The 57,671-nt window shown below is 52.5% G+C and carries 45 protein-coding genes (1 of these 45 cut by a window edge); 18 read left to right on the forward strand and 27 right to left on the reverse strand.

From position 1 onward, the window contains the following. Window positions 1–8: 8 nt before the first annotated feature. From cbdX to puuD, 13 genes are all read right to left on the reverse strand, one after another. Window positions 9–98: a cytochrome bd-II oxidase subunit CbdX gene (gene cbdX / locus JSN25_RS10115; RefSeq protein ID WP_069323885.1), complete on the reverse strand. Its 90-nt coding sequence runs from the start codon at window positions 96–98 to the stop codon at window positions 9–11. A 13-nt stretch (window positions 99–111) separates the two neighbouring features. After that, window positions 112–1,248, reverse strand: a complete 1,137-nt coding sequence (gene appB, locus JSN25_RS10120; RefSeq protein WP_204525687.1) for a cytochrome d ubiquinol oxidase subunit II — start codon at window positions 1,246–1,248, stop codon at window positions 112–114. Between the two features lie 11 nt (window positions 1,249–1,259). Then, window positions 1,260–2,804: a cytochrome bd-II oxidase subunit 1 gene (gene appC, locus JSN25_RS10125; RefSeq protein WP_137351118.1), complete on the reverse strand. Its 1,545-nt coding sequence runs from the start codon at window positions 2,802–2,804 to the stop codon at window positions 1,260–1,262. Window positions 2,805–2,894: 90 nt separating this feature from the next. Beyond that, complete coding sequence (locus JSN25_RS10130; protein WP_204525720.1) at window positions 2,895–3,752, reverse strand: hydrogenase expression/formation protein; 858 nt, start codon at window positions 3,750–3,752, stop codon at window positions 2,895–2,897. Continuing rightward, window positions 3,752–4,153 carry a hydrogenase-1 operon protein HyaE gene (gene hyaE / locus JSN25_RS10135; RefSeq protein WP_085047690.1) on the reverse strand — a complete coding sequence of 134 codons (402 nt, stop codon included), beginning with the start codon at window positions 4,151–4,153 and terminating at the stop codon, window positions 3,752–3,754. Before hyaE ends, JSN25_RS10130 begins: the two co-directional genes overlap by 1 nt. A 5-nt stretch (window positions 4,154–4,158) precedes the next feature. Next, window positions 4,159–4,740: a hydrogenase 1 maturation protease gene (gene hyaD, locus JSN25_RS10140; protein WP_085047689.1), complete on the reverse strand. Its 582-nt coding sequence runs from the start codon at window positions 4,738–4,740 to the stop codon at window positions 4,159–4,161. Further along, window positions 4,737–5,471 carry a Ni/Fe-hydrogenase b-type cytochrome subunit gene (gene hyaC / locus JSN25_RS10145; protein WP_069323888.1) on the reverse strand — a complete coding sequence of 245 codons (735 nt, stop codon included), beginning with the start codon at window positions 5,469–5,471 and terminating at the stop codon, window positions 4,737–4,739. Before hyaC ends, hyaD begins: the two co-directional genes overlap by 4 nt. Before the next feature lie 19 nt (window positions 5,472–5,490). Next, on the reverse strand, window positions 5,491–7,284 hold the full coding sequence (gene hyaB / locus JSN25_RS10150; protein WP_085047688.1) for a Ni/Fe-hydrogenase large subunit: 1,794 nt from the start codon (window positions 7,282–7,284) through the stop codon (window positions 5,491–5,493). Beyond that, window positions 7,281–8,408, reverse strand: coding sequence for a hydrogenase 1 small subunit (gene hyaA, locus JSN25_RS10155; protein WP_079225335.1), 1,128 nt, complete (start codon window positions 8,406–8,408; stop codon window positions 7,281–7,283). Before hyaA ends, hyaB begins: the two co-directional genes overlap by 4 nt. Before the next feature lie 208 nt (window positions 8,409–8,616). After that, window positions 8,617–9,897, reverse strand: coding sequence for an NAD(P)/FAD-dependent oxidoreductase (locus JSN25_RS10160; RefSeq protein WP_038637921.1), 1,281 nt, complete (start codon window positions 9,895–9,897; stop codon window positions 8,617–8,619). A gap of 2 nt (window positions 9,898–9,899) precedes the next feature. After that, the gene (gene puuC, locus JSN25_RS10165; protein WP_204525688.1) at window positions 9,900–11,387 is read right to left on the reverse strand and encodes an aldehyde dehydrogenase PuuC; all 1,488 of its coding nucleotides are present in this window, start codon (window positions 11,385–11,387) and stop codon (window positions 9,900–9,902) included. Window positions 11,388–11,525: 138 nt separating this feature from the next. Further along, on the reverse strand, window positions 11,526–12,083 hold the full coding sequence (gene puuR, locus JSN25_RS10170; protein ID WP_038637926.1) for an HTH-type transcriptional regulator PuuR: 558 nt from the start codon (window positions 12,081–12,083) through the stop codon (window positions 11,526–11,528). A 25-nt stretch (window positions 12,084–12,108) separates the two neighbouring features. Continuing rightward, on the reverse strand, window positions 12,109–12,873 hold the full coding sequence (puuD, locus tag JSN25_RS10175; RefSeq protein WP_003838709.1) for a gamma-glutamyl-gamma-aminobutyrate hydrolase: 765 nt from the start codon (window positions 12,871–12,873) through the stop codon (window positions 12,109–12,111). Window positions 12,874–13,084: 211 nt separating this feature from the next. Here puuD and JSN25_RS10180 point away from each other — a divergent pair, with 211 nt between their 5' ends. Both JSN25_RS10180 and JSN25_RS10185 read left to right on the forward strand, forming a co-directional pair. Further along, window positions 13,085–14,503 carry a glutamine synthetase family protein gene (locus tag JSN25_RS10180; protein ID WP_204525689.1) on the forward strand — a complete coding sequence of 473 codons (1,419 nt, stop codon included), beginning with the start codon at window positions 13,085–13,087 and terminating at the stop codon, window positions 14,501–14,503. A 343-nt stretch (window positions 14,504–14,846) separates the two neighbouring features. Then, window positions 14,847–16,235, forward strand: a complete 1,389-nt coding sequence (locus JSN25_RS10185) for an APC family permease (RefSeq protein ID WP_038637934.1) — start codon at window positions 14,847–14,849, stop codon at window positions 16,233–16,235. Window positions 16,236–16,421: 186 nt separating this feature from the next. Here the strand turns inward: JSN25_RS10185 and JSN25_RS10190 are convergent, their stop codons facing one another. Beyond that, window positions 16,422–18,644: an EAL domain-containing protein gene (locus JSN25_RS10190; RefSeq protein WP_159121062.1), complete on the reverse strand. Its 2,223-nt coding sequence runs from the start codon at window positions 18,642–18,644 to the stop codon at window positions 16,422–16,424. A gap of 953 nt (window positions 18,645–19,597) precedes the next feature. Between JSN25_RS10190 and JSN25_RS10195 the strand changes: the two genes are divergently transcribed. Continuing rightward, window positions 19,598–20,173 (forward strand): DJ-1/PfpI family protein, encoded by a 576-nt coding sequence (locus JSN25_RS10195; protein ID WP_087857002.1) that lies wholly within the window; start codon window positions 19,598–19,600, stop codon window positions 20,171–20,173. 43 nt (window positions 20,174–20,216) lie between these two features. On the opposite strand, the gene JSN25_RS10200 is transcribed toward JSN25_RS10195, so the two are convergent. Both JSN25_RS10200 and JSN25_RS10205 read right to left on the reverse strand, forming a co-directional pair. After that, entirely contained in the window at window positions 20,217–20,963 is a 747-nt protein-coding gene (locus tag JSN25_RS10200) for an SAM-dependent methyltransferase (RefSeq protein WP_069323894.1), read from the reverse strand. A gap of 10 nt (window positions 20,964–20,973) precedes the next feature. Then, a complete protein-coding gene (locus tag JSN25_RS10205; protein ID WP_042310296.1) occupies window positions 20,974–21,231 on the reverse strand; it encodes a YjhX family toxin in 258 nt (85 codons plus the stop codon). A gap of 1,399 nt (window positions 21,232–22,630) precedes the next feature. Between JSN25_RS10205 and pepT the strand changes: the two genes are divergently transcribed. The 7 genes from pepT to foxA all read left to right on the forward strand — a co-directional run bounded on the left by pepT (window position 22,631) and on the right by foxA (window position 31,726). After that, window positions 22,631–23,887 (forward strand): peptidase T, encoded by a 1,257-nt coding sequence (gene pepT, locus JSN25_RS10210; RefSeq protein ID WP_199966002.1) that lies wholly within the window; start codon window positions 22,631–22,633, stop codon window positions 23,885–23,887. After that, window positions 23,884–25,245: a C4-dicarboxylate transporter DcuC gene (dcuC, locus tag JSN25_RS10215; RefSeq protein WP_038637951.1), complete on the forward strand. Its 1,362-nt coding sequence runs from the start codon at window positions 23,884–23,886 to the stop codon at window positions 25,243–25,245. The genes pepT and dcuC overlap by 4 nt, the downstream gene beginning before the upstream one ends. Window positions 25,246–25,545: 300 nt before the next feature. Next, window positions 25,546–26,175 (forward strand): DUF2913 family protein, encoded by a 630-nt coding sequence (locus tag JSN25_RS10220; protein WP_069323895.1) that lies wholly within the window; start codon window positions 25,546–25,548, stop codon window positions 26,173–26,175. Between the two features lie 15 nt (window positions 26,176–26,190). Continuing rightward, complete coding sequence (locus JSN25_RS10225) at window positions 26,191–26,439, forward strand: hypothetical protein (protein WP_038637956.1); 249 nt, start codon at window positions 26,191–26,193, stop codon at window positions 26,437–26,439. 315 nt (window positions 26,440–26,754) lie between these two features. Next, window positions 26,755–28,338 carry a methyl-accepting chemotaxis protein gene (locus JSN25_RS10230; RefSeq protein ID WP_137346895.1) on the forward strand — a complete coding sequence of 528 codons (1,584 nt, stop codon included), beginning with the start codon at window positions 26,755–26,757 and terminating at the stop codon, window positions 28,336–28,338. A 174-nt stretch (window positions 28,339–28,512) separates the two neighbouring features. After that, a complete protein-coding gene (locus JSN25_RS10235) occupies window positions 28,513–29,496 on the forward strand; it encodes a helix-turn-helix transcriptional regulator (protein ID WP_038637962.1) in 984 nt (327 codons plus the stop codon). A 121-nt stretch (window positions 29,497–29,617) separates the two neighbouring features. Then, window positions 29,618–31,726, forward strand: coding sequence for a ferrioxamine B receptor FoxA (gene foxA / locus JSN25_RS10240; RefSeq protein ID WP_110498666.1), 2,109 nt, complete (start codon window positions 29,618–29,620; stop codon window positions 31,724–31,726). Window positions 31,727–31,826: 100 nt separating this feature from the next. Here foxA and JSN25_RS10245 read toward each other — a convergent pair whose 3' ends face one another. The 4 genes from JSN25_RS10245 to JSN25_RS10260 all read right to left on the reverse strand — a co-directional run bounded on the left by JSN25_RS10245 (window position 31,827) and on the right by JSN25_RS10260 (window position 35,923). After that, window positions 31,827–32,336, reverse strand: coding sequence for a hypothetical protein (locus JSN25_RS10245; RefSeq protein WP_038637968.1), 510 nt, complete (start codon window positions 32,334–32,336; stop codon window positions 31,827–31,829). A gap of 171 nt (window positions 32,337–32,507) precedes the next feature. Next, window positions 32,508–33,602 carry a 4Fe-4S binding protein gene (locus tag JSN25_RS10250; protein ID WP_137346897.1) on the reverse strand — a complete coding sequence of 365 codons (1,095 nt, stop codon included), beginning with the start codon at window positions 33,600–33,602 and terminating at the stop codon, window positions 32,508–32,510. A 220-nt stretch (window positions 33,603–33,822) separates the two neighbouring features. Then, a complete protein-coding gene (locus JSN25_RS10255) occupies window positions 33,823–35,211 on the reverse strand; it encodes a diguanylate cyclase (protein WP_137346898.1) in 1,389 nt (462 codons plus the stop codon). Between the two features lie 79 nt (window positions 35,212–35,290). Then, entirely contained in the window at window positions 35,291–35,923 is a 633-nt protein-coding gene (locus JSN25_RS10260) for a LysE family transporter (RefSeq protein ID WP_038637976.1), read from the reverse strand. Between the two features lie 339 nt (window positions 35,924–36,262). Between JSN25_RS10260 and yahO the strand changes: the two genes are divergently transcribed. Next, window positions 36,263–36,538, forward strand: coding sequence for a DUF1471 family periplasmic protein YahO (yahO, locus tag JSN25_RS10265; protein ID WP_006685820.1), 276 nt, complete (start codon window positions 36,263–36,265; stop codon window positions 36,536–36,538). Window positions 36,539–36,570: 32 nt separating this feature from the next. Here the strand turns inward: yahO and prpR are convergent, their stop codons facing one another. Beyond that, window positions 36,571–38,181 (reverse strand): propionate catabolism operon regulatory protein PrpR, encoded by a 1,611-nt coding sequence (gene prpR, locus JSN25_RS10270; protein WP_087857010.1) that lies wholly within the window; start codon window positions 38,179–38,181, stop codon window positions 36,571–36,573. Between the two features lie 251 nt (window positions 38,182–38,432). Between prpR and prpB the strand changes: the two genes are divergently transcribed. The 4 genes from prpB to prpE all read left to right on the forward strand — a co-directional run bounded on the left by prpB (window position 38,433) and on the right by prpE (window position 43,980). Next, on the forward strand, window positions 38,433–39,314 hold the full coding sequence (gene prpB / locus JSN25_RS10275) for a methylisocitrate lyase (RefSeq protein ID WP_038637980.1): 882 nt from the start codon (window positions 38,433–38,435) through the stop codon (window positions 39,312–39,314). 80 nt (window positions 39,315–39,394) lie between these two features. Then, on the forward strand, window positions 39,395–40,564 hold the full coding sequence (gene prpC, locus JSN25_RS10280) for a bifunctional 2-methylcitrate synthase/citrate synthase (protein WP_038637983.1): 1,170 nt from the start codon (window positions 39,395–39,397) through the stop codon (window positions 40,562–40,564). Between the two features lie 37 nt (window positions 40,565–40,601). Continuing rightward, entirely contained in the window at window positions 40,602–42,053 is a 1,452-nt protein-coding gene (locus JSN25_RS10285; RefSeq protein WP_121528651.1) for a bifunctional 2-methylcitrate dehydratase/aconitate hydratase, read from the forward strand. A 40-nt stretch (window positions 42,054–42,093) separates the two neighbouring features. Next, entirely contained in the window at window positions 42,094–43,980 is a 1,887-nt protein-coding gene (gene prpE / locus JSN25_RS10290; protein WP_204525690.1) for a propionate--CoA ligase, read from the forward strand. Window positions 43,981–44,026: 46 nt separating this feature from the next. On the opposite strand, the gene JSN25_RS10295 is transcribed toward prpE, so the two are convergent. The 4 genes from JSN25_RS10295 to JSN25_RS10310 form a co-directional block, all read right to left on the reverse strand. Then, window positions 44,027–44,299, reverse strand: coding sequence for a YceK/YidQ family lipoprotein (locus JSN25_RS10295; protein ID WP_038637992.1), 273 nt, complete (start codon window positions 44,297–44,299; stop codon window positions 44,027–44,029). 155 nt (window positions 44,300–44,454) lie between these two features. After that, a complete protein-coding gene (locus JSN25_RS10300; protein WP_069323906.1) occupies window positions 44,455–45,708 on the reverse strand; it encodes an MFS transporter in 1,254 nt (417 codons plus the stop codon). A gap of 57 nt (window positions 45,709–45,765) precedes the next feature. Next, entirely contained in the window at window positions 45,766–48,843 is a 3,078-nt protein-coding gene (locus JSN25_RS10305; protein WP_204525691.1) for a beta-galactosidase, read from the reverse strand. Between the two features lie 121 nt (window positions 48,844–48,964). Next, window positions 48,965–50,056, reverse strand: coding sequence for a LacI family DNA-binding transcriptional regulator (locus JSN25_RS10310; protein ID WP_141700239.1), 1,092 nt, complete (start codon window positions 50,054–50,056; stop codon window positions 48,965–48,967). Window positions 50,057–50,211: 155 nt separating this feature from the next. Here JSN25_RS10310 and JSN25_RS10315 point away from each other — a divergent pair, with 155 nt between their 5' ends. Beyond that, the gene (locus JSN25_RS10315; protein WP_204525692.1) at window positions 50,212–50,817 is read left to right on the forward strand and encodes a class I SAM-dependent DNA methyltransferase; all 606 of its coding nucleotides are present in this window, start codon (window positions 50,212–50,214) and stop codon (window positions 50,815–50,817) included. Here the strand turns inward: JSN25_RS10315 and JSN25_RS10320 are convergent. Together JSN25_RS10320 and JSN25_RS10325 are read right to left on the reverse strand one after the other, a co-directional pair. Further along, window positions 50,814–51,764, reverse strand: coding sequence for a GlxA family transcriptional regulator (locus JSN25_RS10320; protein ID WP_121528655.1), 951 nt, complete (start codon window positions 51,762–51,764; stop codon window positions 50,814–50,816). The two genes, JSN25_RS10315 and JSN25_RS10320, sit on opposite strands and share 4 nt — an antisense overlap. Window positions 51,765–51,782: 18 nt before the next feature. Next, a complete protein-coding gene (locus tag JSN25_RS10325; RefSeq protein ID WP_204525693.1) occupies window positions 51,783–52,559 on the reverse strand; it encodes an MBL fold metallo-hydrolase in 777 nt (258 codons plus the stop codon). A 307-nt stretch (window positions 52,560–52,866) separates the two neighbouring features. Between JSN25_RS10325 and JSN25_RS10330 the strand changes: the two genes are divergently transcribed. Continuing rightward, window positions 52,867–54,504: a ShlB/FhaC/HecB family hemolysin secretion/activation protein gene (locus JSN25_RS10330; protein ID WP_233638441.1), complete on the forward strand. Its 1,638-nt coding sequence runs from the start codon at window positions 52,867–52,869 to the stop codon at window positions 54,502–54,504. 12 nt (window positions 54,505–54,516) lie between these two features. After that, window positions 54,517–57,671, forward strand: partial view of a two-partner secretion domain-containing protein gene (locus JSN25_RS22070; RefSeq protein ID WP_422678873.1) — the 5' portion only. Its footprint extends 2,563 nt past the window's final position; only the first 3,155 of its 5,718 coding nucleotides appear in the window; it begins with the start codon at window positions 54,517–54,519; the stop codon falls past the right edge of the window.

A 57,671-nucleotide genomic window follows, 5' to 3' on the forward strand; every position in this document is an offset into this window, starting at 1 on the left:
TCGCAAAACTACTTCTGCCGCGACTCAAGCCAGACCAGCGCCAGCGTGGAGAACGCGCACATCAGCAGAATGCCGACCAGCCAAAACAGATACCACATTGTGCATTCCTCCCTAGTAAAGTTCGTGGTTGTGGCGGCGGATCGTTTCTACCTTGATTCGCCCCAGCATCTTGTAATAACTCCAGGCGGTATAAAGCAGCACTATCGGTAGAAAAATCAGCACAATAACCAACATGATACTGAGCGTCATCTGGCTGGAGGTACTGTCCCACACCGTCAGGCTGGACAGGGGTTGCACGCTTGAAGGCATCACAAACGGAAACAGGGTGATTCCGGCGGTGAAGATCACGCAGGCCTGGGTCAGGGAAGCGCACAAAAATCCCCACACGGCCCGACGTTGCCCGCAGGCATAGATCGTGAGCATTGGGAAAATCATGCCAGCTAGCGGAATAATCAACAGCAGTGGTGACTGATAAAAGTGCGCCATCCACGTGCCCGGCGAGGTTGTTACCGCTTTTAATAGCGGGTTGGAAGGACCATTAGGATCTTGGCTAAGCAGCACAAAACCATCAATTCCTGTCCACAGCCAGTAACCGGCTAACAGAAAGCAGAGTACCACCAGCATTGCGCTGCGGCGGGTGGCGGACAGCGCGCGCTGGCGAACGATGCCATCGGTTTTTAACTGGAGCCACACGCCCCCTTGCAGAATAACCAGCATCAAGCTTAACGCGCCGCACAACAGGGCAAAGGGAGAGAGTAACTGCCAGAAGGTGCCCAGGTATTGCACATGCAGTTGCGGCGTAAGGATAAAAGGCACGCCCAAAAACAGGTTGCCGAACGCAATGCCGAAAATAACAGGCGGAACCAGACTGCCGATAACCAACCCGGTGTCCCATATTCTGCGCCAGCGCGCGTTGGCTATTTTACCGCGATAGTCAAAAGCCAACGGGCGAAAGAAAAGGGCGCATAGCACCAGAATCATCGCCACATAAAATCCCGAAAAAGCGGCGGCATAGACGCGTGGCCAGGCGGCGAATAATGCGCCGCCCGCCAGAATGAGCCACACCTGATTACCTTCCCAGTGCGCCCCGACGCTATTGATTAATACCCGGCGTTCGTCATCGTTACGCGCGATCAGCGGCAACAGGCAGCCGACCCCCATATCAAATCCGTCAGTGGCCATAAAGGCCACCAGAATGATGCCAATTAGCAGCCACCAAATGAGCCGCAGCGTTGCATAATCCAACATGATTATCTCCTTTATCCCTGTTGTTGCGCCGGTTGTTGGTCCCGCATCGTATCTGGACCCAGACGCGCGTATTTTTGCATCAGGTAGACCTCTGCAATTAAAAACAGGGTGTAAAGCGTAAGGATAAGCCCCATGGAGAAGGCCAACTGGCTCGCGCTCAGCGCGGAGTGGGCGTACCAGGTGGGTAAAATATCCTGAATCGCCCACGGCTGACGGCCAAACTCCGTCATAAACCAGCCTGCTTCAATGGCAATCCACGGTAGCGGCAGACTCCACAGCGTCATGCGCAGTACCCAGCGATGCTGGTCGATACGCCAGCGTAAGGTTTGTATCAGCGCAATCGCCATCACCAGCAGCAGCAGAGAACCGCATCCAATCATGATGCGAAAGCTCCAGAACACGGGGGCCACCTGCGGGATGGCGCCGCGTTGCGCGGCTTGATATTGCGCGGGCGTAACGTGGTTCATATCAGGCGCGTAGTTCGCCAACAGGATGCCGTAACCCAGATCATTTTCTACGGCGTGGAAAGCCTTCAGCACCTGAGGCGTGCGGTTACCGTTGGCGATTTCCTGCAACAATAACCACGCTTCCCGGCCCCGCTGCAGGCGGGGGAGCGCGTCCGCCATCAGATTTTTGAGTCCCGGAACCGGGGTATCTAACGAGTGGGTCGCCAGGATACCCAGCAGGGCCGGTATCTTCACGGAAAAGGCGTTACGCTCTTGTTCCTGCTGCGGCCAGGCGATGACATGAAAAGGAGCGGGGGCGGGCTCGGTGTGCCATTCTCCTTCCATTGCCGCCAGTTTTACCGGCTGGAGCCGGGCGACCTCATAGGCTGAACTGTCACCCAGTTGCAGGGTGCCGAGGATAGCCAGCGTGCCAAAAACGGAACCCACCGCGAAGGAGCGCAGGGCAAACTCGCGATTGCGACCACGCAGCAGATACCAGGCGCTGATGGACATCACAAACACGGCACCCGTGACATAACCGGACATCACGGTATGGACAAATTTCACCTGGCTGACAGGGTTAAAGACCAGTTCGCTAAAACTGCTCATCTCCATGCGCAGGGTATCGATATTAAAGTGAGCACCGGTCGGATATTGCATCCAGCCGTTAGCGTTGAGGATCCACAGCGCCGAGATATTGGATCCAAACGCGACCAGCCAGGTCACCAGTAAGTGCTGGTACTTGTTTAAACGCTGCCAGCCGAAGAAGAACAGCCCGACGAAGGTGGATTCAAGAAAGAAAGCCATCAGGGCTTCCATCGCCAACGGGGCGCCGAAAATATCGCCCACATAGTTGGAATAGAGCGACCAGTTAGTGCCGAACTGAAACTCCATGGTCAGGCCGGTAGCCACGCCGAGCGCAAAGTTAATACCGAATAATTTTCCCCAGAAACGGGTCATGTCGCGGTAGATGGTTTTGCCGGTCACCACGAACAGGGTTTCCATGATGGCCAGCAAAAATATCAGCCCCAGCGTCAGGGGAACAAACAGAAAATGGTATAGCGCGGTCAGCGCAAACTGCCAGCGCGATAAGTCAATGACGTCCCACATGTGAACTCCATCAGGCATTAGAGAGTGAATAGATAAAGAAGAAAACGTCAGACCCGCAGCAGAAAAGTACGCGGGTCTTATAGAGGGGAGTCAGGCAGGCGGGCCGGATGCAAGCCAGGCGCAGACTTCATCCAGGCGCTCGAGCGAGTCGAGCAGATCTTCCGGCGCAGCCAGTACCAGTTCCGGTAATGGACAGATCTCATAACTCTCGAGCAAAAGCCCTTTCAGGGTATCCAGACAGCGCACATGCCAGACATGGCGCAGCGCCGTGGCGTCGATTTGGCTCTCGCCGTAGCCGATGGTGCGGATCTGAATGTGCCCTTCGCCGCACAGATTGGCGAGGAATCGGCGATCCGCGTCGCTAACAGGCAGTTGGGTGAGGTTAATGCTATGAGGACGCGTGGCCGGATCGCGCAGGTGCGCCAGCAGTTCCTGGGCCAGCGTCAGGCCATTCATCAATCCGTCGATGGGCGGAGGCAGCAGGCTATCGTCCGGCAGCGTATTGAGTGTTGCCGCCTGCCATAGCGCCTGCGGCGCGCTACCGGCTTCCAGATATTCTTCCCATTGGCCCTTGTCATTCTGACAACGCACTCGCCAGATGCCGCAGAAAATCGACTCCTGAATTTCACTTTCCCGGCCGTCAGCATGCTGGATGCGTGCTGAAACTTCGCCTTCACCGAGCAGCGTATTCAAAAACGTGAGATCGTCGGCGTTGAGCGTGGATAGATCCCATCTCAACACCTCCTGCCTGACGGGAATTCTCCGGGCGAGCTGGTGGCGTACATCGGCTAACAATGCCATCACCGCCGGGCTGTGCGGGCAGTTTTCCAGCATCGCCATGCTGGGGTCGCAGTTGACCTGGCAGGTGAGGGGCAAGGGATTCATGCTGAAGCTATCATCGCCCGGCTGCGTACCCGGACCCAGCAGATGAAAAAAGGAATCGCTCATCATGCAGACTCCGGCGGTATCTGTTCTTCAACTAAGGGCCGCATCAGGTTAAGCAGGTCAGCCCAGGGGTGGATGCCGCTGAGAATGCCGCGCAGCTCGCCGTGGATAAACACCAGTGTGGCCGGGAAGCGGAACACGCTAAAACGATCGCCGATCGCCTCGCTGTGTTCAAGGTCGGCCATGGCTATTTGCCAGGCAAACTGGGGAAACTCCCGCAGTAACTCGGCAATCATGACCGGGTTGTCGCTGACTTCCGGCGTGCGGCGGGGATCGCTGCTGAGCAGGACCACGCCATTGCCCACGCGGGTTACCCAGCCATCCAGTTCAGACGCGCTCAGCGGTTGCCAGCCACGCGCCAGCATACGTTGCCATAACGCAGAAAATGGGGTGTCATTTAACATATTGTTTATTCCTCCAGCGTCACGCGATACTGGCGAATACGCACGCCTTCATAGTTTTCCATCGACAGGCATTCATAGTTCAGGCAACGCGTTTCCTCGTTTCTCTGTGGCGCGATACCCCACGCGGCCAGCTGCGTAAGCGCGGCTTGTTCCGCCGCCGGGAGCTGAGCGCGTGCGATGTCGGTCAGGCTGCCGCCATAGTCGTCCAGTTGTACCGGCTGCAGTCCCACGAGAGCGATGTGCGCGGGGAGATGGCCGCGAATATCTGCCAGCGCCAGCACCTCGGAGAAGCTGTTCTGGTGCAGACTCATTTTTTTGGCGCTGAGGTAACTGGGGACTTTGTCACCGGCGTAGGTTTGCAGAGTGCCCGGCGCGAGTCCGTAGTCGATGGCGTCCAGCAGCAGCAAATGGCTGGCCTGTTCAACATAGCCCAGCAGATTCAGCCCCTGGGTGCCGCCATCGACAATCTCTACCCATTCTGGCCAGTGATAGTGGGCGTACAGGCGCTCCGCGAGGCGAATGCCAAACCCTTCGTCTGCCCACAGCAGGTTGCCCAGGCCCATCACGATGACGTTCGGTTCGCTCATGACGCCTCCTTGTCGCGCTGACGTTTGGCAAATTTGTGGCTACGATAGCCGTTGACCATGGTCGAGATGACGGTATCGTCGGACATGATGTCCTCGCGGATAGCCATGTATACATGACCTATGATGAAGGCGGCGATGAACCACATTCCTAGCCGGTGCCAGCTGTGAATATCGAGAGAGTTGCCGCCGGTCCAGTAGAAAAACTCCGTCACATAGCGGAAGGGAGTGAAAATGGCGTACTGGCTATGCTCGCTGTATAAGGCAAAACCGGTCAGGATCATAAAAACGGAGAGCAGGAAATAGCCAAACATCGCTGCCTGCGCAACGGGGTTATGTCCGATATCCTCCCCTGGTTTCTTTTCCAGAAACAGATACCAGCGCACTACCGAAAACGCCCCCTGCCACCAACTGCGACGCCAGACCGGCACGATAAACAACTCGCGTGAATAACGGTTACCGACAAAGGCCCAGTAAACGCGCATCAGCAGTATCACTGTGAACACCATGGCGGCGGCGAAATGCGCCAGCCGGATGTCGCCCATATAGAACAGATAGGTGGCCTCGCCGCTGACCGATGGCAGCGGTCGGCCAATAAAGTATCCGGTCACCATCAAAACCAACATGCAGCCTACCGTCAGCCAGTGCCACAAGCGAACAGGCGCTTCAAACACATAGTGGCTGACGGCGGTATCACGCGCCTCCCCGACGCGTGGGGATATCTTTCCAGTCATCGTTCCTTTTCCTCAACGCTTAGCGAACCTGGACTGCGATCAGTTCGCTGCCGTCGTCGCCAAGCACGTGGGTTGAACATGCCAGGCAGGGGTCGAAGCTGTGCAAGGTGCGCAAGATCTCCAGTGGTTGATCCGGTATCGCCATTTGGGTACCCATCAGCGCCGCCTCGTAAGCGCCAATTTGCCCCTTTGGATCGCGCGGGCTGGCATTCCAGGTGGTTGGCACCACGCACTGATACAGATCGATTTTCTGGTCGCGAATCGATGCCCAGTGGCCTAATGCCCCGCGCGGCGCCTCGGTAAAACCGATCCCGCGGCAGTGCTGCGGCCAGCTTTCTGGCTCCCATTTTTCGGTATTCGCCGTCGCCAGGTTGCCGTTTTTCAGGTTGGTCATCAGCTTGTCGAAGAAATATTGCAACTTGCTCACGGCCCACTGCGCTTCGTGCGCCCGGCACAGAATTCGGCCCAGCGTTGACTGCATGCCCGACAGCGGCAGTTTGAGGGCGGACATCATGCGATCTACGGATTCAATCGTCGCGGCATCCCCTTTGTGATAGGCAATCAGCGTGCGCGCCAACGGTCCAACCTCCATGGCGTGTCCCCGCCAGCGCGGGGCTTTAATCCACGAGTAACGTTCCTGCTCGTTAAGTTGCTGGATATTAATATCGCTGCCTTTCACATCGCCGGGGTTATACCAGGGTTCGGTAATGCCTTCGAAGGGGTGGCGGCCCAACTGATCGTCCGGGTAACGGTACCAGGCGTGATCGACAAACTCCTGAATTTGCTGCTGATCGGCGAGGTCCACAGGCAATACGTTGTTAAAATCACCGTTAATCACCGCGCCGCCAGGCATCAACAGGCTTTTGTCGCTGAAGTCGTTGGCGATATCCGGGAACGCGCCGTAGCTCAAAACGCATTTATCAGAAAGCCCGGTGCCAATCTGGCTCCAGGATTTATTGAACTGACCGATAGCCAGCGCGTCAGGCACCATCACGTTGTTGATAAAGTCAGCGGTGCGGGTGATGATCGACTGCACCAGGTTCAGGCGTTCCATATCGACCGCGCCTACTGCGCCACTCTGATCGATATTGATAGCGCACGGCATACCCCCGACAATCCAGTTAGGATGGGGGTTTTTACCGCCAAACACCGTATGGATTTTGATAATCTCGCGCTGAAAATCGAGCGCTTCCAGATAGTGGGCAAAGCCCATCAAGTTAGCCTCTGGCGATAGCTTGTACTGCGGATGGCCCCAATAACCGTTGCGGAAAATCCCCAACTGACCGCCTTCGACAAATTTCTTCAGCCGATTTTGGACGTCAAAGAAGTAGCCCGGTGAGGACATCGGCCAGGCAGAAAGACTCTGCGCCAGTTGCGATGTGGCGCGAGGATCTGCTTTCAGAGCATTCAGCACGTCAATCCAGTCCATTCCGGCTAACTGGTAAAAGTGCACCAGATGGTCGTGGCACCACAGCGTGGCCAGCATAATATTGCGAATGATGTTGGCATTGTCGGGCACCTTAATGCCAATGGCATCTTCAATGGCGTAGACAGAGGCAAGGGCATGTACACCGGTGCACACCCCGCAAATTCGTTCGACAAATGCCCATGCGTCGCGCGGGTCGCGACCCTGAAGAATGATCTCCAGTCCGCGGAACATGGTGCCGCAAGAAACCGCGTTGGTGATGATGTTCTGCTCATCAATGTTCACTTCACAACGCATATGACCTTCAATGCGCGTAATGGGATCCACAACCAGACGGCGACCGGCATTGTTTAAGGTATATCCCTGGGTTTGATATGAATGGCTCATGCCTGTTTATCCTCATTATCTGACGACTGCTGTCTGGCGTCGGCTAATTGCTGTTTGTGGCGGTTGTGTTGGTTGACGGCGCTGGCGACGGCGTGGACGCCGACGCCGGCAGCCACGACGCCAAGCGCGGTGAGGCCCACGGTATCGGCGGTGGAATGCGTTCCCATCTGTGGAATATCAACCACGCGGCTGTAGAACGAGCCGCGATCCCAGAAGCCGTTCTCTGAACATCCCAGACAACCGTGACCGGACTGGATGGGGAAGGAAACGCCGCCATTCCAGCGAGTGGTGGAGCAGGCGTTATAGGTGGTTGGCCCTTTACAGCCCATTTTGTACAGGCAATAGCCTTTGCGGGCGGCATCATCGTCCCAGCTTTCGACGAACTCCCCGGCGTCAAAGTGGGCGCGGCGGTAACATTTGTCATGAATACGCTGGCCGTAGAACATCAGCGGACGCCCCAGACGGTCGAGTTCAGGCAGTCTGTCAAACGTCACCATGTAGGTGATGATGGCGCTCATGACGTCCGGAATCGGCGGGCAGCCGGGCACTTTCACGATCGGCTTATCGGTGATCACTTTATCGATCGGGGTTGCCTGGGTGGGGTTAGGCCGGGCAGCCTGCACGCAGCCCCAGGAGGCACAGGTGCCCCAGGCTATGATCGCGCTGGCTCCGGCGGCGGCGCGTTTGAGTTTTTCCACAAAGGGTCTTCCGCCGCTAATGCAGAACATCCCTTGTTCACCCAGCGGAGGATTACCTTCGACGGCCAGAATGTAGCGGCCGTGGTACTGGCGCAGAATGTCTTCAAATACCTCTTCGGCCTGCGTTCCGGCGGCGGCCATCAGCGTGTCGTCGTAATCGAGGGAAATCAGAGAGAGGATGACGTCTTTGGCGAGTGGGTGCGAGGAGCGAATAAACGATTCGGTACAGCAGGTACATTCCAGCCCGTGGATCCAGACGACCGGGATCCGGGGTTTGTTCTCCAACGCCCAGGCTATTCGGGGCGTCATTCCAGCCCCTAATCCCAGCGATGTTGCGGCGAGGCTACAATATTTAAGAAAACTGCGTCGGCTCACTCCCTTCCGGCGCATCGCCTGATAAAAGGTCTCCTCATTATTCGTATTCATAACACGCGTTTCTTCCCCCGTTGAGTTCTGGCGCACGCCGCCAGCGATATCTAAAAAAGCGTATCCGATTAGAGGAGAGAAACAATGCGAAGAGTGTGGTTATGTCCTATAGCGATATATTCGTGACTGTTATCTGTTTTTCACCGACCGGGAATAAAAAAACGCACAGGGGAGACCGCCCTGTGCGTCGGGTTTATCGCGGAAGAACTTAAACCCCAAGGCGATCGCGTAAGCTGTAATAGGCCGCCCCCATGGCGGTAAAGGGAATGCGCAGGCTGCGGCCTCCCGGGAACGGGTAGTGTGGCAGGTTGGCGAATGCGTCAAAGCGCTCGGCATCCCCGCGCAGCAGTTCGGAAATCAGGCGTCCAGCCAGATGGGTACAGGTCACGCCGTGACCGCTGTAACCCTGCATATAGTAAATATTGGTATCGAGGCGGCCGAACTGCGGCATACGTGATAACGTCAACAGGAAATTACCGGTCCAGCGGTAATCAATTTTTACCCCCCGCAATTGCGGGAAGGTCTTCAGCAGATTCGGCATCACCAGGCGTTCAATATCGTTCGGATCGCGTGCGCCGTAGACCACGCCGCCGCCGTACAGCAGGCGGTTATCGCCGGTCAGACGGTAGTAATCCAGCAGGTAGTTGCAATCTTCCACACAGTAGTTTTTTGGGATCAGCGAACGTGCCATTTCGGCGGACAGCGGTTCGGTGGTTAACACCTGGGTGCCGCACGGCATGCTGCTTTTGGCCAGCGCAGGTTCCAGTTTGTCGCCGAGGTAGGCGTTGCCCGCGACGATCACAAAGCGGGCTGTCACCTGACCTTTTTCCGTGCTGACCACCGCCGGGCTGGTGTGTTGAATACGGGTGACCGGCGACTGTTCGAAGATGCGTCCGCCGTTCAGACGAATGGCGTTAGCTTCGCCAATCGCCAGATTGAGCGGATGAATATGGCCACCGCTGTGGTCGAGCAGCGCGCCGACATAGCGATCGCTACTGACTTCGCGGCGAATTTCGCTGCTGTCTAACAGTTCAAGCTGTGTGTTGCCGTAGCGTTCCCAGTTCGACTTCTGCTCTTCCAGCGTTTCCATCTGCTTATGGTTCAGCGCCACAAACAGCCCGCCAGGACGATAATCGCAGTCAATCTGATAACGTTTAATGCGTTCGCGAATGATATCGCCGCCTTCAAACATCATGCTGCCGAGCATTTTGGCGGCGTCCGGGCCGTAGCTGCGTTCGATAACATCAATATCGCGACTGTAAGAGTTAACCAACTGGCCGCCGTTGCGTCCGCTGGCGCCAAAACCAATACGTGCGGATTCCAGTAGCACCACGTCGTAACCCATTTCCGCTAAATGCAGGGCGGAGGAGAGTCCGGTATAGCCGCCGCCCACGACACAGACATCACAGCTAACCGATTCGCTAAGGGTGGGAAACGGTTCGTACTGATTGGCGCTTGCGGCGTAATAACTGCTGGTATGTTCAGTCATGATTAAGGCTCCAGGGAGATCCAAATGGTTTTCAGTTCGCTAAATTTTTCCAGGGCATGCAGGGACTTATCGCGCCCGTTGCCGCTTTGCTTATAACCGCCGAACGGTACGGTCATATCACCGTCGTTGTAGTTATTCACGAAGACTGAACCGGCCTTCAGGCGACGACTCATGCGATGGGCGCGCGACAAATCGCGGGTCCAGACCGCGGCGCCCAGGCCGTAGTCGCTGTCGTTGGCCAGCGCCAGGGCTTCGGCTTCGCTGCTAAAACGGGTGATGACCAGTACCGGGCCGAAGATCTCATCGCGGCTGACGTGGGCTTGTGGCGCGGTATTGACAAAAATCGTCGGGCCGATAGCCGCCGGATGAACATGGCTGCGGCCATCCAGCGCCAGCGTGCCTTGCGTTTCACCGTCGCGAATAAAGGTGTCCACGGTGTCGGCATGCGCATTGTCGATAAGCGTGCCCATCGTGGTTTCAGGATCGAGCGGGTTGCCCGGCTGCCAGTTTTTCGCCTGCTCTTTCAACAGCGCGATAAATTCGTCGGCAATACTCTCTTCCAGCAGCAGACGCGTACCGGCGATACAGATCTGACCCTGGTTGTAGAAAATGCCTGCCGCGGCAGTGGCGGCGGCTTTCGCTAGATCCGGGCAGTCGGCAAACACGATGTTGGCGCTTTTACCGCCAGCTTCCAGCCACACGCGTTTCATGTTGCTGTCGCCAGCATCTTTTAGCAGTTGCTTGCCGGTGCGGGTTGAGCCAGTAAAAGTGATAACGTCGACATCCGGATGTTGCGACAACGCCTGGCCCGCTTCGTGGCCATACCCGCTAACCACGCTGAGAACGCCATCGGGCAAACCCGCTTTTTTAGCCAGTGCCGCAAGACGTATGGCGGTCAGCGGGGACTTCTCCGAGGGTTTGAGGATCACGCTGTTACCGGCGGCCAGCGCGGGGCCAAGTTTCCAACAGGCCAGTAGCAGGGGAAAGTTCCACGGAACGATAGCCGCGATTACGCCCACCGGTTCGCGCACAATCAGCGCCAGATCGTTTACCGAGGTGGTGGCAACTTCGCCATAGACTTTATCAATAGCTTCGGCGTACCAACGAATGGCGCGCGCCGCGCCTGGAATATCATCACGCAGGCTATGGCGAATCGGTTTACCGGTGTCGAGCGTTTCCAGTAGCGCCAGCTCCTCGTGATGCTGCTCCATTAAATCTGCAAGCTTGTGGAGAACCGCCTTGCGCTCTGCGGGTGTTGCCTGCGACCAGTCACCGCGTTCAAAGACGGCGCGGGCTGCGGTGACCGCACGATCCACATCCGCTTTTTTGCCGCGGGCGACTTTGGCGAGTGGGCGCTGGCCGGCCGGATCCTGAGTAATAAAGGTTTCGTTATCGGCGGCGGCGCAATATTCGCCGTTAATAAATAAACGGGTTTCCGGCGAATAATGACTGGCTTTCTCACGCCAATATTTAAGGTTCTGAAAGTTCATAGCTACTCCTTTTATATCAATAAGATAAAGTTCGTTGCTGATCTTTTTCAGGCAAAATCAGGCTGCACGATGCCCCAGGGATTTACCCTGTTAATGCGCGTTATTTAAGAAGGCCTGAGAAACTCAGGCCGCTACTTATTAGAATGTGGTGGGAGTGTGGGCACTGATAATGCGGCAGATCCCTGCCGAGGTGTTGCTGAAGCTGTGTGGAATGCCGGTGTTAATGGCATAACTTTGCCCTGCAACAAGATGATACGTTTGACCGTTGATGGTCAAAACGACTTCACCTTCCAGTATTGTCCCAATCTCTTCACCCTGGTGTTTAATTCTCTCCCCGGTTGTCGTGCCTGGCTGATAGGTTTCAAACATCATTGCCAGCGTACGATTCGGATTTCCGTTGTGAACTAACTTCATGGATACTCCCTGACTCCCGATCTCAATCAAATCATCCTGATTGATAACCACCTGCGGTTCGTCAGGCTTTTCCGGTTCCGCGAAGAACTCGGAGAGCGACAGCCCATATACTTTCAATAGCTTTTGCAGCGTACTGATGGCAGGACTGACTTTGTCCTGCTCTATGGTACTGATGGCGCTATGCGTCAACCCAGACAGTTCGGCGGCACGACGTTGCGAAAGACCCAATTGCTGGCGGATCTCTGACAAACGTTTACCCGGCGCCAGGCCGTCATCGCTCATAATTGCATTTCCTTAACAGTAGTGGTCAGAGTCGCTGTTTTTCAGCGAGGTGGTTCTGACAAGCGGTGATAAAACCTTCAAGTAACAAACGCGACAGGGCGTATTCGCTACTGTTCCATTCCGGGTGCCACTGCACGCCGAGCGCGAAAGGATGGTCGTGAACGCTGGCCGCTTCCACTAATCCATCCTGCGATCGTGCTTCCACGCGCAGCTGCGGGCCAAGGGTTTTTGCACCCTGACCATGTAAGGAGTTAACCCAAAACGTGCTGCAACCTGGTATTAATTGCGACAGCAATCCTCCCTGTTGAACCTGGACTTCATGAGATGGGGCGTATTGCTGCTCCACCGGGAGTTCCGCATCTTCACGATGTTCCAGAAACTGTGAGTGATCGCACAGGCGACGATACAGAGTCCCGCCAGTGGCGACAACTAATTCCTGTAAGCCCCGGCAGATGGCGAAAATGGGAATGCGCCTTTCGAGCCCGGCGGTAATTAGCGCCATGCTCAGAAGATCACGCCCCGGATCGGCGTCAGACTCATCGCCATTTTCACCATAGAGGTGCGGTTGCACATTGCTTGGGCTTCCAGGCAGGAAGATACCATCCAGTTTTGGTAACAGCGCGTTCAGTAATTCTGGCTCCGCGAGCGCATGAGGTAACGCTATCGGTAATCCACCGGCATTCAAAACCGCATTCAGGTACTTTTCTTGCAGAGTCTGGGTCTCGTGACCCTTAAGCCTGTTCCTACACATCACTACACCAATAACTGGCTTGTCAAATATATTGCCCATGATCGACCTCACGTTTTGGAATAAATTATTGCCAAACGGTTCCTTGTTGTGCAATTCCGTTCATTATTTTCTCAATCTAGCAGCGTAATAACCTTCTAGCAAACTTAATTTAACATTTGACAAACAAATTGTTTGCATCCAGAGTCGAAGGGTGGACATTATATTTAACAGTCAAATCACAGAAAGCTTACCAGGCCAACGGCGGTGAATCATGGAAACCAATATCGTAGAAGTTGAGAATTTTGTTCAGCATTCTGAAGAGAGGCGAAGTAGCGCGTTTGCGCGCGAAGTGAAGCAATATCTGGAACGTTATCCCAACACGCAGTTTGTCGATGTGCTGTTAACCGACCTTAACGGTTGTTTTCGCGGTAAACGCATTCCTGTGTCGGGATTGTCTAAGTTAGAGAAGGGCTGTTATTTTCCCGCATCGGTGTTCGCGATGGACATTCTGGGCAATGTGGTGGAAGAGGCGGGGTTAGGACAAGAACTTGGCGAACCGGACAGGACCTGTGTGCCAGTGCTCGGAACGTTAACCCCTTCGGCCGCCGATCCGGAATTTATTGGCCAGATGATGCTGACAATGCTGGATGAAGATGGCGCTCCCTTTGACGTTGAGCCGCGGAACGTTCTCAACCGACTCTGGCAGAAACTGCGCCAGCGCGGTTTGTTCCCCGTCGTAGCGGTAGAGCTGGAGTTCTATTTACTCGATCGCAAGCGCGATCCCGAAGGTTATCTGCAGCCGCCATGCGCGCCGGGAACGGACGATCGTAATACCCAAAGTCAGGTTTACTCCGTTGATAACCTGAACCACTTTGCTGATGTGCTGAACGATATCGACGAACTGGCCCGTCTGCAGTTGATCCCGGCCGACGGTGCGGTGGCCGAAGCATCTCCTGGTCAGTTTGAAATCAATCTCATCCATACCGATAACGTACTCGACGCCTGTGACGATGCGCTGGCGCTGAAGCGCCTGGTGCGGCTGGTGGCGGAGAAACATAAGATGCATGCCACCTTTATGGCAAAGCCCTATGAGGAGCATGCCGGTAGCGGGATGCATATCCACATCAGCATTATGAATAACAAAGGCGAGAACGTGCTGGCCGATGCGAATGGCGATGATTCTGCGTTACTTAAGCGTGCGCTTGCCGGGATGATTGATCTGATGCCCGCGTCGATGGCGCTGCTGGCGCCAAATGTGAACTCTTATCGTCGCTTCCAGCCGGGGATGTATGTCCCTACCCAGGCTTCCTGGGGGCATAACAACCGTACGGTGGCGCTGCGCATTCCCTGCGGCGATCGTGATAATCATCGGGTTGAATACCGTGTGGCGGGGGCTGATGCCAACCCTTATCTGGTGATGTCGACCATTCTGGCCGGGATCCTCCATGGTCTGGATAACGAGCTGTCGTTACAGGAAGAGGTGGAAGGCAACGGACTGGAGCAGGAAGGTTTGCCGTTCCCGATCCGTCAGAGCGATGCGCTGTGGGAGTTTATGCAAAACGACAGTCTGCGTGAATTATTGGGGGAGCGTTTTAGCCACGTGTATCACGCCTGTAAAAACGATGAATTAATCCAGTTTGAACGTCTTATCACCGACACTGAAATTGAGTGGATGTTGAAAAACGCCTGACCGTCGTACAGGTCATTTAAAAAGAAGTCGCATCATGCGGGCTGAGCGGAGCCAGCCCGTAAAAATTGCAGGAATACCTGCCATTTCCCGGATGTCGCGTAATGGAGCGCGGGCGACAACGGGTCTTCAGATAACCGACAGAGTTTGTGACGAGGAAATGTGATGATGCCAGTGTTTAAAAACCAGCCCCGCGTGAGCATCCATGGCTCCCGCAGTAAGTACGGACCACACCTTAGCCGTACGACATTGACGCCTTACTTTTGGAGATCCGCCCCGACACGACTCAGGTTTGCGTTACCAACGTTTCGAACGCAGACCTGGACTCGTTGCGGGGAGGATCGCTATGTCGACTAATTCTCCTGTGGACGTTGCAGCCCAGCCGGGCAAAACACAACTGCGAAAATCCCTGAAGCTGTGGCAGGTGGTGGTGATGGGGTTGGCCTATCTCACGCCGATGACGGTGTTTGACACCTTTGGGATTGTTTCGGGCGTCAGCAATGGCCATGTTCCGGCCTCCTATCTGCTGGCCCTGGCGGGGGTGCTGTTCACTGCCATCAGTTACGGTAAGCTGGTACGCCAGTTTCCGCAGGCCGGTTCGGCCTACACCTATGCGCAAAAAGCCATCAATCCGCACGTGGGGTTTATGGTTGGCTGGTCGTCGCTGCTTGACTACCTTTTCCTGCCGATGATTAACGTCCTGCTGGCGAAAATTTACCTCTCCGCGCTGTTCCCGGAGGTCGCGCCATGGATTTGGGTGGTGATGTTCGTGGCGATCCTCACCGCGGCCAATTTGAAAAGCGTTAATCTGGTGGCGAACTTCAATGCGCTGTTTGTGCTGGTGCAGGTGGCGATAATCGCCGTGTTTATCTTCCTCGTGGTACAGGGACTGCATAAAGGCGAGGGGGTCGGCACCGTCTGGTCGCTGCAACCGTTTATTAGCCAGAATGCGCATTTGATCCCGATTATCACCGGGGCGACTATCGTCTGCTTCTCGTTCCTCGGCTTTGATGCGGTGACGACGCTTTCTGAAGAAACGCCGGATGCGGCGCGTACCATCCCGAAAGCTATTTTCCTCACCGCCCTGTACGGTGGGTTGATCTTCATTGCCGCTTCGTTCTTTATGCAGCTGTTTTTCCCGGATATTAGCCGCTTTAAAGACCCGGATGCGGCGCTGCCGGAGATTGCGCTGTATGTCGGCGGCAAACTGTTCCAGTCCATTTTCCTGTGTACGACTTTTGTGAATACGCTGGCGTCAGGCCTGGCGTCGCATGCCAGTGTATCTCGTTTGCTGTACGTGATGGGCCGGGATAACGTCTTCCCGGAGAAGTACTTCGGTTATGTTCATCCGAAATGGCGCACCCCTGCGCTAAACGTCATTATGGTCGGCATTGTGGCGCTGTCAGCGCTGTTTTTTGACCTGGTGACCGCCACGGCGTTGATTAACTTTGGCGCGCTGGTGGCCTTTACGTTCGTCAATTTGTCGGTGTTTAACCACTTCTGGCGGCGTGAAGGACGTAAACATACCTGGCAGGAGAAACTGCACTATCTGGTATTGCCAATGGTTGGCGCCGCCACGGTTGCCGTACTGTGGGTCAATCTGGAGGTGACATCGCTGACGCTGGGACTGGTATGGGCCGGGTTAGGGTTGGTGTATCTCGCCTGGCTGACCGGACGTTTTCGTAAGCCGCCGCCGCAGTTTGACGCGGCGAAAACTGAACGGGCCTGGGAGTAATGGAAGCGGAATCAACAATAGCTTTCGGCTGAATTGGGCTAAAAATAAAATACGCTATGCCGCGGCAGACAGTTGCGGCATAGCTGCTTTAATTAATGTACAGCTTGCATTAGACAATAAAAAAACCGGCACGGGAGCCGGTAAGTGAATCAATGTTGTAAGATAATTATTATTATAATAACTGAATTACAATTGAGCTAACTCTATAGGAACGGGTTTTCCTATATGATATCCCTGTAACCAACCAATACCCATCGTGATTAGCATCTTTTCAATTTCCTCATTTTCAACAAACTCCGCGACGACTTCCATTTTTTTCAGTTTCGCCACTTCGCAGAATGATCTGACCGCGCATCGACTAAACTCATCGGTCAGAATATTACGGATGAATGAGCCATCAATCTTCAGAATGTCAGCGTCTAACGTTCGTAAACGAGAATAACTGGATGCTCCGGTTCCAAAATCATCAATAGCAATTTTCGAACCGGCTTTACGTAATGCTCTCAGAACATCAGTGACATTGGCGTTATCAATGATATCTGATTCAATGACTTCAAAAATGATACGTTCCGGTGCGATGGCGTATTTTCTAAACAAGGTGAAAACATTATCAAGAAAATCAATTTTATTAAGCGAATCTGGGGTCAGGTTAATAGAAAAATGGCTGTTGGGTTCAGATTTCTGTCGTGACTGTATAAAACGAAATGTCTGTTCAATCACGGTGATATCCAGCGCAGGGAGTAGTCCTGCCTCGCGTGCAACTGGTAGGATGGTATCTGGAAAGATTAATTTACCATCAACCATTTTTATCCGAATAAGTATCTCGTGATAACGTGTCAGTCCAGTGGTTGACACGATCGGTTGAACAACCAACATTGTTGATACGATAGGTTGGGCCATAAGTTCAAACGATTGTCTGTCGATAGCTTTTTGCAACATATGACGAATCACAGCCTGACTGACAATTCTATCACCCGGCATTTGTGGGTTGAGTAATAACGGTTGCCCCTGCATCAACGAGATGTAACTTTGGGTATTAAGCTGCTTAATAGCTAGCGATAAATTTTTAATCAGGTTTTTCTCGGTGGTATACGCCATACCGCAAGATAACCCCAATTGGTAGTCTTTCCAGATAAAACGGAAAGAGTTTAGTTTTTTATACAGTTCAGAAATGTCAGGTATGGCATTAAGGCGAAGAATTATCCCGTGACCTGGGGCATAATAGATATTATCGTCACCGCTTATTAATTTACGCACATAGGTGCTTAACCCTTTTACAAACTCAAAACGGAACTCGATACCATGCGTTTGCTCTAGCGTGTTCAGTTCAGTACAACGGATGTAACACAGACACTCAGTTGAGTATTTACGAATATCCATTTGCAGGGCCTGAAAGTTAGGCAGTCCAGTATTAGGCTCTGATCTAAAAAGTTGTTTGAGGCGTCGGAGGTATTTTCGGTTACGAATGGCAAGTACACCGGCAACGACAATCGTCAGCGAAAAGACAAACACGACCGTAGAAGAAATCACCAGACTATGTAAATAGTTTTTATCGTCAGCGGGTGGGATATAACTATTTATGTTATATCCTAGCAAGATGAGCATCGCTACCCAAACAGGGGATATGAAAGCATGACCAATACAGATCACTCCCCATAGCATGAGCGGAAGAAGCCACAGTAATGAGTAGTCAGTAAATATGAGTATATCCTGTCTGCTGACAATCAAAGCAGACATAATGCAGACTAACAGGACCAGCCATAATACTTGACATAAAATAGGTGGGCCGGATTTTATCAATGTCTTCACATGCCTGATGTGTAAAATACACCATACTGGATTTTGAACGCTTCTGAGCAACAGGTAACAAAAAGGGATCCCTGTCAGGCAAGAGTTCATCAACCACTGCAAGTTAATTAATGTTTGCAGTGTAAAAAGATGAGTCATTGGTTCAGAAATAACTCGCGACTGGAACCAGTGCTCAATCGAGATAAAGAGTAAGGAATTGCAGCACACCAGCCAAACAATACGTAGGGTTGTAAGCTGGCTGCGGCCAAAGCTTACGGCACTTCGTTTACCTGTCGAGAACACATAGAATGTCTGGCTAATGAGTGCGGCCAGTACCTGAGCTGATAACGTTAGCAGCGAATCTAATGAGTAAGAGTAGAGCGCATACAAGAAAAAGGCACCTAAAATGGGGAATGCCTTTTGCCTGTATAAAACCAGTAATGCGGAAATGAGAGGTAAAGTGAGATCGTAAAAATGCAGGGTTGCACCCGCAATATCTTCCTGCTTACTGAGATGACCAGCGACAAACTGTAAAGCAAAAAATGCGATGCCTACACAAAAATAGTCTTTAAATGTATTAACGAAATTTATATTTTCCGTTTTTTTTAACGATATCATCATGCGCAATTCTCAGTGAGTGATCACCGCTCTCAATGTAAGCTATCTACTTAAAACCTGTTAGCCCGGGTGCTGAAAGTGTGTTTTTTTGGATGTTCTTGCTAATCGAAATCTATTTGAATAGATGTTACGTAAGTTTTTAAGCGTAATCCTTGATAATTTTCTGGTGCGACACAACGCAAGAGAGAAGAATTTTTCTGACTGCGCTGGTAATAAAAATGCCGTCAATAGCATTTATTTCATACAGAATATATGATCGATAAAAACGATCAATATAAATATTTTGATAGATTTAAACGATAGGTTTGGCAGATCGTAAATACGATAAAAGATCGATGAAAGCTATTGAAGTGTTATTAATTAATGTTATTTATTTCATTATTGTTAATTTTGTTGCTTTGTTTTTTAAGTTACTCTGTGGTCATACCTTTCTAAGGAAATCTTTTTTTTGTGCTCAGGAAGGCGAGTCTCCCCACTCTCCTGCAAAATATGCCATCGCGAATGATTAACAGGGCTGCTGCTGCGTCGCGCAGTGAATTCCAACGCCGCCAGCCGATTGACCGAAGGCCCGCACAGGCACGTGGCGAGTAGCATACCCAATCCTTGCCTGACGAACGAACATCTTGTCATCATGGGAATAATCTTTGCGTATTTTCACCTGACTGCAGGCGAATAAAATAATAATAGATAATAACGCGTGTGCGCATAATTTTATTAAATAATTAAGTTATGGATGGTGCTGGCTGATATTAAAACTTCTCAGCTATATATAATTTATATTTATTAACTCTATTTTACCATGCAGGTTTACGTTGAGGCCGCCATCTGGCGGGCCTTGGCGCAGATTGTGATCAGACCGAATGTTCTGCTGTATTTATCAATGTCGCCTATCGCGTGGACTATAGTAAAGATGGCCGCTATTTCTCATCATTAATAACCGTGAGTGGGGGACGTGAATGAAGAAAATACTGATGTTAGTTGGCGATTATGTCGAAGATTATGAAACGATGGTTCCTTTCCAGGCGTTGCAAATGCTGGGCCATCGTGTTGATGCAGTCTGTCCGGATAAGCGTCAGGGGGATTACGTTCAAACGGCGATTCATGATTTTGATGGGGCGCAAACCTACAGCGAAAAACCGGGACACCGTTTTACGTTGAATGCGAATTTTGCCGAAGCACGGGCCGTTGATTACGACGCGTTGGTGATCCCCGGCGGGCGCGCTCCGGAATATCTCCGTCTGAACCCGGAGGTCATTCAACTGGTGCAGGATTTCAACTCAGCGGGTAAACCTATCGCCGCCGTCTGCCATGGCCCTCAGCTATTGGCGGCAGCAGGGATATTAGAAAACCGAACCTGTAGCGCCTATCCGGCCTGCGCGCCTGAAGTGCGTTTGAGCGGCGGACATTATGCGGATATCGGCATTGATCAAGCCTACGTCGACGGTAATCTGGTGACTGCGCCAGCCTGGCCCGCGCATCCGCAGTGGCTGGCTAAATTTGTTGAAGTATTAATGCAGCCAGCGGCAAAGTGATGAGCAAGTCGGTATAACCTCCCGGCTATACCGACCACACATCTTACCTCTTCATGAGTGCGAACACGCCCCAGCCAATGTATTCCCGGGTGAAGGTGACGTGGCGTCCCGGTGAACTTCTCAGTTGCTCCCTGACTTCAGTTGCAAACTCATCGTCCTGATTAGCTTCCAGCCAGCGGCGCATCGTCAACCATTTTGCCGCCTCGTACCTGTCCCAACCTTCCTGGTCAGCCAGAACCATTTCAACCACGTCATAGCCGAGCGGGTCAAAAGAAGCAATGAGTTCCGCCAGGGAAAGAAAATCGGCGACAGCGGTCGCGCCGCAGGACTGGGCGATTTCCTCTGTTGCGGGTATCTGGCGCCAGTACGGCTCACCGATAAGTATGATTCCGCCAGGCTTAAGACTCTGCTCCAGTTGTCTGACCGTTCCGGCGACGCCGCCTGCAATCCAGGTTGCGCCCACGCAGGCGGCAATATCGCATTTTTCTTCAGCGATATAGCCCGTTGCATCGGCGTGGACAAAACTCACCTGCTGACTGACGCCCAGTTCTGCTGCGCGCAGCGTTGCCTGCTTGCTAAACAGCTGGCTCATATCGATACCGATGCCGAAAATGCCATGATCGCGCGCCCAGGTGCACAACATCTCGCCCGAGCCGCTGCCGAGATCCAGAATGCGGGTTCCCGGTTCCATGCGCAGCACCTGGCCTAACGTGGCGTATTTCTGCGCGGTGAACGGATTATGGATGCGATGAGCGCTTTCGCTGATAGTAAAAATTTTTGGGATATCCATCTCTCTCTCCTTAGCGATTATCCAGTTGGGCGCGAACGTTGTTCAGCCCGGTAGTATTGATGCGATAGGGCTGACCATTGACAGATTTGATCAGCTTTTTGGTTCTGAGTTTTTTGAACACGGCGAGGGTGCAGTCGCAGAGCAGTAGTCCTTCGCGGCTGTAGCATTCGACGGAGGTGACGCGGCCTGAGGCGTCGCGGACGTGAACGATACGACCACCTTTGGCGAGAACGTGTAAGGTACGTTGTTCCTGACGGGATAAATTCATACTGGAAAACCTGTTTAATCATCATGTGCAAAACGTGCAAACACACTGCGGTGTCCGCATTCGATTTCGGCGCATTGATAACCAGTCCGTCCTGAAAAGGTCGGCAAGCTGATTATCTGATGATTACATTCTCCAGCATCAAAGCCTCGGGTTGAGTTGAAAGGTATTTACCTGATGAATCATACCAGCCAGAATCTCCAGAGAAAACTCCTTGTACATAAAATGTGATCTATAGCGAGTTATAGCGTTTAGTGACTTTATTAACTGCAAATTTTTGTTATGTCAGGTGTCTATTAAAATATTAAATTAATTTGATATTCTGTCTGCGCATAAGGTGTTATCTGTGGTAACGCGGCACTGTGAGCGCATTTGGGGCCACGCAATTGATTAGGATGGATTAATCTTTTTGTCACTTTATTTGCTGTTTTGATAAGGCGTTTTTTATTATTTTAATGTTTTTCGACCGAATTTGTGATTAAGTGATTTTAAGAATTTTCTTAATGCGATGAATTGTGTATACTCGGTTCCGCAAGAAGCTCTTCCGTTATCACTAAAACTATAAATCTGTCCTTAACACCCGTATTACCTCTGCCCTGAATCTCTTCTCAGGGCAGAGGTTTTTTTGCCGGTGCAGGATTTTATTAATCACCAATATATACCAATATTATGGTGGGTAATGTTTAAAATTAATGGTTAGGGAAGTATTATCCATCGATAATAAGGCAATGTCGAATAGTATCATAATGAATCTATTTACCAGGGGACTATATAGCGTTTCTTATAATTCACGGTTTTTCAGTATGATAGAAATTTTTGCTATTGATATAATTGTGAGTTTGCTCACGGATTTTAGTGCGCTAAGTGGCTATTTCTAGAGAAGTGCAAACGGTTGCATGTTGCTGACACCGTATTCGTTCATTAAAAAAATATAGCAATGCTATCTCTTAGGCCGGTATAGAGAAGTGGAGTCTAAATGATTTCTATTATCTCTTGGGCTTACGAGTGCCGTTTATGATTTCTGTTAGCTAAACACCATGGGAAATAGCAGTGAACATGGACAGGGAGTATGGTTTTACCCATCAGTAAGGCGTTTTTGTCACCGACGTAATGACTCATCTCATTATATTCATATATATACCCGTCATACTTCGAGCTGCATGTGCGTTGGCTTTCCTCGCTCGCCCAGTCACGTACTTATGTATGCTCCTGGGAATTCGCTGCGTCGCCGCCTTCCTGCAACTCGAATTATTTAGGGTATAAATCAACGTCGTAATGCTCATAAAATCAGCGTTCCGGGATGAACGCTGATTTTATCTGGTTCCCTGTTTAATATCACTCGCGGTGTACGCGAGCCCCTCTCACAGTATTTCGTCAATAAAATATTAAAGGACCTCCTGGAATGGATATTGTTGAACGTTTTATCAACTACACCAAAATTAATACCACGACTTCAAGAGAAAATGGCGCAAATGGGATAATGCCTTCTTCTGCTGGTCAAATGGTACTGGCAAAACTGCTTGCAGCAGAACTTGAAGCATTAGGAATGGAAAACATTGAGGTCAGGGATACCGCCATCGTAACGGCGACACTGCCCGGGAACACCGATGACACGGTTCCTGTCGTTTCATTCTTTGGACATCTGGATACCAGTGCGGAACAGACTGCGGACACAAATGCGCAACGTCTTCACTATAGCGGTGGGGATTTGTGCCTGAACAAAGAACTGAATATTTTTCTGCGCGAAAGCGAGTTCCCGGAACTGAAAAATTATATCGGTGATGATCTATTGGTCACTGACGGAACCTGCCTGTTAGGGGCTGATGATAAAGCAGCCATCGCTGCAATTATGAACGCATTACAGTATCTGGTGGCACATCCGGAAATCAAACATGGACCGGTGAAGGTGGGTTTTGTGCCTGATGAAGAGCAAGGATTGCGTGGCGCAAAAGCTTTTGATGTTGCCAGCTTCGGCGCTGATTTTGGTTACACCCTGGATTGTTGCGGTATCGGCGAGTTTGTTTATGAGAACTGGAATGCGGGCGATGCGGAAATCATCTTTACCGGCCAGTCTGCGCACCCCATGTCAGCCAAAGGTAAGCTGAAGAACTCGCTGCTGATGGCGCATAAGTTTATTGCGATGCTGCCTGGCGGAGAAGCGCCTGAATATACGGAAGGGCGCGAAGGTTATTACTGGGTTAAGCAGTTGCAGGGTAACAGCGCCCGCACGGTGCTTAAGCTGGATATCCGCGACTTCACTGAAGAAGGCTATAAGGCGCGTATGGCATTTATCCGACAGCTTGCCGTCAGTACCTGCGCACTATGGGGCGAAAATAGCGTGGTCTGTCATTTAGCCGATCGCTATGCGAACGTGTTCAATAGCTTGCAGGGTGATGCTCACTACCCGATTGATATTGCATTACGCGCCTATCAGAAATGTGGGATTACCCCGGCATCTGTCGCCATGCGCGGCGGATATGATGGTGCGGTTTTATCGCAGAAAGGATTGCCTTGCCCGAATATTTTTACCGGCGCCCATAATTTTCACTCTATTTATGAATATCTGCCGGTGCGTTCACTGCGGGCCGCCAGCGATGTCGTGGTTGCGGTCATTGAGGAAACCTTTGCTGAGTTCACGCAGCGGAGAGCTCAGTCATGATTCAGGTGTTAATTGCCCTGCTGGTTATCGTGGTGGTCGCTCGTCTGATTCTGAAAGGTTATCGTGCGGAACCCGTGCTATTTATTGCGGGTTTGGTGCTGATGATTTGCACCGCTCTCACCGGGTGGGGTTCCGTACTACCGAAAGGCGTTGCTGGCACGGGGATTTCCTTTCTCGATCCGTTCGAGGTTATGCGCGATCTCTTCAGCACGCGAGCCGCCGATCTTGGCCTGATGATCATGGCGCTGATGGGATTTGCGCACTACATGGATCATATCGGCGCCAATGAGGCGGTGGTGCGTGTCGTCACAAAACCTCTGCGTGCGCTGCGTTCGCCCTATATTCTGCTTTTTTTCTCGTACCTGCTCGCCAGTCTCTTGCAGTTAGCTATTCCTTCAGCCACTGGACTCGCCGTACTGCTGATGGGAACAATGTTCCCCATTATGCTGGGATTAGGGCTTTCCGCTGCCTCTGCTGCCGGGGTAATTGCCACCTCGCTGGGCGTGGCGTATACCCCAACGGCAATCGATGCTATCAGGGGATCGAAAGCGGTCAATATGGATGTGGTGGAATACGTGGTCTACCACCAGGGACCGGCTGCTCTGGCTACCGTTTTGGTCGTGGGAGTCTGCCATTTTTTCTGGCAGCGCTATTGCGACCGTAAAGCGGGGACCTTACCGCGGGAAATCGGTAGTGCTGAAGTGACTGACTCAGGAACTGCGCCCGCATTTTATGCGCTGCTTCCCATGCTTCCAATACTGATGGCAGTGGGATCCTCTGAAATGTTCGTCAGTGGTATTAACCTGAATATCATTACCATTGTGCTTATTTCAATGGCTATTTGTATGTTGATTGAATGGCTGCGGGTGCGAGATTTAAAGGCGGTGTGCGAAGGATTTAGCCATTTTCTGAAAGGAATGGGTACTGCCTTTACCGGTGTGGTAGGCCTGCTGGTTGCGGCGGGGGTTTTTGCTCATGGTATTAAAGTCATTGGTGCGATTGATCAATTAATCCTGATGGCCGAACACGTGGGATTGCCGCCATTTGCCATGGCGGTGGTGTTTGCGCTGGTGACGCTTGCGGCGGCTATCATTATGGGATCGGGTAATGCGCCATTTCTTGCGTTCGTTGAGCTTATCCCGCAAATCGCTGCCAGTATGGGGGCGAACGCCGTGGCCATGATTCTGCCGATGCAGCAGGCATCGCATATGGGACGGGCCATTTCACCGGTATCTGGCGTCGTGATCGCCGTTTCCAGCGGGGCAAAAATAACTCCATTCGATGTGGTTAAACGCACCGCCGTACCGTTGATTGTCGGCTTTGTTACGCATACGCTAATCATCGGTATTTTCTACTAACAATTGCAGGCCCAGACAAACCTCCGGTTTATTGAATCTGGAGGTTTTCTGGTTTGATACATTGTTGTATTGATTACGCGGGATAATTATTAGTTTTCATCTTTATCGAGCGATTCTTATTATTTGTGGTCAATCTTGTTAACTATAAATGATTAATAAAAATAATGTGTTTCATGGCTCTTTTTTTACATTGAGATAAATTAATCTGGATCATATTATGCAGGTTTTAGTTGTAGTAGGTTTTTAAATTGAGTAGTAACAAATTAAATACAATAATGATTTTTTCTGGGTAGGTTTTAAGTGGTAAAAAATTTAGGAAAAGTGAGTAAATCGAGGCATCATTATCAGGATGAGCTGGAAGCGTTCACCTGGAGCGCGTTAGTGGCAATTGGTATCGCATTACAGGATCACAAGATCCACTCTAAAATGTCAGAGCATATTTTTATTATGCATTGGTTGGCCATCGCAAAAAAAAGAAAACTCTTTTCACGAAGTGTGGCCAATGAGCTTCAATGGTTAATTGATGAAGGTAAGAAAAAAAGCATCAATGCACAACTAAAATTTAAAATAGAATACTTGTACGCCACCTCAAGTGGTGATGTGACAATGCAAAATGATTATTTTAAATTCACCCACACGATTGAAATGTTGAGAAATAATGGATGGCAGAACTTTCTACTCACACCAGAGAAGTGGCGTGACCTGCATGATAAGATTAAAGTGAGAAAGGGTAACTTTATTTTTATGGATGATACCAGACTCCAGGAGTGCTTTGGTGCTCAGGGCGAGATAGTCAAACCTTTCTGTATCCGGGTGTATGGCGATGTTGAGTTCGCAAAATTAACCTTCATCAAACACCACCTGCCGGTAGAGTTTGTGAAAGATATTTCAAATGAATTTCATCACTTCCAGTTTCTTACTGATAAGTAATGATTAGAACAAGTTATGAACAGAGAATTGTTAAAGCAAAAGTTAGAGATCGCGACCGAATGGATTAGGCTGTCTGATACCGCTGACAATTTATCTATATCTTTTCGGGGCATTCTCGAGATTGGCGAAAGTTCTTCTGCGCCAGATAACAGCACGCCGCTACTCCGGTTAGAAAATGAAATGGCGACAATTGCAGTTGATTCAATGTCATGGGTAAGGGTGCCGGCAGATCGTCAGGAAAAAGTGACCGTCTATATTCTCTGACGTTTGGCTGGCGCTTTGTTCGCTTGATGCCGGTCAGATACGGCTATCTGGCCCATACTCAGTGGCGCATTGTATTTAATATAACTACTTTCTCATCCATAAATAATATTAATGTTGGTTTTTTTATAGTGTAATTGCTCCCGGTAATAAAACGGCGATTTGCCGCCATGTGTACCACGGTGTACGTAATTTATTATGCTAAGTTGAGCGGGGATACTTTCTCATAATTAACCATTTTATAGGTTAAGATATTACGTGGTGTGTCGATAACAATTTAGTCATAGATGATTGGCTAATTGTTATGGAGATGTTCAAATGTTAAAGAATATGAGGATTAAAACCAGTCTGTTATTATTGCTTTTGGTATTTACCTTTATGCAGTTCCTTTCTAATGGGTTTGAGTTGGTCGATCTCAAAGGAAATCAAAAAAGTACCCTTCTACTGCATAATATAGTAAAGGAACAGGATTCGCTGCATAACGTCGTTGGGGCTGTTTATAAAGTAAGAAGCGTTCTTGATAATATCCAACTGCAAGATATGGCTGCTACCCAACAGACATTGCGACAGGTGCAGGATGAGATAGCTTATGCCAGAAAGCAGTTCGCTATTTTTTGGGATATACCAGGACTGACGGCGGATGATCCCCAGATTGGTAAAATCGTCAGAACTGCTTTTGAGCAACAAATGAATGCTGAGCAAAAGTATGTTGATAAATTAAATGAGGCTATTTCTGACGGTAGTATTGTTGGTACACAAACAAATGCCAACACAGAGGTGCTGGCTTTGCGAAAAAATTTTGATAAGGAGATTGAGAGCTACTACAAATCAACCATGTTGGTCGGTAAAAATATCGTTGAACAGACATACGTTCAGTTTAATGCCTCAATACTTAAAATATCCTTGCTGCTGGCCGTTACGGTTCTTATCTTTATTCTCTGCAATATCTGGATAAACCGAACAATCATTCGGCCATTAAATATCGTGTCTGAGCATTTTTCACGGATTGGTAAAGGCGATCTGAGTCATCCCGTTAAGGTGCCGGGTAACAATGAAATTGGCTTACTGTGTTTAAATTTACAACATATGCAAAACGGTCTGCGGGAGACCGTCAGTACGATTCGCGATGGCGTTGAGTCTATTAATATCGGCATGCAGGAAATTGCTTCGGGTAATTCAGACTTATCAACCCGAACGGAGCAACAGGCTGCGGCCGTGGTTGAAACGGCGGCCAGTATGGAACAGATTTCCGTAACAACCAAAAATAACACCGATAAATCACATCAGGCGTCTGCCATGACGAGTGAAAGCACGGAAATGGCATTGCGTGGCGAGCGCTTAATGAGCGACATGGTTGAGAAAATTCACCTGATCAGCCGCAACGCGCAAAGCGTGAATGAAATATCCCATGTCATTGATAGTATTGCTTTCCAGACCAATATTCTCGCCTTAAACGCCGCGGTAGAAGCGGCGCGCGCTGGCGAATCCGGGCGTGGATTTGCCGTTGTGGCGAGTGAAGTCAGAACCCTTGCCCAACGTAGCGCCTCCTCAGCGAAAGAAATTAGCGAACTGGTGGCCAAGGCGGCAATCAGCGTCAAGGAAGGGGTGGAGATAGCTGAAAGCAGTGGGGCCATGATGGCGGACATTGCTAAGGCAATACGCAATATCAATATACTCATGGAAGATATATCCGGCGCATCGGGGGAACAGAGTAGCGGCATCGAGCAGATCCGCGTTGCTGTCACGCAAATGGAGCAAGTCACTCAGCAAAATGCGTCTCTGGTTGAGGAAATCGCCGCCACGACAGGCAGTGTGGAAGAGCAGTCGGCAATGCTATCCCAGGCCGTGGCTGTGTTTCAGGTTGATGAAAAGCCGCAGCAGGATACCCAAGACAAGCAGTAGAACATGCGCATCTCATCAGCTGTAAATTCAGTCTGATGAGATGGCTGGTCGTCGGGAGACAGTGCCTCAATCATATTGATAATAATTCTCATTATTATTGTTGTGTCGCGCAGGGAATGGTAATGTTGCTCCTGACCAAAAACTGTTAATCCCATTTTCTGTGCAGAAGACAGCATGAACAACACCACCACTCTGAATGCGTCCAGACGCGTAGCGCGTACTTTTTCCGTCAGCGAGTTTATGGATTTTGGTGAGCGTTATGGGATCGACTATTGCTTTCCCCTGCTGGCGCACAAGCCGGATTTGCCGTCCGCTAGCCCTGTGCTGCAAGGTGAAATCGAAGAGATGACGCTCCCCTGCGGGATGTGCGTGACGCACTCTGATGTACAGGTGTTGCAACCCTATGAAACCACCTCCCGCCACAGCAGTCCCTTGTATATGCTGGTGGTACTGGAAGGCTGCGTGATCCTCTCGTTTAACGGCCAGGAACACGTGGTGCGTTCCGGCATGGCGTTTAGCTCACGCCTGAGCGAGCACCAGACGATGCGCGCCCGCCATCATGCCGACTGCAAACTGCGAACTTTATCGCTCGGTCTGTATCCCGACGGCGCGTGGCGCACGGGGCTACTTGAATCGTTGATGCGTGAGTGGGAAAGATGCCAGACGCCGACGCTTATCTGGCAGGTGCCGGGATTTTTACTCAGCGGCCTGGAGTATGCGCAGCAGAGCGCACTGAGCAATGTTTCTCGCCAGTTGATGCTGGAAGGGCTGATATTGCAACTGTTCGGCCATGGCCTCAGCGTGTGCCAGGTAGAGAGCGGCAAACGCCTCGCCGCCAGCGGGGAACAGCAGCGGCTGGAAGTCGTTCGTCGCCTGTTGGAACAGAATCCCGAGAATGATCACACGCTCAATGAACTGGCGCAACGCGCGGCAATGAGTCCCAGTAGTCTGCGTAGCAAGTTTCGCGCAGCCTATGGCTGTTCGGTCTTTGATTACCTGCGCGATTGCCGCCTGGAACGCGCGCGCGGTTATTTACTGGAAGGATACAGCGTACAGCAGGCTGCCTGGATGTCGGGATATCAGCACGCCACCAACTTCTCTACTGCCTTTCGTCGTCGTTACGGTTTTTCGCCAGGCGATATGCTCAAGCTTTGCTAATCCATTTTTGCGTTTTGCGCACGTTGCTGGCAGACAATTTGGCACTGCACATAGGTAATCTGGCATCCGGCATAGCTATCTCCGTCAGCAAAAAGGTAATAATTCTCACTTACAATTAGAAATGCCTTTGGAGATACTCATGTTCGCGAAGACTCGGTTGGCGCTGTTGGTAGGATGGGTGACCGGCAGTGTGGCTTTTCCTCTGCTGGCGCAGGAAACAACAAAAAACGATACGGTCGTTGTCACCTCGCAAATGCAGAGCGGGGCCACGAAGCTTGCCACGCCGGATATTGAAACCCCGCAATCGGTATCCATCATTACCCGCGAACAGTTTGAAGAGCAGGGCGCAACCAGCGTGCGTCAGGCCGTTAGCTATACGCCGGGGGTATACAGCAATCAGATTGGCGCCTCCAACCGCTTTGACTACATTGTGCTGCGCGGCTTCTCCGATGGCAGCCTGGACAACGTCTATCTCGATGGTCTAAAGATGATGGGCGACACCAACTCACACAGCTCGCTGGTGGTCGATCCGTGGTTCCTTGAAGATATCGAAGTGGTGCGCGGCCCGGCTTCCGTGCTGTATGGCCGTTCCTCTCCGGGCGGTATTGTGGCGCTGACGTCGCGTAAACCGTCGTTTGACGCGGGTGGGGAAGTGAAGCTGTTTGCCGGCAACAATAACCAGCGCGGCGCGGCGTTTGACGTCACCGGAGCGCTGGATGATAACGATCGTGTGGCGGCGCGCCTGAGCGGGATGACGCGTTACGCGGACTCGCAGTTTGGCCCATTAAAAGAAGAGCGTTACGCGCTGATGCCCAGTCTGACCTGGCGCATCACCGACCAGACGCGTTTGGATCTGATGGCCTATCTGCATCGCGACCCGGAAGGCGGTAGCCACTCCGGTCTGCCTTATGACGGCACCGTGGTTCCGCATTACGGGCAAAAGATCTCTAACACCTTTTACGAAGGTGAGGATGATTACGACAAATACGATCGCCGTGAAAACATGGTGGGCTACAATATTGAGCACATGTTTGATAGCGGCTGGTCGGTGCGGCAAAAGCTGCGCTATCTGCATACCGACGTTGAACTGAACCAGGTGTATGCGGCGGGCTGGTTGAACGAAACCGAGCTTAATCGCGGCTATTCCGGCTCTGATGAAAAAATGTCGGCGATTACGCTGGATAATCAGCTCGACGGCAGCTTTGATACCTGGCAGGTCAACCATCGCCTGCTGGTGGGCATTGATTATCAGGATCGCAGCAACAATACCACCGGCTACTACGGCGCATTCCCGCCGATCGACGCTTTTAACCCGGTGTATGGCGCGAAGCCGGATTATATCGACATGTATGCGCGTGAGAAGCACAAGCTGCGCCAGACGGGCTACTATTTGCAGGATCAGATGTCATGGGATCGCTGGCGTATTACGCTCGGTGGTCGCTACGATCAGGTCAGCGTTTCTAACATTGATAAGATCAACGATACCCGCAGCGATCTGGATAAAAACAACTTTAGTACCCGCGCCGCGTTGCTCTATTTGTTCGATAACGGCTTTGCGCCGTACGTGAGTTATTCCACCGCCTTTACGCCAACCAGCTTTGCCGATGAGAACGGCAATCTGCTGGAGCCGATGAAAGGCAAGCAGTGGGAAGCGGGGCTGAAATATGAGCCGGAAGGGCTTAACAGTCAGTTCAGCGCGTCGGTGTTCCGCATTAATCAAACCAATATCGCCACCAAAGAAGAGCCGACCGATCCGTATCGCTCGATTGGGGAAATTGAATCTGAAGGGGTGGAGCTGGAGGCGATTAGTCAACTGACGGACAGCTTCCGTCTGCAGGCGGCATATACCTACACCGACATCCGCTACAAGAAAAGCAGTCCGGAGGAGCAGGGCAAGCGTGCCGTGTATGCTCCACGGAATCAGGCCAGCACCTGGCTGAGCTACGATGTGAAAAGCGGCCCGCTGGATGGTCTGACGCTCGGCTCGGGCGTGCGTTATGTCAACGGGATCACCAGCGATCGTCTGAATACACACACCCTGCCATCTTATACGTTGGTGGATATGGCGATTGGCTACGATTTAACGAATATCGGTATTAAGGGACTGAGTGCTCAGTTGAACGTCAACAACCTAACCGATAAACGCTACGTTGCGGCCTGTAATTCGCTCTCATACTGCTACTTCGGCGCTGAGCGCAGCATTGTCGGCAGCGTATCCTGGAAATTCTGATGCTTTAGCCGGATGGCGGCGCTAGCACCTTATCCGGCCTACTGTAGTGTGTAAATTGTAGGCCTGATAAGCGCAGCGCATCAGGCCTAGTGGGTTGCGGCTATTGCGTAAAACCGTTTTGCATACAAATCTGCGCGCTGGTTCTCAGAGTAAAGGCGATTTTGTCTGGGTACTGGCTGTAATAGTTATGCTCTTCTTCCAGCCCTTTCGCCTGCGCCAGACGTACCGTTTCCAGTGAGCAGGTACGGTAGATCAGATCTTTATTCATATTGATCTGCTTCTCGCGCTGTTTGTCCGCAGACAGCGCCAGCCAGCTCTCTGACAGCGAGTAATCGTAGACTACCCGATTCCCTTTCGCCTGCACGTTCTCAATGGTAATGAATTGGTCGATTTTCAGTCTCGGCTGCCCACGCATTTTTTTCTTATCTTCTGCTGCGGCATATTGGGCCAGGGTATTAATATCCATACTGGCTATCTTCTGTTTATAAGTCTCGACATAGGCGGCGGGTTGCTGATAATGCTGAGCGTAAGCGTTTCTTAATTCCCCGTCGCTCATCGTACAACCCGCCAGAAACAGAGGTAATAGCAGTGCCAGTTTTATTTTAGTCATAATGCTGTCCCGTTTATTATTGGATGCAGTCGCCCATAACATAATAGAAAATGAATGATCACAGGTGATAGTTAAGGTTGTATAAACCGATGCGCGAAGGCACAAGTTCAATAGTCTTAAAATGGCAGAACAGGCGGGAAACCCTGCCAGAATTGGCAGGGTTATTAAAAATTAATGGCCGATCATTTTAGCCTTCGGGATCAGCTGGAAATACATGTGATCGGGCACCGGCGTATCCCAGACATTGGCATAAACCGCATAGCCAATGGTGGCAAAAAGGATACCCAGCACCAGGATAGTCATGACAACGCCTGACAATGCCGTTTGCCGCCATAACGATTTGCCGTTTCCTTGTTCCCCCGCAGGGGTGTGCAGTGAAAAGCTCAGCGTAGAGGCTACCGGGCAGGATTCAACGCAGGTCATACAGCCAGTACATTCCACGGTACGCACCTGAATCAGTCGATCGACCGGGATAGTAGACGGGCAGTTTTTCGCACATTTCCCGCAGTCAATGCAACTGTCTGCATTACGCCGGATTTTAAACGGCGAGAGCAGAGAGAACAGGCCAAGCAGTGCGCCATAAGGGCACAGATAACGGCACCAGGCATTGCGAATAAACAGGCTCAGAACGCTGATAACTACCACGAAAATAAGCGTGGCGGAGCCGATATGACGAAAGAAATCGAGCATCTTCACGTCAATGATCATGCCATAGGCCGACATTAGAAAGTACTGGATTCCCTGGGCGGGCATCGACAGAGCGATATACAGAAAGAATCCCAACAGCAGATACTTCAGACTGAGCAGTGGGATATCCAGCCAGCGCGGCAGCGTGAAGTTGCGACCCAATACTTTTTTTCCCAGAGTACCAAGCAGTTCGGAAAGCGTGCCAACCGGGCATAGCCACGAACAGAAGGCTTTTTTTAACAACAAGCTAATCAGGATAAACGCAACTAACAGCAGCATGGAGGCGGCATGGATGGGCGGGAGAAAACCGGTCTCCAGCGTGTAGCGGATATTCATCAAACCCGCGATCGGCAGCCACCCCTCAATACCGCCGGGTCTTGGAATATAGACGCTGGTACCGGCAGTTTCAAAATAGCGGACCCAATAATAAAACGTCACGCCAATATAGATATTGCTGGCCAGCAGGAGAAACTGGGTGGCTTTTCGCCAGGTACTGGCGTTACGCCAGTCATTCCACGGCAATTTGCCTCCGGTCGTGCCTGGGCGGCGCTGCCAGCGCGTGCTCTTTTTCCCGTTCATGGTTTTACACTATCCCTCATATTTCCCCTCCCGCATTCAGAAGGCGTCATCATCGGGATATGCTAGCGCTATTCAGATTTGGTGTATTTGATTTGCATCTTATTAAGCGGCTGTTATTTTTATAGCGCCAATAGGCCTGAATAAAAATAACAGCCCGATACTTATCGCAGGTCAGATAAATACCCTTAACGGGGTATTTATTTCTCCGTGGGAAAATAGGTTATTCCTGAAATATTTCTACGCGGTCACGGCCATTACTTTTCGCCAGGTACAGTGCCCGATCGGCTTTATCAACCAACTGCTTGTAGTCAGGATGGTAGTCATATTCGGCGATGCCAATACTGACGGTGACAGAAAATACTTCTGTCACTGAGGCCGCCATGCGCATCTCGGCAATTTTCATACGCAGCGTTTCGAGGATAATACTGGCCTGAGACTGATCTGACTCGACAAGCAGTATCATAAATTCTTCACCACCGTAGCGGAACACGTAATCGCTACTGCGAATATGATCATAAATAACCGCCGCGACGTTTTTGAGCGTCATATCACCGGTGTTATGCCCGTAGTTGTCGTTAATTTGCTTAAAGTAGTCGATATCCAGCATCGCCAGGGTAAAGGGCTTCCGGGTATGTAACGCCAGCGAGATCTCACGGCGCATAATGGTCGGGATAAAGCGTCGGTTAAGCAATTGAGTCAATGAGTCTTTACCATTTTCCTGCTTGACCAGCGCGTCGAACATTGAGGCGAGCAGGAAATGGATTTTTGCCGAGAGCTGGCGTACATCCTGCAACAAGCTCATCCGTTCAGGCTCTGTCGCCTGATGCTGATGCGACAGCGTGGTTGTCAGGCGGTTGTCGATTTCCGCAATCAGCGACTCCATTTCTTTCAGCAGATTGCTGTTGCCCAGAATGTATTTTCCCTTATGCGCGAACCACATACCAAAATCAGAATTCGCCAAAAGGACCAGCTCACCGAAAGGCATTCCGGTGGCGATGTTATAGATAAACTGATTTTCCCAGTCGGTAAATGAACGTATTTGTCGCTCGCGTTCGACGTTAACGTCATCGTAAATGGTCTGCAGGCGATACTGTTCCTGGGTATGCAGTGAGTTTTGATAGCTGGGGGAATAGGAGACGGTCATGGCCTCCAGGGCGGTATCCATTGCCAGACTGCTGAAACAGATGGCATCGCTCAGCAGGGCGGGCGGGTAGTCCGCTTTCTTTTTCAGGACCCGATACAATTCATCTTTCAGCTTGCGCGCGCCGCGATTAACCAGATCGATAGGCAGCCCGATGCGGGCATGCACTACGCCAATTTTGCGCTGTTTTGCCAGCAGTTGTGAGAGGTCTTCGTTCGCGCTACCAAGTACGCTGCGTAGCCAGTCAAACATACTGCCGCTAAGGCGGGTGCTGACCTGTTCTGTATTGAGGAACAATGCGCTCTCCGCATGGGAGAGCATATAGTCATAAAAAACGCTCACTAAATGGCGGATCTCTTCGTCGCTTAATGATGTCAGGATCGTATGAACTTCAGGGGATGTTTGACGTAACAACGCCTGCCATTCTGTAAGGAGTAATGTGTCGTTTACCGGAGCAACCTGTTCCATCTCACTGCCACTCAAAATGCGATTTAAAATTCAGGCGGTATTACGGACAATTACGTCACGATGGTCAAGTTAAACTCGCTTAACGATGGCTGATACCTTCATAAATAAGCCTGAGCGCGAAAACGCCGATAATGGCGCCTATCACCCGGCTGGCAACCCGCTGGATTCGACCATACGCACGGCGTACGGCGGGCAAAGAAAACGCCTGGCTGAGAAAAATCCGCCAGATAACGGAAGACAACACAATACCTGCCCAGGCCATGAGCCTCGCCCACGTAGGCGTTTCTGCGCTGAGGGTGACGGAGAAGATACTAATAAAAAACAGAACGGTTTGCGGATTAGATAAATCCGTTAATAACCCGCGGCGGAAAAATACATACCAGGGGGCGGAAATCGGCTGCTGTAATGTTGGCATTTGCGGTGTAGCCTGATGACGAACACTATTCCAGGCAAACCATAGCAAGTAGGCGCCGCCGACAATTTTAATCAGTGAAAATATCTCTTCGCATTGGGTAATCAGCGTCGCCATGCCAAAGAGCCCGAGGCCGGAGTAGAACGCATCGCCTAAGGCCACGCCCAGACCGGTCATCACCCCTGCGCGTCGTCCTGACGCCAGGCTGGTTTGCACCACCACGAACAGGTTCGCGCCGGGATTAAAAAAGGTTAAAACAAACAGGCTGATGGTAAGTACGACGGCGTGTAAAGGTTCCATAAACAACGATTCCATTAGTAAGAGCGGGCCTGGGGCATGCTTAGACTGCTAACACTATAATTTTAGCGCGCTCGTCATTCTGCGTATTTACTCACACTGTATTGTGAAATTGCGCCTAAATTTGCCAATAGCGTCTACGCCTGGTTTCTGTAACCCAACTGCGCCGGATAATGCCGCGGCGTGGGATCTTCTGTTATACGCGATACGCAAAATATCTTTATATTTCCGCCAGCTCTGGATCTTTTTTGCGGCCTGAACTACTTATTAATCATCCTTGACTCGCATGGCGAATGTTCAGGGGGCGATGATGGCATATATAACAAAACCTGGAGCTTTTATATGAAAACTGGAATTAAAGTACTTATTGGTGCGTTAGCTTTTGTTGTGTCCAACGCGTATGCCGCGGAATTTATGACGAAGGTTGAGTTTGAAAAGGTTGAGTCGCAATATACCAAAATCGGTGATATTTCAACAAGTAATGAAGTATCAGCCGCTGATGCGAAAGAAGACCTTCTGAAGAAAGCCGAAGAGAAAGGTGCCGATGTGGTGGTATTAACCTCCGGCCAAACGGACAATAAAATCCACGGTACAGCCAATATTTACAAGAAAAAATAATGCGCAGTACTGAAAGATAACATACCCGCCAGTCATTGCACTGGCGGGTTTTCTTTTAGCCTGCGCCAGAACGTAGTTCTGCTGATACCGAGATATCGCGCAGCCGCGGTTTTATCGCCATTGAATTGCGCCAGCACCTGCTGCGGCGTCAGTGATGAAGTGACCTGCGGTGGGGCAGCAACAGCGGCCAGTTCAGGTAACAACTGCTGTAGAAATTGTACGTTCAGCGCCGGCTGCGGTTCAACGCTTAAAAACAGCGCCAGACGCTCCATCATATTGCGTAACTCGCGGATATTTCCCGGCCAGCCATAATTGAGCAGCGTAGGCTGGCTCAGGGCTAATCCCTTACGCACGGGTTCAGAAAACGGTACATCCAGTTCTGCCAGCGACTGTTTTAAAAAGCCTTCCGCCAGCGGCAGAATATCGGGCAGCCGCTCGCGTAGCGGCGGCAGTTTAAGGCGCAGAATGCTCAGGCGATAAAACAGATCGGTACGAAATTCTCCCTGTTTCATCTCTTGTTCCAGGTCGCAGTGCGTGGCGCTGATCACCCGCACATCGACCGGAATCGGCTGATGTCCACCGACCCGGGTGACCTCTTTTTCTTCCAGCACGCGCAATAACCGGGTTTGTAACGGTAGCGGCATTTCGCCTATCTCATCAAGAAACAGCGTCCCGCCGTGGGCAATTTCAAACAGGCCCGCGCGTCCTCCCCGGCGGGAGCCGGTAAACGCGCCATCCTCATAGCCGAACAGCTCCGCTTCCAGCAATGATTCGGTGATTGCCCCGCAGTTGACGGCAACAAACGGCGGCGAAGGTTTTCCGCGCCGATTCTCCTGACGCGTAAAATACTCACGATGAATAGCCTGCGCCGCCAGCTCTTTACCTGTGCCGGTTTCACCCTGAATCAGCACCGGCGCACGCGAACGGGCGTAGAGCATAATGGTGTGCCGCACCTGTTCCATTTGCGCAGAGTGACCGCGCATATCTCCCAGCGCATAGCGGGTGCGCAGCATATCGCCAGAGGCGTATTGCCCGTTTCTGCGTAGCGTCAGACGGGTCATATCCAGCGCGTCGACAAAAGCCTGACGCACGGTGGCCGCCGAATAGATAAAAATGCCGGTCATGCCCGCTTCTTCCGCCAAATCGGTAATCAACCCCGCGCCGACCACCGCCTGGGTACCGTTGGCCTTCAGCTCATTGATTTGTCCACGGGCATCTTCTTCGGTGATATAGCTGCGCTGTTCAAGCTGCAAATTGAAGGTCTTTTGAAAGGCGATTAGCGCGGGGATGGTTTCCTGATAGGTAATGACGCCAATCGACGAGGTCAGTTTTCCCGCTTTTGCCAGCGCCTGGAGTACGTCAAACCCGCTGGGTTTAATCAGGATCACTGGAATCGATAAACGGCTTTTCAGATACGCACCGTTGGAGCCTGCCGCAATGATGGCATCGCAACGCTCGGTGGCCAGCTTCTTACGGATATAGGCCACCGCTTTTTCGAAACCCAGCTGAATAGGGGTAATGGTCGCCAGGTGGTCGAACTCCAGACTGATGTCGCGAAACAGTTCGAACAGGCGCGTGACCGAAACCGTCCAGATAACCGGTTTGTCATCGTTCACTCGCGGCGGAAGATGCGTATCAGCCATAAGCAACCCAAAAAGTAAGGAACCGAGTATAAGGGTTTAGTTGTGTTTCATAAATGTTGCAATGAAACATTCAAGTCGGTTTCATGAAACGATAGCTGACACGCTTTTGTGCAATAAAAACACAGGCTCTAAATGTAATTATCTGTTTTAAAAAGTAAAAATTGAATTTGCACAAAAGTTTCGGTCTTTGGCATACCCCTTGCTTTAGGTAAATCAACGAATGGTAACAAGTTGATAACAAGAGGACGGATATGTCTCTACACTCTCCAGGGCTGGCGTTTCGCGCCGCGCTCAGCAAAGAAAACCCATTACAAATCGTCGGCACCATCAACGCCAATCACGCTCTGCTGGCTCAGCGTGCCGGGTATCAGGCGATTTATCTCTCTGGCGGCGGCGTTGCGGCGGGGTCGTTGGGTCTGCCGGATCTCGGTATTTCTACCCTTGATGATGTACTGACCGATATTCGTCGTATCACCGATGTTTGCCCGCTGCCATTGCTGGTGGATGCGGATATTGGTTTTGGATCGTCGGCGTTCAATGTGGCGCGTACCGTGAAGTCGATGATTAAAGCCGGTGCCGCCGCGCTGCATATTGAAGATCAGATCGGCGCCAAGCGTTGCGGGCATCGTCCGAACAAGGCGATCGTCTCTAAAGAAGAGATGGTCGACAGGATCCGCGCCGCCGTGGATGCCCGCACCGATCCCAACTTTGTGATTATGGCGCGCACCGATGCATTGGCGGTGGAAGGGTTAGAGGCGGCTATCGATCGTGCCCAGGCGTATGTCGAAGCGGGGGCCGACATGCTGTTCCCGGAAGCCATTACCGAGTTGGCGATGTACCGCCAGTTTGCCGATGCGGTGCAGGTTCCGATCCTCGCTAACATTACCGAATTTGGTGCCACGCCGCTGTTTACTACCGATGAACTGCGTAGCGCGAACGTCGCCATGGCCCTGTATCCGCTGTCTGCCTTCCGCGCCATGAACCGTGCGGCTGAACGGGTCTACAACGTGCTGCGCCAGGAAGGCACGCAAAAGAGCGTGATCGACATTATGCAGACGCGCAACGAACTGTACGAAAGCATCAACTACTACCAGTTCGAAGAGAAACTCGACGCGCTGTACACAAAAAAGTAACCGTCGTAGGCCGGATAAGGCGAAGCCGCCATCCGGCAATAAATTTGTACCCTACATATTATAAAAATGACGAGGACAACATGAGCGACACAACAATCCTGCAAAACAACACGCATGTCATTAAACCAAAAAAATCGGTTGCGCTGTCAGGCGTCGCCGCCGGAAATACCGCGTTATGCACCGTGGGTAAAAGCGGTAATGACCTGCATTATCGCGGCTACGATATTCTCGACCTGGCGCAGCAGTGCGAATTTGAAGAAGTCGCGCACCTGCTGATCCACGGGAAATTACCTACCCGCGACGAGCTCACCGCCTATAAAAGCAAACTCAAAGCGCTGCGCGGCTTACCCGCAAACGTGCGCACCGTGCTGGAAGCGCTGCCTGCCGCATCCCACCCGATGGATGTGATGCGCACCGGCGTCTCCGCGCTGGGTTGTACATTGCCGGAAAAAGAGGGACATACCGTTTCCGGCGCGCGCGATATTGCCGACAAGCTGCTGGCGTCCCTCAGTTCGATCCTTTTGTACTGGTATCACTACAGCCATAACGGCGAGCGCATTCAGCCGGAAACGGATGATGATTCCATCGGCGGGCACTTCCTGCATCTGCTGCATGGCGAAAAACCGTCGCAAAGCTGGGAAAAGGCGATGCACATTTCACTGGTGCTGTATGCCGAGCACGAATTCAACGCGTCCACCTTCACCAGTCGTGTGATTGCGGGAACCGGCTCCGATATGTATTCCGCGATTATCGGCGCGATTGGCGCGCTGCGTGGGCCGAAACACGGCGGGGCGAATGAAGTTTCGCTGGAGATCCAGCAGCGTTATGAAACGCCGGATGAAGCCGAAGCGGATATCCGCAAACGCGTGGAAAATAAAGAAGTGGTGATTGGGTTTGGTCACCCGGTTTACACCATTGCCGACCCGCGCCATCAGGTGATTAAACGCGTGGCGAAACAGCTTTCTCAGGAAGGCGGTTCGCTGAAAATGTACAACATCGCCGACCGTCTGGAAGAGGTGATGTGGGAAACCAAAAAGATGTTCCCTAACCTCGACTGGTTCTCGGCGGTCTCCTACAACATGATGGGCGTCCCGACCGAAATGTTCACTCCGCTGTTTGTTATCGCCCGCGTGACCGGCTGGGCGGCGCACATCATCGAACAGCGCCAGGACAACAAAATTATCCGACCCTCCGCCAACTACACCGGCCCGGAAGATCGCGTATTTGTACCGATCGAAAAGCGTTGCTAATTGAAACCTCTAAATATAAAAACAGGAGTTGTACCCTATGTCCGCACATATTTCGAACGTTCGCCCAGACTTTGACCGTGAAATCGTTGATATCGTTGATTACGTTATGAATTACGAGATCACCTCAAAGGTGGCGTACGACACCGCGCATTATTGCCTGCTCGACACCCTTGGCTGTGGCCTGGAAGCGCTGGAATATCCGGCCTGTAAAAAACTGTTAGGACCGGTGGTGCCGGGGACCGTAGTGCCGAACGGCGTTCGCGTACCGGGCACCCAGTTCCAGCTTGATCCGGTGCAGGCGGCGTTTAACATCGGCGCGATGATCCGCTGGCTGGACTTCAACGACACGTGGCTGGCCGCGGAATGGGGCCATCCTTCCGATAACCTCGGCGGCATTCTGGCGACAGCTGACTGGCTGTCACGCAACGCGGTGGCGGCGGGGAAAGCGCCGTTGACCATGAAAAAAGTGCTGACCGGGATGATCAAAGCCCATGAAATTCAGGGCTGTATCGCGCTGGAAAACTCCTTTAACCGCGTTGGATTGGATCACGTTCTGTTGGTAAAAGTCGCCTCCACGGCGGTGGTCGCGGAGATGCTTGGGCTGAGCCGGGAGGAAATCCTCAACGCCGTTTCGCTGGCGTGGGTCGACGGCCAGTCGCTGCGTACCTATCGTCATGCACCAAATACCGGCACGCGTAAATCCTGGGCGGCAGGCGATGCGACCTCCCGCGCAGTACGTCTGGCGTTGATGGCAAAAACGGGCGAGATGGGATATCCGTCTGCGCTGACGGCGAAAACCTGGGGCTTTTATGACGTCTCCTTCAAAGGGGAATCGTTCCGCTTCCAGCGTCCATACGGCTCTTACGTGATGGAAAACGTGCTGTTTAAAATCTCCTTCCCGGCTGAGTTCCACTCGCAGACCGCGGTAGAAGCGGCAATGACGCTGTATGAGCAACTGCAGGCCGCGGGTAAAACGGCGGCGGATATCGAAAAGGTGACCATTCGCACCCACGAAGCCTGTATCCGCATCATCGATAAAAAAGGCCCACTGGATAACCCGGCGGATCGCGATCACTGCATCCAGTATATGGTCGCCATCCCGCTGCTGTTTGGGCGTTTAACCGCGGCAGATTACGAAGACGGCGTGGCGCAGGACAAACGCATTGATGCCCTGCGCGAGAAGATCACCTGCTTCGAAGATCCGGCCTTTACCGCCGATTATCACGACCCGGAAAAACGCGCCATTGCTAACGCCATCACTCTCGAGTTCACCGACGGTTCACGTTTTGAAGAAGTGGTGGTGGAGTACCCAATCGGTCATGCGCGCCGTCGCCACGACGGTATGCCGAAGCTGGTCGAGAAGTTCAAAATCAACCTGGCGCGTCAGTTCCCGACCCGTCAGCAGCAGCGCATTCTGGATGTCTCCCTGGACAGAGCCCGCCTGGAGCAGATGCCGGTCAATGAGTATATGGACCTTTATGTAATCTAAACCTGCGTGCGGCAAGGCGTAAGTTCAACAGGAGAGCATTATGTCTTATAGCGAGTTTTATCAACGTTCGATTACGCAACCGGAGTCGTTCTGGGCCGAGCAGGCCCTGCGTATTGACTGGCAACAGCCGTATACGCAGGTGCTGGATCACAGCAACCCGCCGTTTGCCCGCTGGTTTTGCGGCGGCAAGACCAATTTGTGTCATAACGCCATCGACCGCTGGGTGGAGAAACAGCCTGAGGCGCTGGCGCTGATTGCGGTGTCATCGGAAACCGAAGAAGAGCGTACCTTTACCTTTCGTCAGTTGTACGACGAAGTGAACGTGGCGGCGGCAATGTTGTTGTCTCTGGGCGTACAGCGCGGCGACAGGGTATTGGTTTATATGCCGATGATCGCCGAGGCGCACATTACGCTGCTGGCCTGCGCGCGCATTGGGGCGATCCATTCGGTGGTGTTCGGTGGCTTTGCCTCGCACAGCGTGGCGGCACGCATCGACGACGCCCAACCGGTGATTATTGTTTCGGCGGATGCCGGCGCGCGCGGGGGCAAGATCCTGCCGTATAAAAAGCTGCTCGATGATGCAATCAGTCAGGCGCAGCACCAGCCGCGTCATGTGGTATTGGTCGATCGTGGTCTGGCGAAAATGGCGCGGGTAGAGGGGCGCGACCTCGACTTTGCCGCGCTGCGCCAACAGCATCTTGGCGCGCGGGTGCCGGTGACGTGGCTGGAATCGAATGAAACCTCCTGCATTCTCTATACCTCCGGGACAACCGGTAAACCGAAGGGCGTCCAGCGTGACGTTGGCGGCTATGCGGTCGCGCTGGCAACCACGATGGATACCATTTTCGGCGGTAAAGCGGGCGGCGTGTTCTTCTGCGCGTCGGACATCGGCTGGGTGGTTGGGCATTCGTATATCGTGTATGCCCCACTGCTGGCGGGGATGGCGACGGTGGTGTACGAAGGGCTGCCAACGTATCCGGACTGCGGCGTGTGGTGGAAGATTGTTGAGAAGTATCAGGTTAGTCGGATGTTCTCCGCGCCAACGGCGATCCGCGTACTGAAGAAATTCCCGACCGCGCAGATCCGCAATCACGATCTCTCCTCGCTGGAGGTGCTGTATCTGGCCGGGGAACCGCTGGACGAACCGACCGCCAGTTGGGTAACGGAAACGCTGGGCGTCCCGGTTATCGATAATTACTGGCAGACCGAATCCGGCTGGCCAATTATGGCGATCGCCCGTGGGCTGGACGACAGGCCGTCGCGGTTGGGCAGCCCTGGCGTGCCGATGTATGGCTATAACGTGCAGTTGCTCAATGAGGTCACCGGCGAACCCTGCGCAGCGAATGAGAAGGGTATGCTGGTGATTGAAGGGCCACTGCCGCCAGGGTGTATTCAGACCATCTGGGGCGATGACACACGGTTCGTAAATACCTACTGGTCGCTGTTTTCTCGTCAGGTATACGCCACTTTTGACTGGGGCATTCGCGATGCCGACGGCTATTACTTCATCCTCGGTCGGACGGATGACGTCATTAACGTCGCCGGACATCGACTGGGTACGCGTGAGATAGAGGAGAGTATTTCCAGCTATCCAAACGTCGCAGAAGTGGCGGTGGTTGGCGTGAAAGATGCACTGAAAGGGCAGGTGGCGGTTGCATTTGTCATTCCGAAGCAGAGCGATAGCCTGGAAGACCGTGACATCGCGCATTCAGAAGAGAAGGCGATAATGGCGCTGGTGGACAGCCAGATTGGTAATTTTGGCCGTCCGGCACACGTCTGGTTTGTGTCGCAGTTGCCGAAAACGCGCTCCGGTAAAATGCTGCGTCGCACCATCCAGGCAATCTGTGAAGGCCGCGATCCCGGCGATCTGACGACCATTGACGATCCGGCGTCGCTGCAGCAAATTCGCCAGGCGATCGAGGAGTAGCCGTTATTCATTGGCCCGGTGGCGCGATGCTTACCGGGCCTGAATTTTAATCGACTTTCTTATACGGTCCATGATAGTAATCAAACGGCGCATAGACTGTATCCGCCACAAAAGACAGCGGCACATCGATAAATAGCAGCGCTAAATCGAAATAATTATAATCGTAAGCGCCTGGGTTTTTTAGTTTAGCCATGTCGTGGTGCGTACCCACATAATAGGTATTCGAATCCTCGCCTTCCGTGCGCGCATTAATGCTGCCACATCCTGAAAGTAATGCGCTGATCAAGAACGCCATTACCGCAACCGTCTTTCTGCTCATCCTGTGACCTGAGTTTACCGTCTCGTTTACCATAGCAGGTTAAAAGCGGCTTTTTGCCCGCAAAACTTAAACCACCGGGTCAGGACTCACAGAGTGAGAATTGCACGTTGTAGGCCGGATAAACCGCGTGAGTGGTGCATCCGGCAAAGAGGCTTTTACAGCGCGACGCTTTCGCGACGACGCAGCAGGGAAAATGGCCCCGGTCCACTTAGGGTAAATACGGAAATCAGCGTGAAGCTCAACGCAATTATCCCCAGCACCAGATAAGCCCCCTGGAAACCAATGTTCTCATACATTTTCCCGGCCAAAACTGACATGAAAATCATTGCCAGCTGTTTGAAGAAACAGAAACACACCAGGTAAATCGTGGCCGAGAAACGCACTTCGAACTGACTGGTGATGTATTTGAAGCAACCGACAATCAGGAATGGTATCTCGAACATATGCAGCGTTTTGAGGATAACGACTTCCAGCGCCGTGGTGGCGAATGATGAACCAATGATCCGTACCGACATGATCGTACCGGCCAGCAGCAGGGCGTTCTTTCCGCCGATGCGGTTCACGATCAGCGGAGCAAAGAACATGATCGAGGCGTTGAGTAATTCCCCCATGGTTGTGACGTAGCCAAACACACGGGTGCCCTGTTCGCCAGTGGCAAAGAACGAAGTAAAGAAGTTGGCGAACTGCTGGTCAAACACATCATAAGTACAGGAAACGCCGACCACGTACAGGGAGAGAAACCAGAGTTTTGGTTGTTTGAATAATTCCAGCGCCAGCTTCAGGCTGAAGGCTGAGTTGTTGGCGCCTACCGCATCCGCGACTTTTGCAGAAGAGGGGGCATCTGCTTTTGAAAAGAACAGCAGCAATGCCAGAATGACCGCACAGCCAGAACCTAACCAGAAGACAAACTGGTTATTGATGGTGAACATAATTCCTGCAATCGAGGCGCACAGCGCCCACCCCACACAGCCAAACATGCGTGCGCGACCAAATTCAAACTTGCTTCGGCGGCTGGCCTTTTCAATATAGGCTTCAATCGCCGGAGCGCCGGCATTGTAAATAAAGCCAAGATAAATCCCGCCGACAATCGACCCCAGTAAAATATTAACCTGTAATAGCGGGCCAAAAACGTAAATAAAGAACGGGGCAAACATTACCAGCATTCCAGTAATTACCCACAGCAGGTGTTTTCGCAGGCCAAGCTTATCGGAAAGTAGTCCGAAAACAGGCTGGAATAATAATGAAAACAGTGAAATACAGGCGAAAATGATCCCAGTGTCACCTTTACTGATATGGTTCACATCGTGTAACCAGATCGGAAAGAAGGGGAAATAAGCACCCATAATGAAAAAGTAAAAGAAAAAGAAAAAGCCGAACATCCAAAAGTTAGTGTTTTTTAAATAATACATGACAGACTTCCTCAGGAAAAATAAGGGCAGGTCATAACCTGCCCATTATTATTATGTTTAACCCCAGATAACCTGGTAGTGATAACGTCCGGCACTCAACAAAAACTCCGACGACACGGAAGGACTCCATGAATCATCGCCGCCGACGCCCATATGGAAGCCATCAATATTGAGCCAGGTACCCGCCTCCGGTTGCAGCAGATGACGGTGGCTGGTTTCCATTAGTTGCTGTTGGCTAAAGCGGCTGATGTTGAACAGGAAGTCGCCACGCCATTGATGCGTGCCGTATCGCAGTTCGCGCGTGCCGCAGCGCAGACCGTTTTCGCTCGGGAAAACATACGGGGTGTACATCTCATCGAGTGACAGATCCCAACGGTCAAAACAGGCGGCGCTCAGGCGATCCGGGTAGTTCTCATGTGGGCCGAGACCTAACCAGTTCACACGCTCGGCAACCTGCGACAACTGGCAGCTCAGGCCAATACGCGCCGGATGCGGCGTGCCGCTGGCAACATCGACATCCACCGTTACCAGCATCTCGCCATGACCGTTGATACGATACGATTTACGGCTGATAAACAGCGTTTCACCCTGATACTGCCACGCATGTTCGGTGGTAATCAGTACTGCGTTGCTGAGCGCGTCGGCAGCACAGTGCAGTAACGTTGCTGCAACCTGATAATGACCGGCGGCCTTCCAGCGTTCAACCCAGGCATTCGGGTCAATGCGGGTTGACTCGCTGACGCCGATGTCGTTGTCCAGCGGCGCGCGGGTGAACTGGTCGGTCAGTGGGGATAACAACTGGGCTGTATCATCAAGCCAGTATTGTGTCAGCAGGCCAGACCGACGGTCGAATTGCCAACGCTTGTTGTCGTTCTCCACAGTAAAGCTGTTTTCGCTAACGTTGAGCTGTGGCGCGGTGCGGACAGTTGGCTGCCGCGCCAAGCTGAGTTTCTCTTCCAGCTTCCACTGCTGCCAGGCGCTGATGTGCCCGGCGTCTGACCAGGCGGTGGCGCGAGGCTGTTCCACGCGCACCGACAGCCACAGTTGGCCTGCGGTTTCCGGCATCGGGCAATCTGGCAGGGTAATCACCTGGCGGCCCTGCGGGGCAATATCCAGAACGATTTGTCCGGCGGCCAGCGGGTTGCCGTCCTGGGCAATCGACCAGTGCAGAACTTCGTTATCGCTGCGGCGGAACAGATATTCGCTGGTCACTTCAATCTGGCGTTCAGCGCCCGGCAGTAACGTAAACTGGAAAAACTGCTGTTCATGTTTGGCCTCGTATAACGCCGGATGCGGGGTGCGATCGGCGAACACCAGTCCGTTCATGCAAAATTGACGATCGTTAGGCGTGTCGCCAAAGTCGCCACCGTAGGCTGACCATGCCTTGCCATTATCATCGTGTTTAATCAGCGATTGATCCACCCAGTCCCAGACAAACCCGCCCTGCAGTCGCGGATACTGACGAAATGCCTGCCAGTATTTGGCGAAGCCGCCGAAACTATTGCCCATCGCATGGGCATATTCACAGAGAATGAGTGGACGCTGCTCGCCGGGCATCGACAGCCACTTTTTAATCGACCATTTAGGTACCGCCGGGAAGGGCTGATCCTGATCGACGCGGGCGTACATCGGGCAAATAATGTCGGTCGCCGCGGTATTCGCGCCGCCGCCTTCGTACTGTACCGGGCGTGACGGATCCTCTGATTTTATCCAGCGATACAGCGCGTCGTGATTGACGCCATGACCGGATTCATTGCCCAGCGACCAGATGATAATGCTCGGATGGTTGCGATCGCGCTGCACCATGCGCGTCACGCGCTGGCTCATGGCAGGCAACCATGTGGGATCGTCGCTCAGGCGATTCATTGGCACCATGCCGTGGGTTTCGATATTGGCTTCGTCGATCACGTACAGGCCGTAGCGATCGCACAGGGTGTACCACAACGGATGGTTCGGGTAATGGGAGCAGCGCACAGCATTAAAGTTGTTCTGCTTCATTAGCAGAATGTCCTGCACCATCGTCGCCTCGTCCATCACCTGACCGTTGACCGGATGGTGCTCATGACGGTTGGTGCCGCGAATCAACAGCGGCTTACCGTTTAACAGTAGTAGGCCGTTTTTGATATCAATCTGACGAAAGCCGACGTCACAGGCTTCTGCTTCAATCAGCACTCCATCCGCGTTATGTAATTGCACAACGGCACGGTACAGATTGGGCGTTTCAGCACTCCACAGCGCTGGCTTTTCGACGTTCAGCCGCAGGGTAACCCGGTCATGATAAGCGCCGCGTTCATCAATAATCTCGCCGCCGAGTGGGGAGGTCGTTTCATCAGTCAGCGTTTCAGCTTCCCACAATTGCAGGGTAACGCGTAAATCTTCGCTCGCGTTGCCCGCCACTCTGACTTCCGCTTCCAGCACGGCGCGGCTGAAGTCATCGTTAAAACGGGTGTTAATGCGCAGGTCGCTGATTTGCGTGGTGGGCTTATGCAGCAAAGATATGTCGCGAAAGATACCGCTCATGCGCCACATATCCTGGTCTTCCAGATAGCTGCCGTCGCTCCATCGCAGCACCATCACGGCCAGGCGGTTTTCGCCGCGCAGCAGATAATCGCTCAGATCGAATTCAGACGGCAGACGACTGTCCTGACCGTAGCCGACCCAGCGACCGTTGCACCACAGATGAAATGCGGAATTGACGCCGTCAAAAATAATGCGCGTCTGACCTTCATCTAACCATGCGTCTTCGATATTAAATGTGAGCGAGTAACATCCCGTTGGGTTCTGTGCCGGAACGTACGGGGGATTAACCGGAATCGGGTAGGTGACGTTGGTATAAATTGGCGCGTCGTAACCGTCCATCTGCCAGTTAGAGGGGACGTTGATAGTGTCAGCTTGTGGCAGATCGTTTGTCAGCCAGCTTTCCGGCACAGCCTCCGGCGCGGGAAACCACGCGAATTGCCACTGGCCATTCAGCGAGCGTAACTGAGTTGAGCGCTGATTAGTTCGCGCATCATCTGCTGAGCGCCAGCTACAGAAAGGTGGGTGCGCCTCCAGGCGGTTGAGCTGCGTGACGCCGGGATTTTCCCAGTCGCGGCGGGCCAGAACAGCGGAGAGTGAATCTGTGTTCAGGTTCATAACGGTATCCTGTTTGAATTTGTTATTCGCTCACAATTTCAATCAAAATACGGATAAGCGCTCCCGGCTGTAAAGGATGGGGCGTTTAATGAGTGAACTGACTCACATAATTGTTATGCGTTCACATTTTAGGTGTGAGCTGAGAAACTTGCCGCGCAAGCTGGATGAGTGAATCCGCCAGCGCCTGGGGAGAGGTGGTTTGCGTATCGGGAGGCAGAACCGTTTTGCGCTTCACCAGGGTTACGGGCAGCAGTTGGTTGCCCACGGTTGATTCGCCATGGGGAAGTTGCAGCAGCCTGTCGACGCTGGTTTCACCCAATAATGGAAAATCCTGCCTGATGGTGGTCAGCGGTGGAATGTAGCAGGCGCTATCTTCTGTGTCATCGTAGCCGATCACCGAGATATCCATCGCCACCCGCAGGCCGAACTCGCTGATTGCCCGCATCGCGCCCAGCGCCATTTGATCGTTAGCAACCAGCATAGCGGTGGGGAGATTACCGCTATTGAGCAGATGAAGTGTTTGCTGAAAACCAGACATCGCGCTCCAGTCGCCTTCCAGCTCCGCGACGGGTTGCAACTGGTAGTACGCCAGATATTTATGCCACCCCGCATGCCGAAGCCTTGCCGAAACCGAAGTGTGCGGCCCGCTCAGCAGGGCGATACGCTGATGTCCGTTCTGCACCAGATGTTCAACGCCAAGGCGTGCGCCGTCATCATGGGAGAAAATCACGCTGTTAATTGGCGTCTGGTCAGAGACATCGAGAAACAAAACCGGCACCGTACCGCAGGCGGCAGCCACGGCAATGGCGTCTTCTTCATCCAGCGGATAGTTAATGATAAGCCCGGTTACGCGTTGGGAAAGCAGGTTGTGGACCGCGGCTTTGCATGCTTCAACGCCGCTGCGCTCGACCATGGCGATCACCACGCTGGCACCGGACTGGTCGGCGCGGGATTTTATGGCGGCAACGATTTGTGAAGGGGCGTGCAGGGCAAGGTTCGCCGTCACGACGCCAATCAGCGACGTCTGTTTACCAGCCAGTTGCTGTGCGACGCGGTTAGGGATGTAATTGAGTTCCGCCATCGCGGCCTCAACTTTCTGTCGGGTTTTTGCAGAAACGTGGCTGGCCTGATTTACGACGCGCGAGACGGTCTGATAAGAGACTCCTGCATGGTCTGCCACATCGTATAGCGTTACCGGTTTCACGTTTATCACCCCTGTCATGATGTTTTCTACGCGCTATGATGCCACAGCGGAACAGTTTTGGGGGATTTGCGCATGGGTTCTGCGAGGCGCATTCCAGGGTTGCGTCTCTGGCAGCGGAGGATTTATCGTCGTGATTATTAACAGAATAAAAAAGCGAGGACATCGTGAGCGACGTTGCGGCAAACAACATTCTGTCCATCTACCGACGCCATGCGGATGCCTTTGCCAGCCAGCGCTCACGCGCCCTGTTCGAGAAAAGCTGGCTGGATAAGTTCATCACCGTGATGGGCGGGCAGGGCAGCATTGTGGATATTGGCTGCGGGAATGGTCAGCCGATTGCCGGGTATTTTATCCAGCAAGGTTTTCAGCTCACAGGGATTGATGGTTCCGCAGCGATGCTGGCCCACGCCCGGCAATCCTTTCCCGCGCAGCGCTGGCTGGAGCAAGATATGCGCGAGTTGGTGCTTAACGAGACGTTCGACGGCCTGATTGCGTGGGACAGCTTTTTCCATTTAACCCAGCAAGACCAACGAAAGATGTTCCCGATCTTTGACCGGCTTAGCCATCCCGGCAGCGCGCTGATGTTTACCAGCGGTACCGGGAACGGCATTGCGATGGGGCAATTTGAAGGCGAGCCGCTATTTCACGCCAGCCTCGCGCCGGACGAATACCGCGCATTGTTGTCAGCGCATGGCTTTGCGGTGGTCGAGATGGTGATGGAAGATCCGGAATGCGCAGGGCACACGGTGTGGCTGGCGAAAAAAAGCTAAATGCCGCGAAAGGTTTTGCGCCATTCGGCGGGGCTGACGCCGAAATGAGATTTAAAATGCTGACGCCAGGTGACAGGCGACTGAAAACCGACCTGTTCGGCGATGCGTTCAACGGGCAACTGACTGGACTCCAGTAACGCCTGGCTGCGGCGAAGACGCTCGACAATCAACCACTCTGCCACGCTCGATCCGGTGGCTTTCATAAAGTGACGGGTTAACGTGCGACGGCTCATCATCAGCCGCTGCGCCAGCGCATCGATACTATGCTGCTCGTGGATATGCAGGCGTAAATAATCAAGCAGGGCATTGATGCGCTGATCCTGGGTATTTTTCGCCACCGGCTGTTCGATAAATTGTGCCTGACCACCTTCGCGATGCGGCGGCACAATCATCCGCCGCGCAATCTGATTCGCTGCCGTGCTGCCAAAACGTTGGCGGATCACGTACAAACAGCAATCCAGCGCGGCGGCAGTGCCTGCTGAGGTAATAATACCGTCGTCATCCACATACAGAGCGTTGATATCCAGACGCGCCGCCGGGAAGCGGGCCTGAAAATCCTGCTCGAACTCCCAGTGCGTGGCAGCCCGTTTGCCATCCAACAGACCGGCATAGCCGAGGACAAATGCGCCCAGACACAGCCCGACAATTTGCGCGCCGTTTTGTCGGGCGTGGTTGAGCGCATCAAGCAACCCTTGCGGCGGGCGATGTGCGGTAGTGCCCCAGTAAGGGATTACCACGATGTCGGCAGCCTCCACCGCTTCATAGCCATGAGCTGCGTTAATCGAGAAACCGTCCTGCGAGGAAACAATACCGGGCTGTTCGGCGCACAATTGCACGTCGAAGCGCTTTTTCGCTGCCACTTTGTCACTGAAAATGATGCACGGCACCGAGAAGTGAAACGGGCTGAAATCTTCCACGGCGACAATAGCGACGGTAAGCGGCTGCATACGATTCCTCTGCGGATATTAAAACGTCAGGGTTTCACCATCTTCCGGCACGTTGACGCATTGCGCAATCTGGTTGTCGCTGGCGTATGCTTTCAGCGCGGCGCGGGTCAACAAACAGTGGTTTATCGCCTCCATATGCGTGGCCACAATTTGTGCGTTGGGAAGGGTGAAGTGGGTTTTTAGTACATCTTCTGCGCCCATAATAATTGGGCCAAAACCGATAACGTGGGCAAAACCGGCGTTCAAAATCACCACGTCCGGTTGGAAAGTCAGCATGTTGGCTTCCACTTCGTCACGCCAGATCGTGTCTCCAACCAGATACAGCGTTTTTTCCGCCGGATGCTGAAAGATTACCCCGCAGGCATCGCCTAAACGTTCCGCCATTTGCGGGATGGCGTAAGCGCGATCTGAGCCATGCTGGCCGCCGGTTTTACGCAGGATGATGTCGCCCAGCGTGGTGTTGTGCGTCAATACGATCAGGTGTGTGAAACCCTGATCTCGCAGTACCTGCGCATCTTGCTCATTTTGCACGTAAATCGGTTTGTCTTTCGGCACGACGCGTGCTGCAACCTCATCCCAGTGATCTTCATGCAGGTGGGTCACGATCAGCGCGTCAACGTTGAGCAAGGTGTCGATATCGACGGGCAGATCGACGGTTGGGTTGCGGATTTCCGCACGTGCCGTTCCGGCAAAGCCCGGATAAGCACTTTTTGCCGCCAGCATTGGATCGATTAGAAAGGTTTTGCCGCCAAAGGTGATGCGCTGCGTGGCGTTGCGGATTTGCGTGATGTTCATGGTGTTTGCTCCACGTGTTGGGTCAGTGGTGTCATCGTAGAGTGTTGTGCATAAGTTGAATGTGGGCAAATGGGCGACTAGCGATGGGATTGGGCCAAAAGAGTAAGAATAATTTAATTTAAAAATACAAGAAATCCTAAAATGCAATAGGAATGAAGTGAAATAGCACTTAATGTCTTTACTTTTGTTTACATTTTGTGCTTTTTTAAAATGGTCGGCTGTGCTTTGCAGTCAAGTTCGCTTTCGTACTTTTTTGGAGGGTGGGGTGAAGTTCAGGGATGAAAGAAAGTTGGCATTACTGATTGGGATGTTAATTTTGCCCTTCACAACTGTTTCTGCCGCACCACTCTCTCCTGCGGATCGTAATACCATTCAGCAGCAACAGCAGCRGYTWCTTAATGAAAACCAGCGCCAGCGTGAAGAGCTGGAGCGTAGCGTTACGTTGCCTGTAACCGTAACGCCRAAAACACCAGCCCGGGCTGAAGGGCCGTGTTTTATGATTTCGCGCATTGATATTGACGGCGCAACGAAGTTGTCCGCCGCTGCCTCGGCAAAGCTTATCGCGCCGTGGGTGAATCAATGCCTGGATATTCCCCGTCTGACGGAACTGACAAATGCGATTTCCGACTGGTATATCAGCCGAGGCTATATCACCAGTCGCGCCTTTTTAACCGAACAGGATCTCTCMTCCGGGGTGCTGCATATCGCGGTGCTTGAGGGGAAATTGCAGCAAATACGTCTGGAAGGCGTCCCATCGCGCACTCTGCTGATGACCTTTCCCGGAATGGAAGGAAAAATTCTCAATCTGCGTGACATTGAACARGGGATGGAGCAGTTGAAYCGSGTTCGCCAGACGCCGGTGGAAATTGAAATTTTGCCGGGCAGTCAGCAGGGGTTCTCAATAGTTAACCTCACCGCCACGCCAGAATTTCCACTCAATGGTTCAGTAAGTTTTGATAACAGCGGGCAAAAGAGCACCGGAACCGGGCAACTCAGTGGCGCATTATTTTTCAATAATATGCTCGGTCTGGCAGATAAATGGTTTATCAGCGGTGGACGCAGCAGCGATTTTTCCAGTAGCAAAGATGCGCAGAACTTYGCTACTGGCGTGAGTATTCCTTATGGCTACGGACTGCTTGATTACAGCTACAGCTGGAGTAACTACCTCAGCACTATTGATAACAATGGTTATGCCTGGCGTTCCACKGGTGATAGCGAAACCCATCGGTTGAACGGATCCTGGGTTTTGTTTCGCAATGGTGATGTCAAGACCGCTGCATCGCTGGGTCTCACGCATCGAATWAACCGTAACAGATTGAATGATGTCCTGCTGGAAACCAGTAGCCGCAAGCTTTCCAGTGTTTCGCTGGGTATCAACCATACGCAAAAAATTGCTTCTGGCGTTGCGACGTTTAACCCTTCTTTCACCCAGGGCGTGCCGTGGTTTGGCGCAGAGGATGACAACRATAAACAAGGGGATGTRCCAAGGGCGGAATTTCGCAAATGGAGCGTCAATGGCAGTTTTCAGCGCCCGYTGGCAGAAAGAGTGTGGTGGCTYAGCAGCGTCTATTTTCAATGGTCTGTGGACCGACTCTACGGCAGTGARCGCCTGACGCTGGGCGGAGAAACCTCAGTTCGCGGTTTTAAAGAACAATACATTTCTGGAGATAACGGCGGCTACTGGCGCAACGAAGTGAATTATTCGCTGTTTACGTTGCCGGTATTCGGACAGATTGGCGCGATGGCGGCATTCGACGGCGGCTGGCTGAAACARGATAGCGTTGACAGGTATGCCTCCGGCACGTTGTGGGGGGCTGCGCTGGGATTAACCAGYTCAGGGCGCTGGTTCTCCTCTCAGTTTACCGTAGGAACGCCAGTTAACTATCCGGACTGGCTRGCCCCGGATCATCTCAATGTGTATTACCGCGTTGCGGTGGCATTTTAAGGAACAAGGGTGATGAAAAAGGATCAGGTTCGTTTTTCCCAGCGTTTGCTAAGCGGCATGTTGAGTTTTCTGCTGGCTACCCAACCACTGCTCCCGGCGATGGCTGCCGTCATCACGCCTGAAGGCAATACGCAGATGGATAAAGCCGCCAATGGTGTTCCGGTGGTGAATATTGCCACACCGAACCAGTCCGGGATTTCACACAATAAATATAACGACTACAACGTGGGAAAAGAGGGGCTGATCCTTAACAACGCGACCGGGCAATTTACCCAAACCCAGCTCGGCGGCATTATCCAGAATAACCCAAACCTACAGCCAGGAAAGGAAGCYTCAGGGATCATCAACGAAGTTACCGGCGCTAACCGTTCACAACTGCAGGGCTATACCGAAGTCGCGGGGAAAGCCGCCAACGTCATGGTCGCTAACCCCTATGGCATTACCTGTAATGGTTGTGGATTTATCAACACGCCTRWCGCCACCCTGACCACCGGTAAACCYGTGTTGGACGCCAATGGCAACCTGCAGTCGCTGGAGGTAAGCAAGGGCAGTATTACCATCGAAGGTAAGGGGCTGGATGGTAGCCAGAGCGATGCAGTGTCGATTATTGCCCGCGCCACGGAAATYAATGCTGCGCTACACGCCAAAGATTTGACRGTTATCGCYGGSGCGAATCGCGTTGCGGCGAATGGCCAGACGAGCCCGMTGAATGGMGAAGGAGAAGCACCGAAAATCGCGGTAGAYACCGGCGCGTTAGGCGGCATGTATGCTAAYCGAATTCAYYTGGTCTCCAGCGAGAAAGGGCTGGGKGTCAACCTCGGGAATCTGAATGCCCGTCAGGGTGATATCACCCTCAATGCTAACGGGAARTTAACGATCGGCAACAGTCTGGCAAATGGTGGYCTTTCYGCCAGGGGCGAAGGCGTCACGTTRACCGGYAGYCATAAGACCGSRAGCGGGATGGYCATCAAYAGYACCGGGGCGTTAGCGCTACAGGATGCAAATCTCTCCAGYGGYGCAAACGTGCAGTTGGGTAGCGATGGCAAGGTGACGATCSATGGTGGYGGGATTGCCGCAGCTGGCGAGTTGCAGGTGGCTGCTAAACAGGATGTAGCCGTTGCTGCAACCACTCTGGTTAGCCAGAAAAACACYTCACTGCGCAGTGACGGCTCGCTGACAGTCACCGACGGCAGCCTGACCAGTAAAGAAAAACTGGATGTCGAGGGTACTCATGGACTGACGCTGACCCGTTCCACGCTGGGTAGTGATGCTGATGTTAGCCTTAACAGTAAKGGCTATCTGTCGGCGAAAGGGGGATTGCTCTCAGCAGGTAATGGATTAACGCTGAAGGCGCAGCGCATAGCACTGGATAACGCCAGTCGGGCCGATGCGAAAGGCRCATTAAGCCTGACCGGTAGCGAAATGAACAACCAGGGGCAGGTCAATGCGGGAGATGCTTTATCTCTCTCYGGTGACCACCTCGTTAATGGTGGTCAACTGGCGGYAAACGGCAGTCTTGATGCTTCTGTCAGCAGCCTTAGCAACACMGGTCTGATGCAGGGTAACAGCGTATCGGTCCGCAGCGGSTCGCTGGATAATATGGGCACGCTGGCGAGCGGCAGCCAGCTTTCAGTACAGACGGCAGCGCTGAACCAGCAGGGGATCCTGAGCGCGAAAAACGATGCGGATATCCGGGCTGATGCCACGCTGCGTAATAGTGGAAAGTTGCTCTCTGATGGCACTCTAACGGTGCAGGCCGCGTCAGTTGAACAATATGGCGTCCTYTCTGGCAACCAGGGGGTAACGCTCAATGCTGAAAATCTCACCGCCGCGAAAGATTCGTTGATCGCCGGGCAACAAAACATACAGTTAAACGTTACGCAAAACCTTAACCTGAACGGTCAGGTTAATGCCGCCGGTGCGCTTAACGTCGGCGCAAAGCAGCTGACTACCGGCAAAGATGGTCATTTACAGAGCGGTCTGGACCTTGCGATTACCGGCAGCAGCGTGACGCTGGACGGCGTACAGGCGGCAAAAGGTTCGCTGGATGTGACGGCTGACCGGCTCAGTCATGGCGGRAAATCCACCGGGGCACGCGTTGGTTTCAGCGCGCAGCAGTCRGTTGATAACCATGGCGAACTGTTGGCAGACACCCTGACGCTCAGCGCGGCGACGCTGACTCATAACGGCAGCGCCAGCGCTGAACGCATCTCGATTATTGCACCTGARCTGCTGACCAGCGGCGGCTCTCTGATAGCCGACACGCTAACTCTCCACAGTCAGCATGTTGTGAAYAGCGGTCTGATGCAGGGYAACGCGGCAATRGACCTRCAGATTGATAAGTTAGATAACCTGAGCGGCGGCTCGCTCTATGCCAGGCATTCTCTGGCGCTGGATATACCGTATCTGACCAACCATGGGCTGATTACCAGCGACGGTTCATTGCATCTCMATGGTCGCCAGTTGGTTAACGGCGGAGAAATTAACGGCGTTARTCTGCAAAGTGAATATGCGACGGTAAAAAACGAAGCCGCGGGGCGCCTGCTGGCGGACACGTCATTATCTGTTMACGGACAGCAGACAGATAACCTCGGGCTCATGGCTGCTGATACGCTCACGCTGAACAGCCAGGACGTGAAAAACGACGGGAATGTGTTGTCGGTGGGGGAATTGAGCCTGAAGAATCAGACCCTGCACAACACCGGCTTGCTGCAGGGCGGCACGCTGAATCTGGAAGCARATACGTGGCAAAACAGCGGTAATGCGCTGGGTGAAACGGGGGTAACGGCGACAGTACACGACGCGTTCACTAACCAGGGCAAGKTACTCAGTCAACAGGGTATGACAGTGCATGCCGCCAGTGCGAATAACAGCGGAATGCTGGCGGCGAAGGTGCTGGCATTACACGGCGATCTCAGCAACAGTGGGATCCTGCAGGGGGATCAGGCGCTCGCCTGGGATGGCAGTCGCTTCACTAACCTTGCGGGTGGGCAGGTGACCAGCGGTGAAGATCTACAGCTTAGCGGAAAACGTTTCGAAAATGATGGCCAACTGGAGGGCCGTACGGCGGCGATCAGACTGGATAACCTGCACAATAGCGGCAGCGTTCAGGCACTGGATAGCCTGAAAATTCAGGCTAACGGGCGACTGGATAACCAGGGATCGCT

The sequence above is a fragment of the Citrobacter cronae genome (assembly GCF_016893685.1).
GTDB classification, from domain to species: Bacteria; Pseudomonadota; Gammaproteobacteria; order Enterobacterales; family Enterobacteriaceae; genus Citrobacter; species Citrobacter werkmanii.

Coding starts and splice junctions, on each gene's coding strand:
- cbdX (WP_069323885.1), bottom strand. CDS start 98: ATGTGGTATCTGTTTTGGCTGGTCGGCATTCTGCTGATGTGCGCGTTC.
- appB (WP_204525687.1), bottom strand. CDS start 1,248: ATGTTGGATTATGCAACGCTGCGGCTCATTTGGTGGCTGCTAATTGGC.
- appC (WP_137351118.1), bottom strand. CDS start 2,804: ATGTGGGACGTCATTGACTTATCGCGCTGGCAGTTTGCGCTGACCGCG.
- JSN25_RS10130 (WP_204525720.1), bottom strand. CDS start 3,752: ATGAGCGATTCCTTTTTTCATCTGCTGGGTCCGGGTACGCAGCCGGGC.
- hyaE (WP_085047690.1), bottom strand. CDS start 4,153: ATGTTAAATGACACCCCATTTTCTGCGTTATGGCAACGTATGCTGGCG.
- hyaD (WP_085047689.1), bottom strand. CDS start 4,740: ATGAGCGAACCGAACGTCATCGTGATGGGCCTGGGCAACCTGCTGTGG.
- hyaC (WP_069323888.1), bottom strand. CDS start 5,471: ATGACTGGAAAGATATCCCCACGCGTCGGGGAGGCGCGTGATACCGCC.
- hyaB (WP_085047688.1), bottom strand. CDS start 7,284: ATGAGCCATTCATATCAAACCCAGGGATATACCTTAAACAATGCCGGT.
- hyaA (WP_079225335.1), bottom strand. CDS start 8,408: ATGAATACGAATAATGAGGAGACCTTTTATCAGGCGATGCGCCGGAAG.
- JSN25_RS10160 (WP_038637921.1), bottom strand. CDS start 9,897: ATGACTGAACATACCAGCAGTTATTACGCCGCAAGCGCCAATCAGTAC.
- puuC (WP_204525688.1), bottom strand. CDS start 11,387: ATGAACTTTCAGAACCTTAAATATTGGCGTGAGAAAGCCAGTCATTAT.
- puuR (WP_038637926.1), bottom strand. CDS start 12,083: ATGAGCGATGACGGCCTGGCGCCGGGTAAACGTTTGTCAGAGATCCGC.
- puuD (WP_003838709.1), bottom strand. CDS start 12,873: ATGGGCAATATATTTGACAAGCCAGTTATTGGTGTAGTGATGTGTAGG.
- JSN25_RS10180 (WP_204525689.1), top strand. CDS start 13,085: ATGGAAACCAATATCGTAGAAGTTGAGAATTTTGTTCAGCATTCTGAA.
- JSN25_RS10185 (WP_038637934.1), top strand. CDS start 14,847: ATGTCGACTAATTCTCCTGTGGACGTTGCAGCCCAGCCGGGCAAAACA.
- JSN25_RS10190 (WP_159121062.1), bottom strand. CDS start 18,644: ATGATGATATCGTTAAAAAAAACGGAAAATATAAATTTCGTTAATACA.
- JSN25_RS10195 (WP_087857002.1), top strand. CDS start 19,598: ATGAAGAAAATACTGATGTTAGTTGGCGATTATGTCGAAGATTATGAA.
- JSN25_RS10200 (WP_069323894.1), bottom strand. CDS start 20,963: ATGGATATCCCAAAAATTTTTACTATCAGCGAAAGCGCTCATCGCATC.
- JSN25_RS10205 (WP_042310296.1), bottom strand. CDS start 21,231: ATGAATTTATCCCGTCAGGAACAACGTACCTTACACGTTCTCGCCAAA.
- pepT (WP_199966002.1), top strand. CDS start 22,631: ATGGATATTGTTGAACGTTTTATCAACTACACCAAAATTAATACCACG.
- dcuC (WP_038637951.1), top strand. CDS start 23,884: ATGATTCAGGTGTTAATTGCCCTGCTGGTTATCGTGGTGGTCGCTCGT.
- JSN25_RS10225 (WP_038637956.1), top strand. CDS start 26,191: ATGAACAGAGAATTGTTAAAGCAAAAGTTAGAGATCGCGACCGAATGG.
- JSN25_RS10230 (WP_137346895.1), top strand. CDS start 26,755: ATGTTAAAGAATATGAGGATTAAAACCAGTCTGTTATTATTGCTTTTG.
- JSN25_RS10235 (WP_038637962.1), top strand. CDS start 28,513: ATGAACAACACCACCACTCTGAATGCGTCCAGACGCGTAGCGCGTACT.
- foxA (WP_110498666.1), top strand. CDS start 29,618: ATGCCTTTGGAGATACTCATGTTCGCGAAGACTCGGTTGGCGCTGTTG.
- JSN25_RS10245 (WP_038637968.1), bottom strand. CDS start 32,336: ATGACTAAAATAAAACTGGCACTGCTATTACCTCTGTTTCTGGCGGGT.
- JSN25_RS10250 (WP_137346897.1), bottom strand. CDS start 33,602: ATGAACGGGAAAAAGAGCACGCGCTGGCAGCGCCGCCCAGGCACGACC.
- JSN25_RS10255 (WP_137346898.1), bottom strand. CDS start 35,211: ATGGAACAGGTTGCTCCGGTAAACGACACATTACTCCTTACAGAATGG.
- JSN25_RS10260 (WP_038637976.1), bottom strand. CDS start 35,923: ATGGAACCTTTACACGCCGTCGTACTTACCATCAGCCTGTTTGTTTTA.
- yahO (WP_006685820.1), top strand. CDS start 36,263: ATGAAAACTGGAATTAAAGTACTTATTGGTGCGTTAGCTTTTGTTGTG.
- prpR (WP_087857010.1), bottom strand. CDS start 38,181: ATGGCTGATACGCATCTTCCGCCGCGAGTGAACGATGACAAACCGGTT.
- prpB (WP_038637980.1), top strand. CDS start 38,433: ATGTCTCTACACTCTCCAGGGCTGGCGTTTCGCGCCGCGCTCAGCAAA.
- prpC (WP_038637983.1), top strand. CDS start 39,395: ATGAGCGACACAACAATCCTGCAAAACAACACGCATGTCATTAAACCA.
- JSN25_RS10285 (WP_121528651.1), top strand. CDS start 40,602: ATGTCCGCACATATTTCGAACGTTCGCCCAGACTTTGACCGTGAAATC.
- prpE (WP_204525690.1), top strand. CDS start 42,094: ATGTCTTATAGCGAGTTTTATCAACGTTCGATTACGCAACCGGAGTCG.
- JSN25_RS10295 (WP_038637992.1), bottom strand. CDS start 44,299: ATGAGCAGAAAGACGGTTGCGGTAATGGCGTTCTTGATCAGCGCATTA.
- JSN25_RS10300 (WP_069323906.1), bottom strand. CDS start 45,708: ATGTATTATTTAAAAAACACTAACTTTTGGATGTTCGGCTTTTTCTTT.
- JSN25_RS10305 (WP_204525691.1), bottom strand. CDS start 48,843: ATGAACCTGAACACAGATTCACTCTCCGCTGTTCTGGCCCGCCGCGAC.
- JSN25_RS10320 (WP_121528655.1), bottom strand. CDS start 51,764: ATGCAGCCGCTTACCGTCGCTATTGTCGCCGTGGAAGATTTCAGCCCG.
- JSN25_RS10325 (WP_204525693.1), bottom strand. CDS start 52,559: ATGAACATCACGCAAATCCGCAACGCCACGCAGCGCATCACCTTTGGC.